This window comes from Microbacterium enclense, from assembly GCF_004022425.1.
Taxonomy (GTDB): Bacteria; Actinomycetota; Actinomycetes; order Actinomycetales; family Microbacteriaceae; genus Microbacterium; species Microbacterium enclense_A.
On sequence record NZ_RBZY01000026.1, the window covers coordinates 1 to 52,427 of the forward strand.

The window sequence follows — 52,427 nt, forward strand, 5'->3', positions numbered from 1 at the left end:
CGGCGTCCGGGCGGCGGCCGGAGCCGCGGCGTGCTCGGCCGCGTGCGTCGGCGCGGCTGCGGGCGAAACGCCCTGCGAAACACCCGCGTGCGTCAGGACCCGAGCGACGAGAAGCTCGAGCTGGAGCCGGGGGGAGGTCGCCCCCGTCATCTCGTCGAGCGCCGCGACCACGAGGTCGGCCGTGCGCGACAGACGCGCGACACCGAACGCCGTGGCCTGTCGCGCCATGCGCTCGAGCTCGTCGTCGGGGACGCCGCGCAGCACGGCCGAGGCACCCGCTCCGGTCGCGGCGACGACGATGAGGTCGCGCAGTCGCTCGAGCAGGTCGTCGACGAAACGGCGGGGATCCTGACCGGTCTGGACGACCCGGTCGACAGCGGCGAACGCGCCGCCTCCGTCGAGCGCGGCGAACGCGTCGACGACCTCGTCGAGCAGTTCGGAGTGCGTGTAGCCCAGGAGGGCCACGGCGCGCTCGTAGTTCACGAGGACGCGGTCATCGGCATCCCGATCCGATCCGGCGATGAGCTGGTCGAGCAGCGAGAGCGTGTCACGCGGGGATCCTCCGCCCGCGCGCACGACGAGCGGCAGCACCCCGGCCTCGACGGCCACACCCTCGGTCTCGCAGAGCTCTTGGACGTACTCGAGCATCGCCGCGGGCGGGACGAGTCGGAACGGGTAGTGGTGCGTGCGCGAGCGGATCGTGCCGAGGACCTTCTCGGGCTCGGTGGTGGCGAAGATGAACTTCACGTGCGCGGGCGGTTCTTCGACGAGCTTCAGCAGGGCGTTGAACCCCTGCTGCGTCACCATGTGCGCCTCGTCGAGGATGAAGATCTTGAACCGGTCGCGGGCGGGGGCGAAGATCGCGCGCTCGCGCAGGTCGCGAGCGTCGTCGACACCGTTGTGGCTGGCCGCGTCGATCTCGACGACGTCGAGCGAACCTCCACCACCGCGACCGAGCTCGACACAGCTGTCGCACTCGCCGCACGGGGTGTCGGTCGGGCCCTGGGCACAGTTGAGGCAGCGCGCGAGGATGCGCGCCGAGGTCGTCTTGCCGCAGCCGCGCGGCCCCGAGAAAAGATAGGCGTGCCCCACCCGGTCACTGCGGAGGGCTGTCATCAGCGGCTCGGTCACCTGCGACTGCCCGATCATCTCGCCGAACGCCTGCGGGCGGTAGCGGCGGTACAGGGCTGTCGTCACTCCCCCAGCCTACGGCGTGCCTCCGACATCGCGTCCGGCGGTCTCCCCGGGCACGGCCTCCACGCGGGCGCGCGCCACCAGAACAGGTGGATGCCACCGGCGCAGGCCGATTCCGCCCGGAACGCCCTGTTCCCGCGGCATCCCCTGTTCTCGAGACGCCCCGGCGCCACCGCGTTCGAACGCGCAGATCAGGCGTCGAGGCCGACGGCCACCGGTTCGTCGTCGCTGGAGACGAGCGGGATCGACGCCGTGACGATCGGGACCGACGCCGACAGCAGCGTGCCGTCCTCGCGGACCGATCCCTCGAGCTGCCGGATCGAGGGGCGGCCCGGGATGAGCGGCCCCTGCCCGTGCAGGGCGACGCGGACCGTCTCACCCGGAGCGACGGTGTAGTCCACCCCGCGTACCGCGAACTCGACGGGGCCGCCCTCCTCTCCGGCGTGCAGCGTCAGAGCGCCGGTGGTGAGCGTGACGTTCAGCCGGGTGCCGTGCCAATGCAGCACGTACGACAGCTCGGGCCAGTCGACGGGGAGGCGCGGATCGAACGTCAATCGGCCGAAGTGATCGCGCATGCCGCCGAACCCGCTGACGAGCGCCGTCCACACGCCACCGGCCGAGGCCACGTGCACACCGTCCGCGGCGTTGTGGTGCAGGTCGCCGAGGTCGACGAACGCGGCCTGACGGAAGTACTCCAGCGCGAGGTCCTGATACCCCACTTCGGCCGCGAGGATCGACTGCACGACCGCCGACAGCGTCGAGTCGCCGGTGGTCAGCGGGTCGTAGTACTCGAAGTCGGCGAGCTTCTCGGCATCCGTGAAGTGATTGCCCTGCAGGAACAGCGCGAGCACCACGTCGGCCTGCTTCAGCACCTGGTAGCGGTAGATCACCAGGGGGTGGAAGTGCAGCAGCAGCGGGCGCTGGTCGGGCGGGGTGTTCTCGAGATCCCAGATCTCCCGCTCGAGGAACACGGCGTCCTGCGGATGGATGCCGAGCGCCGGGCTGAACGGGATGTGCATGGCCTCGGCCGCCTTCTCCCAGCGGTCGGGCTCGGAGGGGTCAAGGTTCATGCGGTCGGCCATGCGCCCGTACGCCTCGGGGTCGTTCTCGGCGAGGTCGCGGACCGTGCGCGCGGCGAAGCGCAGGTTGAACCGCGCCATGACGTTGGTGAACAGGTTGTCGTTGACGACCGTGGTGTACTCGTCGGGCCCGGTGACGCCGTGGATGTGGAACGAGTCCTCGCCATCGCCGTCGCCGTCGCTGGAGCGCCAGAAGCCGAGCGTGGACCACAGCCGCGCGGTGTCCACGGCGATGTCCACGCCCTCGCGGGCGAGGAACGCCTCGTCGCCCGTGGCCCGGACGTACTTCGCCAGCGCGAACGACACGTCGGCGTTGATGTGGTACTGCGCGGTGCCGGCGGCGTAGTAGGCCGAGGCCTCCTCGCCGTTGATCGTGCGCCACGGGAACAGGGCACCCGCCTCGTTCAGCTGGTGCGCACGCTTGCGCGCAGCGGGGAGCATCAGATACCGCATCCGCAGGGCGTTCCGGGCCCACTGCGGCGTCGTGTACGCCAGGAACGGCAGCACGTAGACCTCGGTGTCCCAGAAGTAGTGGCCGCTGTACCCCGAGCCGGTGACGCCCTTGGCCGGTACGCCCTGACCGTCGGCGCGGGCGGCGGCCTGCGCGAGCTGGAACAGGCACCAGCGCGTCGCCTGCTGCAGGTCGGCCTGACCGCCGATGCGGACGTCCGAACGATCCCAGAAGGCCGCGAACCAGTCGATCTGCCGCTCGCGGAGCGTGGCGAAACCGATCGTGCGGGCGCGGTCGACGGTGCGACGGCACCGGTCGACGAGTTCGCCCGCGGGCACGCCCCGCGAGGTGTGGTAGCTGACGAACTTCGTGATCGTCGTCGGAACGCCGGCCTTGGCCTCCACCCGGAAGACGTTCTTGGCGATGTCGGGTTCGATGAGCCAGCGCGAGGTGTACTCGTTGGCGGTGTCGACCTCGTGGTCGGCGACGACGGCCAGCGTCATGCCCGACTCGGTCACCTCGTACGACAGGGCCGACCGGTTGCCGTCCTGCCAGTATTCGCGCGGCTGGAGCACGCGATCGGTGAGCTTCTCGGTCTTGCGCGGGTCGAACCCGGTCGAGGCGGATGCCATCGGCGACCCGCCGTAGATCCCCTCGCCGTCCTGACGGTTGAGGAGCTGGTTCGACACCGTGATGGGCGCATCGGAGTTCAGCACCGTGACGGTCAGGCGCAGCATCGCGAGATGCTTCTCGTCGAACGAGACGAACCTCTCGTCCTCGATGCGCACCTCCTTGCCCGACGGGGTGACCCAGAGAAGCGTTCGGCGCAGGATCCCCTGGCGCATATCGAGCACCCGCTCGTACTCGCGCACGTCCGCCACGTCGAGCGAGAGCGGCTCGTCGTCGACGTAGACGCGCATGACCTTGGCATCCGGGGCATTGATGATCGTCTGGCCGACCTCGGCGAAGCCGTACGCCTGTTCCGCGTGGCGGATGGGGAACGTCTCGTGGAAGCCGTTGATGAAGGTGCCCTGCTCGTGGGCGAAACGCCCCTCGATGGAGTTGCCGCGCAACCCCAGATAGCCGTTGCCGACGGAGAACAGGGTCTCGGTCACGCCGGTGTCGTCGACCGAGAACTCGGTCTCGACGAGGCGCCATTCGTCGACGGGGAAACGATCGCGATCGATCATCGGTGGGCGGGCCTTCCGGTGCCGGGTGTCGGGTGGGTCGCGCGAGGCGACGGCTCAGTCTACGAACGCCTGCAGGTCGTCGACGACCACGTCCGCCCCCGCCGCGGTGAGGTGGTCGGCCCCCACGCCGCGGTCGACGCCCACCACGAGGGCGAAGCCGGCGGCGGAGGCCGAGGCGACACCGCTCGTGGCGTCCTCGACGGCGGCGGATCGGGCCGGGTCGACCCGGAGCATGCGGGCGGCCTCGGCGAACACGTCGGGCGCGGGCTTGGATGCCAGGTGGTCGCGCTCCGCGACGACACCGTCCATCACGACGGGGAACCGGTCGCGGATCCCCGCCGCCTCGAGCACCTCGACGGCGTTCTTCGAACTCGACACGACGGCGATCGGGGTGCCGGCGGCCTGCAGGATCTCCAGCAGCGCGACCGAGCCCGGGTAGGGTGCGATGCCCTCGGCGCGGAGGATCCGCGAGAACACGACGTTCTTGCGGTTGCCGACGCCGCACACGGTGTCGAGCGCGGGGTCGTCGGACGGATCGCCCCACGGCACCTCGACGTCGCGGCTGCGCAGCAGGCTCGCGACGCCGTCGTAGCGCTTCTTGCCGTCGACGTGGTCGAAGTAGTCGCGGTCGGTGTACGGCGGCTGGATGTCCCACGCCGCGAACAGCTCGTCGAACATCTCTTTCCACGCGCGCATGTGGACTTCGGCGGTGGGGGTGAGCACGCCGTCGAGGTCGAACAGGACGGCGTCGTAGGAGGTCAGGTCGGGCAGGTCACGGCTCTCGGTCACGGCGGGCTCCAGATCGCGGGCGGGACACGCGGACACGACGGTGCGCCGCTCGTCCAGCGTAGTGGCGGGTGAGGGGCGGGACGACGGTCAGGACGCGACCGACAGGGTCTGGCGGGCGATCTCGAGCTCTTCGTTGGTCGGCACGACGAGCACCTCGACGCGCGAGGAGTCCGTCGAGATCCGTCGGATGCCACGCTCTCGAGCCGCGTTCCGCTCGGGGTCGAGCTCGACGCCCGCGAACCCGAGAGTGGCCACCGCTTCGGCACGGACATCGGCCGCGTTCTCGCCGACCCCCGCGGTGAAGGAGATGACGTCGACGCCGCCGAGCTGCGCGAGGTACGCGCCGGCGTACGCGCGGAGGCGGTGGATGTAGACGTCGAACGCCAGCTGTGCGTCGGGGTCGCCCGCGTCGCACCGCGCCGTGAGGTCGCGCATGTCGGACACGCCGGCGAGGCCCACCAGGCCCGACTTCTTGTTCAGCAGCGTGTCGAGGTCGGCGATCGAGAGGTCGGCTCGGCGGGCGAGCTGGAAGAGGACGGCGGGGTCGAGGTCGCCGGAGCGCGTGCCCATGACGAGCCCCTCGAGCGGGGTGAGGCCCATGGACGTCTCGACGGAACGCCCGCCCTCAATCGCCGTCACGGACGCGCCGTTGCCGAGGTGGAACACCAGCTGCCGGAGGCTACCGAGGGGGCGCCCCAGGAACGCCGCCGCGGACTCGCTCACGAACTTGTGGCTCGTGCCGTGGAATCCGTACCGGCGGATGCGGTGCGCCTCGGCGAGCTCCCGGTCGATCGCGTACGTGTAGGCCGCCGGAGCGAGCGTCTGGTGGAACGCCGTGTCGAAGACGGCGACGTGGGGCACGTCGGGGAACGCCTTCTTCGCCGCCACGATCCCCGCCAGGTTCGCCGGGTTGTGCAGGGGTGCGAGCACGGAGAGCTCGTCGATGTTGATCTCGACCAGGGGCGTGACGAGCGTCGGCTCGAAGAACCGCGCCCCGCCGTGCACGACACGGTGTCCGACGGCGACCGGCGGACGCTCGTCGAGCGAGGGGCCGTGGGCCGCGAAGGCCTCGAGCATGACGGCGAACCCCGCGGTGTGATCGGGGATCTCGCGCTCGATGGTGGAGGTGGCATCCACGACGGTCGGCGCGGGACCGCCTGCCGGGGCGAGAGCCGCCGCCGCGACGGTGTGGGTCGCGACACCGATCCCCTCGCCGATGCGCTCGACCAGGCCCGAGGCGAGGACGCGCTCGTGCTCCATGTCGAGCAACTGGTACTTGAAGGACGACGATCCGCTGTTGACGACCAGCACGACGCTCACGCGGGGCTCCCCTGGGCCTGGATCGCGGTGATGGCGATCGTGTTGACGATGTCGTCGACGAGGGCTCCGCGCGACAGGTCGTTGATGGGCTTGTTCAGGCCCTGCAGCACCGGACCGATCGCCACGGCGCCGGCCGAGCGCTGCACGGCCTTGTACGTGTTGTTGCCGGTGTTGAGGTCGGGGAAGACGAACACCGTCGCGCGGCCCGCCACCTCGGACCCGGGCATCTTGGCCGCAGCGACGGCGGCGTCGGCCGCGGCGTCGTACTGGATCGGCCCCTCCACGAGCAGTTCGGGCGCCCGCTCGCGCACCAGCGCGGTCGCGGATCGCACCTTCTCGACGTCGGCGCCGGTGCCCGACTCGCCGGTCGAGTACGACAACATCGCGACACGCGGCTGGATGCCGAACTGTTCGGCGGTCGCGGCCGAGGAGATCGCGATGTCGGCGAGCTGCTCGCTGGTGGGGTCGGGGATCACAGCGCAGTCGCCGTAGACCAGCACACGGTCGGCGAGGGCCATGAGGAACACGCTCGACACGACCGAGACGCCGGGCGCCGTCTTGATGATCTCGAAGGCGGGGCGGATCGTGTGCGCCGTGGTGTGCGCGGCACCCGAGACCATGCCGTCGACGAGCCCGAGGTGCACCATCATCGTGCCGAAGTACGAGACGTCGGTGACGGTGTCGGCGGCCTGCGCGTAGGTCACGCCCTTGTGCGCGCGGAGGCGCGCATACTCGGTGGCGAACTTGTCGACGTGCACCGCGTCGAAGGGGCTCAGCACCTCGGCGTCACGGATGTCGATGCCGAGCTCGATCGCGCGTCCGCGCACCTCGATGGGTTCGCCGAGGATCGTCAGGTCGGCGATGCCGCGGGCGAGCACGGTCGCGGCGGCTCTCAGCACCCGATCGTCGGTTCCTTCGGGCAGCACGATGTGGCGGCGGTCGCTGCGCGAACGGTCGACGAGGCCGTACTCGAACATCAGCGGCGTGACGACGCTGGGACGCGCGACGCCCAGTTCGCGCGTCAGCAACTCGGTGTCGACGTGGCGCTCGAACATCGCCAGGGCCGTGTCGTACCGGCGCTGCGAGTCGGCGGCCAGGCGACCGCGGGTGTTCATGATGCGTACGGCCGTGTCGTAGGTGCCGAGGTCGGTCGCGATGATCGGCAGCGACGATCCGAGACCGTCGATGAGCCGCACGATCGGGTCGGGGAGTTCGAACCCGCCGTTGAGGACGACGCCCGCCAGCGACGGGAACGTTCCCGAGGCGTTGGCGAGCAACGTGGCCAGCAGCACCTCGGTGCGGTCGGCGGGGATGACGATGACGGCCGACTCCATCAGGCGCGGCAGCACGTTGACCATTGACATTCCGGCGACGACGACGCCGAGCACCTCGCGGGTCAGGAGCTCGGGATCGCCCTTGATCATCTCGCCCTCGACCGAGCGCAGCACCCCGCGCATCGAGGGGGCGATGAGGAAGCGGTCCTCCGGGAGCGCCCACACCGGCACCGTGCGTCCACGGGGCGCGCCGGCGGTGTCCACGACGTGGCGGACGGATGCCACGACCTCGTCGAGCTGATCGGGATCGGCCCGGTTGACGACGACGGCGAAGACCTCGGCACGCTCGTGCAGCAGCTCGGGCATGGCGAGCGCGGCGATTTGGCCGACTTCCTGAGGGGTGCGGGCGATGGAGAGGCCGAGCGTCTCGCCCTGCCCCTGCTGGGCGCGGCCGCCGAGGACGAGGAGCACGGGGGCGCCCAGGTTCGCGGCGATGCGCGCGTTGTAGGCGAGCTCGGCGGGGCTACCGACGTCGGTGTAGTCGCTGCCGATCACGACGACCGCATCGCACTGCGCCTCCACGGCCTTGTACCGCTCGACGATGCGGCCGAGCGCCGCGTCGGCGTCGTCGCGGACGTCGTCGTAGGTGACGCCCACGCAGTCGTCGTAGTCGAGGTCGACGCCGTCGTGATCGAGCAGCATCTCGAGCACGTAGTCGCGCTCGGCGGTGGAGCGCGCGATCGGTCGGAAGACGCCGACGCGCGGACTGACGCGACTGAGGGCGTCGAGGACGCCCAGAGCCACCGTGGACTTGCCCGAGTGCCCCTCGGCGGACGTGATGTAGATGCTCTGCGTCACGGCATCCACCCTATTCGCGGGGGCCGACAGGACACGGGGGTTGCCTCGGCGTCGAGGGATCAGGACGAGAACCCTAGGCTCGCCTCGTGAGCACTTCGCCCGACCTGCCCGGCACCACCGTTCCCGACCACCGCGGCCGCACCGGCCTGCATCTCACCGGCCGCGAACTCGACCGCAATCCGCGCGTCGAGGTGACGGACGTCGAACTCCTCGCCGCGGGGTGGCACGTGCTGCGGGCGACGACGTTCCGCTACCGGGGCGACGACGGGGAATGGACCACTCAGAAGCGCGAGACGTACGACCGCGGCAACGGGGCGACGATCCTTCTGTACGACCCCGCCCGCCGCACCGTCCTGCTGACGCGCCAGTTCCGTTACCCGGTCTACGTCAACGACCACCCCGACGGCATGCTCGTCGAGACCGCGGCGGGCCTGCTCGACGACGACGACCCGGTCACCGCGATCCGCCGCGAGGCCGAGGAGGAGACCGGCGTCCGGGTCGTCGAGGTCGAGCCGGTGTTCGAGGTCTACATGAGCCCCGGCTCCGTGACGGAGCGCCTGCACTTCTTCGCCGCCGCCTACGACGGCGCGACGCGAGAGGGCGACCGCGGCGGTCTCGCCGAGGAGGACGAGGAGATCGAGATCCTCGAGTACGACATCGAGGTGGCCCTGCGGATGATCCGCGACGGCGAGATCCAGGATGCCAAGACCATCATGCTGCTGCAGTGGGCGGTGATCGACGGCCCGTTCGCTCGGCGCTGAGGCGTGGCATCCAGACGCGTCCGGGCATGAAAAGACTCTCCGCGCACCCGGCAGAGCCTGGTTACCCTTGCTACGTTTCCGTCCTGGGGGAGTTGGCCTGGATACCGCCGCGCGGAGAGCTGACTCGAGTCTACCCGACGTCGCGGAGCCTCACACCACCAGCGGGGCGAGGGCCCGCGCGGTCGGCCCGAGCGTGTCGATGACCTCCGCGGGGTCGTCGACACGGTGTCGGGCTCCGGAGAACCCCACCGCCCCGACCGTGACGCCCCGGTCGTCCCGCAACGGGAGGGCGAGGCACCCGGTGGTCGGCACGAGTTCGCCGCACTGCCGCGTGACACCGAAGCGACGCAGATCCGCCGCGACAGCGGCATCCGGGATCCGCCCCTCCGCCACGAGCAGCATCCGGCCGAGGGCGTAGCGGGCGGGCTCGCGGACGAGGCGGTCGACATCGGTGAGCGGGAAGTCGGGGTCGGCGTCCAGCACCACGACCCTCCCGTCGACGAACAGCACGACGTGTACTCCCCCGCGGACGGCGCGCCGCGCCTCGGCGAGGAGCGCCCGCGCGGCCCCGGGCAGACGCACTGGCGCCGCGATCACTCCGGCCAGCTGCGCGACGCGGGCGCCGAGCGCGAAGCCGGACAGGTCGGGGGTGCGGACGAGGTACTCGTCCTCGACGAGAAGGTTCAGCAGCCGGTACGTCGTCGCCCGCGCCAGGCCCAGCTCGGTCGAGATGCGCTGGGCGCTCACCCCCGCGCCCAGGTGCGCCACGGCCTCCAGCACCGCCAGCGCGGAGCGGACCGCCCCCGGTTGGCGCGCGGCGAGTCCCGGCGGTTCAGGCATCGGACCGCCGTCCCGGCGGGGCGACTCCCCCGAGCACCTGCGCGGCCACGGGTTCGTCGTACGCCCCGATCGGGTGCGCGCGCGGGCGTGTCCCCACGACGGCGATGCCCGCACCGGCGAGCAGGGTCGCCGCCGCGACCGACGCCAGCGCGACGAGGTCGGACCCGACGACGAGGAACGCGACCAGCGCGGCGGTGAGCGCGACGGCCGACACCACCGCGACGATCGCCGGCGCGACGGTCAGCTCGCCGATGCGTCGCAGGAAGACGGGGGCGGCGACGCAGACGAGCACGTACGCGACGATGTAGCCCGTCGCCCCGACGGCGAGCGTCGCCTGCATGGCCTCGCGCGCATCGACCCCGGCGAGAGCGAGCACCAGGGGAACGCCCCCGACGACCGGCAGGGCCGCCGCGATCGCGGCGATCGGCGTGCCCAGCCGCGGGTGGGTGCGTCCCAGACGCGCCGGCAGCACCCCGTCGCGGCTCATGGCGAACAGCACCCGGACCAGCGCGGTCATCGTGCCGATCGCGCACGCCAGGAAGGATGCCGCGATGCCGAGGTCGGCGGCCACTCCCCACGGGCCGAGTCCGAAGGCCCCCGCGAGGTCGTTGACGGGCGACGCGCTGGCGGCGAGGTCGAGGCCGAGCGCGTGAAAACCCGAGACCTGGGTGACGGCGGCCAGGACGTAGACCGCCCCGCTGATGACCACGGTGCCGGTGATCGCGCGGGGGACGTTGCGCAGCGGCGCCACCGACTCCACGCCGAGCGTGGCAGCGGACTCGAACCCCACGAACGCGGTGAGCGCGACGACCGCACCCGCCGCGAGCGCAACGGGATCGAAAGGACCCGGCGTGAGCGTCGAGAGAACGTCGCTCGGGCCGATGAGAACCAGCAGTACCGACAGCAGCGCCACGATGAGCGCCACCGAGATCGCCTCGACGACGAGCGCGACCCGGGCTGACAGACGGATGCCGGAGACAAGCACCGCCGCGACGAAGGCGACCTCGCCCAGGAGCGCCAGCGACACGGTGACACCGCGGTCCACGCCCGGCCACGCCGCCCCGAGAAGGTAGCTCAGGTAGTAGGCGCCGCCGAGGAGCGCGAACATCGCGATCGCTGCGTAGCCGATGACGATCGCGGCGCCCGCGGCCAGGCCCGCGCGCTCCCCCAATCCGCGGGCCGTGTAGGTGTACAGCCCGCCGGCGGCGGCGAAGCGACGCGCGAACTGCGACACGGTGCGGGCGACGGCGAAGCTGAGGATCCCAGCGGCGACGATCGCGGCCACCGCGGCACCCGGCGCGACCCCCGCGACGAGCAGGACGACCGTGGTCGCGGCCGCCGCCGGGGCGACCGCGGCGACGGACTGCGCGGCGAGATCGACGATGCCGATGCTGCGGCGTTCGAGTCCGTGCAGCGGTGATCGCTCGCCGAAGCCGGCGACGGGCGTGGGCCGGGCGATGGCGCGGGCAAGTGCGGTCATGGTGCTCCCCGTGTGCTCGGGGCGACCGTACGCCCCGGCCGTTGCACCGGCGAGACACCGATGTTTCACGCGCGTGTCCGCGACTGGGACGCCACGGCCCGCGGTGTCTCAGTCCGCGCGCACGCACTTTCACGCCGGCCACATCGAGGCGCAACGCGGCGGGAGGAACCTCGGACGCACACCCGACCTCCGAAAGGCTCCGACATGACCCAGCTCGAATCGAAGGGAGCCGCCGCAGCGCCCTCGCGCACCCTCCGCGGCTCCCTGGGCGTCACGGCGATCATCTTCATGGTCGTCGCCGCCGCCTCGCCGCTCACCGTCGTCGGCGGCGCCGGCCCCCTCGGCATCCTGATCGGCAACGGCGTCGGCTACCCGACGCTGTACGCGGTCAGCGCCGTCATCCTCCTCCTGTTCGCCGTGGGGCTGGCCGCGATGACGCGCCACGTGCCGCGGCCGGGCGCCTTCTTCACCTACATCGGCTACGGCCTGGGCCGCCCATCGGGTCTTGCCGCGGCGTGGACGGCGATGCTGACCTACACGACGATCCAGGTCGCGGTGTACGGCTACATGGGCTATCTCCTCGAGATCACCGTCGTCTCTATCGGGGGGCCTGACCTGGCGTGGTGGCTGTACGCGCTCGCGACGGTGGGACTGGTCGGCATCCTGGGCTACCGCCACATCGACCTCTCGAGCAAGGTGCTCGGCGTGCTGCTGGTGGCCGAGGTCGCGATCGTGCTGGTGCTCGTGGCCGCGGTCGTCATCGACGGGGGCCCCGAGGGGCTCAGCCTCGCGCCCTTCGAGCCGGCCAACGTTCTCAGCGGGTCGCCGGGCGTGGGCCTGATGTTCGCGATCGCCGCCTTCATCGGGTTCGAGGCCACCGCGATCTTCCGCGACGAGGCACGCGACCCCGACCGTACGATCCCCCGCGCCACCTACGGCGCCGTCATCGGCATCGGCATCTTCTACACGCTCTCGACCTGGGGTCTGATCATGGCGTGGGGTCCGGGCGGCATCATGGCGGCGGCGGCCGAGAACCCCGCGACGCTCATGCTCCGCACCGTGGCGATCTATCTCGGCACGGTCGGCGAGGTGCTCGTGAACGTTCTGCTGCTGACGTCGATGTTCGCGTGCGTGCTGTCGTTCCACAACGTCCTCACCCGCTACCAGCACGCGATGTCGAGCGCGGGCGTCCTCCCCGACCGCCTCTCGGGCGTCCACGCCCGCCACCTGTCGCCGCACGCATCGTCGCTCGTGCAGACGGCGACCGCCGGCATCCTGCTCGCCGTCTTCGCGCTCCTCGGGCTCGATCCGCTCCTGCAGGTGTTCACCTGGCTCTCGGGCGTCGCGACCGTCGCCATCGTGGCACTCATGGCCGCCACCTCGATCGCCGTCATCGTGTACTTCGCCCGCAACCGCGCCGACCGCCGTCCATGGAACACCGTCATCGCCCCGGCCCTCGGCTTCCTCGGTCTCGCAGTGTCGGCAGTGGTGATCGTGGCCTACTTCCCGGTCATGGTCGGCGACGTCGATGCGGACGGCGCGCCGACGTACGGCGCGGTGACCTGGGCCCTGCTCGCCCTCGTCGTGATCGTGCCGCTGTTCGGTTACGCCCAGGCCGCCTGGATCCGTCGTCGCCGCCCCACCGCCTACGCCAAGCTCACCGACGCGATCGCCGGCTGACCACTCCGTCCCCCACCCGCTCCACCCAGGAAGACACCATGACCCTCACCGATCCCGCCGTCTCCGCCTACACCGCGCCGGAGTCCCCCGCACACCCGCTCGGCTCGCTGACGCCCGCCGAGATCACCGCCGTCCGCGCGATCGTCGCCGGGCTCGACGGCGTCGACGAGGCGACCCGCTTCGCCTACGTCGGCCTCGAGGAAGCACCCAAGGGCGAGGTGCTGGCGTGGGAGCGCGGCGAGGCACCCGCTCCCGAGCGCCGCGCCCGCGTGCAGCTGCTGAACCTGCGCACCGCCCACTCCCTCGACCTCGTCGTCTCGCTCGCCACCGGCGCGGTCCTGCGACGAACCGAACTCGACGGCTCCGACGGGCAGCTTCCGATCCTGGATGCCGAGTTCGAAGAAGTCGGCGTGATCGCGAACGAGAGCGCCGAGTGGGTCGCCGCCCTCGCCGCACGCGGCCTCACCACCGCCGACGTCGTACTCGTGCCGTTGTCGGCGGGGCACTACGGCTACGAGAACGAGGCGGGCCGCCGCATCCTCCGCACCTTCGCGTTCCGTCAGGACCACCCCGCCGACCACCCGTGGGCGCACCCCGTCGACGGGCTCACCGCCTACATCGACGTCGCCGCCCGATCGGTGACCGAGATCGTCGACACCCCCGGCTTCGCGGTACCCGAGACCCACGGCAACTTCGACGACCCGGAACTGCAGGGGCCGCCGCTGGAGGGCCTGAAGCCCATCGTGATCACCCAGCCGGAGGGGTCGAGCTTCACGGTCGACGACGAGCACGTCACGTGGGGCGAGTGGGACCTGCGCATCGGCTTCGATACGCGCGAGGGCCTCATCCTCCGACAGCTCTCGTTCGCCGGGCGGCCCGTGATGTACCGCGGGTCCATCAGCGAAATGGTCGTCCCGTACGCCGACCCGGCTCCGAACCGCTTCTGGCAGAACTACTTCGACACCGGCGAGTACCTGTTCGGCCGCTACACGAACGAGCTCGAGCTCGGATGCGACTGCGTGGGCGACATCACCTACGTCGACGCCGTGCTCTCGGACGAGAACGGGATGCCGCGGACCATCCGCAACGCGGTCTGCATGCACGAGGAGGATTTCGGCTCCCTCTGGAAGCACAGCGACATCTTCACCGGCTCCAGCGAGGTCCGCCGGGCCCGCCGCCTGGTCATCTCGTTCTTCACCACCGTGGGCAACTACGACTACGGCTTCTACTGGTACCTCTACCTCGACGGCACGATCGAGTGCGAAGCCAAGCTCACCGGCATCCTGTTCACCTCCGCCTACCCGGGCGAGGACTACCCCTTCGCGTCCGAGGTGGCGCCGGGCCTGGGCGCGCCGTACCACCAGCACCTTTTCTCGGCGCGGCTGGACATGACCGTCGACGGCGTCGCGAACGTCGTCAACGAGATCGACGCGGTGCGCCTGCCGATCTCGGCCACGAACCCGGCCGGCAACGCGTTCACGAAGAAGGTGACGCCGATCGCGAGCGAGAAGGTGTCGGGCCGCGTCGCCGACGGCGCGGTCAACCGCGTGTGGCAGATCGCCTCGACCGAGAAGACCACCGAGCGCGGACAGGCGACCTCGTACGTGCTGTTCCCGACCGAGACGCCGGTGCTCCTGGCCGACGACGCGTCCTCCATCGCCGCGCGCGCCGCCTTCGCGACGAAGAACCTCTTCGTCACGAAATACGACCCGGCCGAGAGGTACGCCGCGGGCGACTTCGTCAACCAGCACCCGGGCGGAGCCGGCATCCCGGATTTCATCTCCGGCGACGAGCCGCTCGTGGGCGAGGACGTCGTGCTGTGGCACACGTTCGGCCTCACGCACTTCCCGCGCAACGAGGACTGGCCGGTGATGCCCATGGACTACGCCAAGTTCACGCTCAAGCCGTACAACTTCTTCGAGCGGAACCCCGTGCTGAACGTCCCGGCGCCCGAGAGCACGCACTGCTCGCCGGCGGCACACGCCACCGGTCGCGGCGACGACGGGCACGCGGCGCACGGACACGACGGCGCGCACCACTGCTGAGTCGATGAGCGAGATCCTCCACCTGTGGGCGGTCGCCCCCGCCGCGATCGGAACGTGCTGTCTGGCCGCCGATCGCGCGCGGGTGCGGCCGCCCGAGGTCGTGGCATCCGTGCTCATACTCCTGGCGATGCTGGATGCCGGGCTCTGGGGGCTCGTCGCGCCCGTCTACTGGACGGCCCTCCTGCTCGTCGCGGCGGTGAGTCTGGCGTTCTGGCGGCGGCCGCGACAGCGCCGGGCCGTACCGGTCCCGGCAGTCATGACCCTCCACACCGCACTCGGCCTCGTCGCGATGGCCACGTTGTCGCTGACGATGGGGGCGCACTGGTCACCGTCGGGGCACGCGCACGGCGTCGCTCTCGCGCCCGTCCTCGCGGGCGGGGCCCTGGGCTACGTCGCCGCCTCGGTCGCCGTGATGCGCCGGATGCCGGCGCGCCTGGACCGCGCGCAGATCACCGCGATGGCGGCATCCGTGGTCCTCATGGCGATCGCGGGACTGTGACCCCGCCCCTTCAGCCCCTCAGCGCGAGCGCCGCGGCACCGAGGAGCGGACCATCGCCGTCGAGTCCCGACGCGACGACGCGGCAGCGTCGCGCGTAGGCGTGCACGGCGGCGTCCCGCACCGCGGCGCGCACGAGGTCGACGTAATCGTCGGCGACCTTCGCAAAGCCTCCCGCGATCGCGACGGCCTCCAGGTCGCACAGCGTGGCGGCAGCGGCGATGGCCTGACCGACCGCGCGCGCCGAGCGGCGGACAGCGGCGACGGCGACCTCGTCGCCCGCGCGGTACGACGCCGCGAGGTCGAGACCGGTCTCGCCCTCCCAACCCTGCGACCGGGCCCACGCCACCGAACCGGGGCCCGCGGCGACGGCCTCGAGCGTCGCGGCGGCGGGGTCGCCGTCGATCGCGCGGACGAAGGTCTGCCCGAGGTGGCCGGCATTGCCGGTGGCGCCGGAGACGGGACGGCCACCGAGGACGAGCCCGCCCCCGACGCCGGTCGACACGACGATCGCCATCGCGTTGTCGATCCCGACGAGGGCTCCGCGCCAGTGCTCGGCGAGGGCGATGCACGTGCCGTCGAGCGCGAGGGTCAGCGGAGCGTCGACCAGGTCGCCCAGCACCGCGTCGATCTCGAGGCCTTCCGCCCGCGGAAGGTTCAGCGGCGACACCGACCGCGCGGGAAGGTCGACGGGTCCGGCGCTGCCCACACCGATGGCCGCGACGCGGACGTCCGGCACGGCGGAGAGCGCCTCCGCGGCAGCCGCGCGGATGTTCGCCGCGATGCCCTCACGGCTGGTCTCGCGTCCGGTCGGGCGGCGCGCGACGCTCGCACGCAGCACCTGCCCCTCGGCGGTGACGACGGCGGCATCCACCTTCGTCCCGCCGATGTCGACGGCGAGCACGGGGGCGGCAGCGGTCATGTCGGTCTCCTCGGGTCGCACCGAAGGCCGATCCTACGGCCGTCGCGCACCTGAGCACCTGCCGCATTCCGGCCCGGGGCTCGGTCGCGCAGGTTACGATCAGGTCACGGCGGCCACGACGCTCCTCCGCCGCAGTGCGACACGAGGGATGCCATGGACGAGACCGTGATGCCCGAGGCGACCCCGCGGCTCCGCCGCCCCGACGCGCCCTCGCCCCGCGGCGAGGCGGACGACCGGTTGGACGCCGCGTCCTTCGCCCGGCTCACGGAGCGCATCATCGCGTCGATGTCGCGCGTGATCGACGGCAAGCCCGACGCGGTGCGCAGCGCCCTCATCGCGCTCCTCGCGGAGGGGCATCTCCTCATCGAGGACGTGCCCGGCGTCGGCAAGACGATGCTCGCGCGGGCTCTGGCCGCCACGATCGACGCCGACGTGCGTCGCATCCAGTTCACGCCCGATCTGCTCCCCGGCGACATCACGGGCGTGTCGGTGTTCAACCCGGTCGAGCGTCGTTTCGAGTTCACGCCGGGCGCGGTGTTCGCGCACATCGTCATCGCGGACGAGATCAACCGGTCCTCGCCCAAGACGCAGTCGTCCCTGTTGGAAGCGATGGAGGAGCACCAGGTCACCGTCGATGGTCGCACCCACGTGCTCCCGTCCCCGTTCCTCGTCGTCGCAACGCAGAACCCCCTGGAGATGGAAGGCACGTACGCCCTTCCCGAAGCGCAGCGCGACCGCTTCCTGCTGCGCATCTCGATGGGATACCCGGATGCCGCGGCCGAGACGCTCATGCTCCGCCAGCGCGACGCCGTGAACCCGCTCGACGCGCTGACCCCGGTGGTCTCCGCCCGCCAGGTCACGGCGATGATCGCCTGGGCCCGCGGAGTGCACGTGGCCCCCGCGCTCGAGGAGTACGCCGTCGCGCTGGCGCAGGCCACGCGCAGCCACCCGGACATCCGGCTCGGCGCCAGCCCCCGCGCGACCCTCCAGCTCGTCCGCGCCGCGAAGGTGCGGGCAGCGCTCGACGGGCGCGCGTACGTCATCCCCGACGACCTCACGGCGCTGCTCCTGCCCGTCTTCGCGCACCGCGTCATCGCGAACCGGTCGGCCGCGGGAGGACGCGCGGGCGCCGTCGTCGTGACCGACGCCCTGGAACGGATCGCGGCGAGCGTGCGCGTGCCGCTGGCCCAGCGAGCGTGATGGCGCCGTGAGGGAGCGGTGGCCGCTGACCCTGCGCGGCACCGGTGCGCTCGTTCTCGCGGTGGTCGCATTCGTCGTGGCGCAACAGGCCGCGATCCCCGAACTGCTGTACTTCGGAGTCCTCATGCTCGCGCTCGTCGTGTGCGCGGCGATCAGCGCTCTCGTCGTCCGCGCCACGGGAGACGTCGTCCGCACCGTCTCGCCGGAGGTCGCCGAGGTGGGCGGGATCGCCGAGGTCCGTCTGTCGGTGCGCGTCAGCACGCCGCTGCCGACGCTGCCGGGCCGGTGGTCCGACGCGCTGCCGACCGGGATCGAGGGGCGCGCCGAGGGCGCGTTCCCGGCCGCGGCGTCCACGCTCCGCCGCGCGGGGGCACCCGTGCTGCTGAGGTACGAGATGAACGGGGCGGTGCGTGGCATCCATTCGGTGGGCCCTCTGCGCGTGTCCACGACCGATCCGTTCGGAGTGATCCGTCGCCGCTTCGCGGTCGGTCGCCCCACCGAGGTGACGGTCGCACCGACGATCGTGGAGCTCGGACCACTGCCGTCCTCACCCGGCGAGGCGGGAGGCACGCGCCAGAGCAGCGCCCTGCAACTGGGTCAGGGCGCGGACAACCTCGTCGCCCGCCCCTACGCCCCGGGGGATTCGATGCGGCGCATCCACTGGCGCGCAACGGCTCACCGCGACACCCTCATGGTGCGCCAGGAGGAGCAGGAGTCCAGTCCCGCCGCGACGGTCGTGCTCGACCGCGCGCTCTCGCGCTGGTCGCCCGCGGCCGGCGAGACTCCCGGGCGCGACCGCGCGTTCGAGACCGCGATCTCGGTCTGCGTCTCGGCGGTCGCCCGTCTCGTGCACGAGGGCTACACCGTCGACGTGGTCGACAGCGACGGCGAACTCCTCGCAGACCCCGTCGAGGGCGGAGAGGATGCCGAGGCCCGCGGGCTCGCGGCGTCCTTCGCGACCCTGCGGGCTCGGCCCGACGGCCCGTCGCGCCGCATCATCCCGGCGGCGACCACGGCGATGCTCGGTCCCGTCGTCGTCGTCACCGGACGCGTCGCACACGACGATCTGTCGGCCCTGCGCGCCGCCGCGCCCCGCTCCGCACTCGCGGTGCTCGTGGCCGTGGCGGAGGACACGGTCGGTCTCGAGGCCGCGACGACGGGCTGGCACGCGACCACGCTCGCGCCCGGAGGCGATGTCGCGCAGGCGTGGGACCGCGCGATACGACCGGAGGACGCCCGTGTCGGTGCGTGAGGCGGGAACCTCGGCGCCGGTGCGCCGGCGACGTGACCTCGCCCTGCTGTCCCTCGGTGTGTTCGCGGGGATCGTCGCCGCTCTGCTGCCGGTGTTCTCCGTCATCGCGCCCGGGAGCTGGACCGCGGGAGCGCTTGTCGCCGCCGCGGCCGTCCTGGCCAGCGGCCTCGCCGTGCGGTTCTCGCGGCTGCCCGCGCTCGCGGCCACGGTCGTCGAGCTCATCGTCGGGGTGCTCCTGCTCACGGCGCTCTTCGGACGCGGGACGGCGGCCCTGGGGGTCATCCCCACGCCGGCGACGATCGCGTCCGTTCCGACTCTGTACGCCGCGGCATCCGAGGAGATCCGGCTGGGGGTCGCCCCGGTCGAGCCCGCCACCGGACTGGCTTTCGTCCTCGTCGCCGCGATCGCCGGTCTGGCCATCGTGCTCGACCACGTGGTCCTGACGGCGCGGATGCCGCTGCTGGGCGGCGTCGGGCTCGTCGCGGTCTCGCTCATCCCGACGATCGCCATCCCCGCCGCGGTCGACGTGCCCGCGGTGCTGGTCCTCGCCGCCACGGTGCTCTTCCTCCTGCGCGTGGACGTGCGCTCCCGCACCCGATCGACCGCTCCGCCCCGCAGCCGCAGCACGCGCGCGCAGGGTGCCTCGGCCACCGCGCTCGGGATCGCCGCCGCGGCCGTCGTCGTGACGCTCGTCGCCGTCCCGCTCCTGCCTCAGCCCGGCCTGCGGTTCGCCTCCGGCACCGGAGCCGGATTCGGAACGACGATCAACCCCACCCTCGAGCTCGGCAACGACCTGCGTCAGCCGCGCGAGATCGACGTGCTCACGGTCACCACCACCGGCCCCTCGGCACCGTACCTGCGGGCGGTCACGCTGTCGCAGTTCGACGGAGCCGTCTGGCAGCCCGACACGGGCGACAGCGTGACGGTGCCGGGCGACGGCCCCGTGTTCGATCCCGTTCCCGTGGACGGCGACATCGCGCTGGCCGACTGGACCACGAACGTCACGGTGGGCGAGCTCGACAGCCCGTGGCTCCCCGTGCCCTACCCCGCATCCACCGTCACCGGCCTCGAGGGAGAGTGGCTCGGTCTGCCGTCGAACCGGACGATCGTGTCGCGCTCCGGGTCGTCGCGCAACCAGGACTACGAGGCCGAGGCGATCGTGCCGCGCCCCACGCTCGAGCAGATCCGCTCGCGTCCGGTCGGAGGAGACGAACTCGGCGACGCGGTGAGGGAGCTCCCCGCGGACGTACCGGCCATCATCGGCGAGACCGCGCGAAGCGTCACCGCCGACGCGCAGTCGCCCTACGACGCTCTGGTGGCGTTGCAGAGCTGGTTCCGCAGCAGCCAGTTCCGCTACTCCCTCGACGCCCCCGTCGACGCGGGGTTCGACGGGGCCGGAATGGATGCCGTCGCCCAGTTCCTGCAAGAACGCACCGGCTACTGCGTCCACTTCGCCTCGGCTTTCGCGGTCATGGCGCGCACGCTCGACATGCCCTCCCGCATCGTCGTCGGCTACCTCCCCGGGACGCGCTCCGGGTCCGTCGAACAGACCGGCACGACCGAGTTCACGGTCACCTCCAGCCAGCTGCACGCGTGGCCCGAGGTGTACTTCCGCGGCATCGGCTGGGTGCCCTTCGAGCCGACCAACAGCCTCGGCGTGCCTACGACCTTCGCCTCCGGAACGACCACCGGCGCGCCCGGAGCGACCACCGCACCCGACCAGCAGGATGCCGCGACCCCCGGCGCCGCCGCGACGGACGCCCCTCAGCTCGGCGATCAGGACGGCCCCGGGGCTGCGGCCACCGGCTCGGGGGCGGCGGCCGCGCAGACCCCGGCGGGCGTTCTCCTGACCCTCGGCGGCGTCGTGCTTCTCCTGCTGCTCGCCGCTCCCGCGACGCTGGCCGCCCGACGCCGGCGCTCGCGTGCGCGGCTCGTCCGCGCGGGCGACGCCGTCGCGGCCTGGGCCGAGATCCGCGCGTACGCGGTGGACCTCGGCATCCCCGCCCCGGATGCGGAGTCGCCGCGCGCGTTCGCGGCCCGCCTCGTCGAGGTCCACGGGGTGGATGCCGACGACATCGGGCTCGTGCGGGACGCGCTGGAACACGCGATCTACGCCGAAGACGACGCGCGGTCGGGCGACGCCACGGTGCTCGCGGCGGCGGTGGACCGCGTCCGCGCACGCCTGCGCAGTGGGACGTCCGCGGTGCGGCGCGCGCTGGCGGTGGTGCTCCCCCGCTCCCTCACGATGCGCGAGCAGTCGGCCGCGGTCGAGGTGCGGGATCGAGTCGGCTGACCGACGGCGAGAGCCCCGCCCGAACTCTGGTTCGGACGGGGCTCTCCGTGGCGGAAGTGACAGGATTTGAACCTGCGAGGCGAGTTACCCCGCCTACATGGATTCCAGCCATGCTCCTTAGGCCGCTCGGACACACTTCCAACAGTCGATCTTACACGGCGGCGGGTGCGTCCCCACGCCGCGGCAGCGCCCGGAGGCTGCGGCGTCACCAGCCGCCGTCCCGCACCGTCAGCGCTCGGCCAGCTGAGCGAGGAACTCGTCGGCGGCGGCGAGCTGCCGGCGCAACCCGTCGCGGCGTGTGATCGCCTCTTCCCGGATGCCATCGAGCCGGGCCCGCAGATCGTCGTCCTGGGGCGCGGCAACCAGCCCGTCGACCACGGCGAGCAACTCCCCCATCTGCTCGAGCGAGTACCCCAGCGGCTTCATCCGACGGATGAGGAGCAGACGGGATTCGTCGTCCGCCGTGTACAGCCGGAATCCGCCCTCCGATCGCGCGGACGGTCGAAGGAGACCGATCTCGTCGTAATGCCGAAGTGTGCGGATCGATAGTCCCGTGCGCTCGGCGAGTTCGCCGATCTGCATCGGCCGGACCTGGTCCATGGCATCCCCGATCCCGTAAACCTCTCGTTACGGTAGAGTTTGACGGTCGCGCTCGCGACCCCTCGATTCTCCCCCACCCCTCCGGAGTCCCCGTGACCGACGTCCGCGCGCGCTCGCGCCCCGAGCCCACCGTCCTGCAGGCGCTGCGCTCGCCCCGATTGCTCACCCGTGAGATTCTCGCGGGCCTCGTCGTCGCGATCGCCTTGATCCCGGAGGCCATCGCGTTCTCGATCATCGCGGGCGTGGACCCGCGGTTGGGACTGTTCTCGTCGTTCGTCATCGCGGTCGCGATCGCATTCCTCGGCGGGCGCACCGCGATGATCAGCGCCGCCACGGGAGCGATCGCCCTCGTCATCGCGCCCGTGGCCCGGGAGCACGGGGTCGACTATCTGCTCGCGACCGTGATCCTCGGCGGCCTCCTCCAGGTCGTCTTCGGGCTCCTCGGTGTGGCGAAGCTCAGGCGCTACATCCCCCGCAGCGTGATGGTCGGGTTCGTCAACGCGCTCGCGATCCTGATCTTCATCGCCCAGGTGCCGCAGCTCATCGGGGTGCCGTGGATGGTCTACCCCCTCACCGCGGCGGGCCTGGCGATCATGTACCTCCTGCCGCGCCTGACCCGGGCCGTGCCTGCGCCGCTCGTTGCCATCGTGCTCCTGACGGGCGCGGCGGTCGTGTTCGGTATCTCGGTGCCGACGGTGGGAGATCAGGGCGCGCTGCCCGAGAGCCTGCCGGTGCTGCTCCTACCGGACGTCCCCCTCACCGTCGAAACGCTCGCGATCATCTTCCCGTTCGCTCTCGCCATGGCCGTGGTCGGTCTCCTCGAATCCCTCATGACCGCCGCGCTGGTCGATGAGATCACCGACACCCCGTCGTCGAAGACGCGGGAGTCCCTCGGGCAGGGCACAGCGAACGTGCTGTCGGGCCTCTTCGGCGGGATGGGCGGCTGCGCGATGATCGGTCAGACCATGATCAACGTGAAGGCGTCGGGGGCGCGCACGCGCATCTCCACGTTCCTCGCCGGAGTGTTCCTCCTCCTGCTCGTCCTCGTGTTCGGCGATGTCGTCGCGATCATCCCCATGGCCGTGCTCGTCGCGGTCATGATCGTGGTCTCGATCGCCACGTTCGACTGGCACAGCATCCGCCCGTCCTCCGTGCGACGCATGCCGCTGAGCGAGACGACCGTCATGGTCGCCACCGTTGCGGTCACCGTCGGGACGCACAACCTCGCCATCGGCGTCGGAGTCGGAGTGATCGTCGCCGCGGTCCTGTTCGCCCGACGCGTCGCCGGTGTGACGCGGGTGCACCGGGAGCTCGACGGCGACACCGCCCGCTACCGAGTGGAGGGCGAGCTGTTCTTCGCCTCGAGCCACGATCTCACCACGAAGTTCGCGTATCACCGCGACCCGGGCCACGTCGTGATCGACCTGTCCGGCTCGCACGTCTGGGACGCCTCGACGGTGGCCGCCCTCGACGCCGTGCAGACCCGGTACGCCCGCCTCGGTACCAGCGTCGACATCGTCGGGATGAACGTGCCGACCGCGCGCATCCACGGCCGTCTGACCGGAACGCTCGGAGGGCACTGAGCCCGCAGGACGCGTCAGGAGCGCAGCGTCGTGGACGGCGTCTCGCCGAATTCACCGCGGTACATCGCGGCGAACCGTCCCAGGTTCGAAAAGCCCCACCGGGCAGCGATCGCGGCGACCGTCTCCACCGAGGGGTCGGCCGCGCGCAGCTCCGCGCGGGCGGCATCCAGTCGCACCCGTCGGACGTACTGCATCGGCGTGCGCCCGGTGGCCGTGCGGAAGGCGTACTGCAGCCCGCGCGGCGACAGACGAGCGGCCTGGGCGATGTCGGCCAGTGCGATGGGCCCGGTGGCGTGGGCGTCGATGTATGCCTTGGCCCGCCGGACCGGAGCCGGCAACGCCCGCGCCGGCCGCCCCGCGGCGAGCGCTTCCGTGAAGGTCGATGGGAAGGTCATGAGCGACGCCTCGAGCAGGAGCGAGCGCACCTGCTGTTCGACGACCGGCGACCGTTCCGGAGAACGCAGCAGCACGTCTCGGCCGTACTCCCACGTGCGCGTCCAGTAGCGCAGGCGCTGTTCCGACAGCGGGACGTGCCCCGTCAGTCGCACCCGGAGAGCATCGTCGCCGGAGATCCGACGCGCGGCCTCGTCGACCTCGCTGCGTGCGAAGGACAGCGCCGTTCCCGCGATCCGACCCGAGAAGGCGATCTCGATCGGACGCTCGGTGACGACGAACGGAACGGCGGTGTCGATGCGTTCCCGGCGGTAGGTCGCGCGGATGCGCGGGCCGGCGATCCGCCCGACGATCATCTGATCGCCCGGGTCGGACTCGGTGACCATCGTCGATCCGACGGTGTAGTCGCAGAAACCGAAGCCGGGATCCGCGGCACCGTGGAAGACGAAAGCGGGTTGAATACCTTCGGCGCGTGAGATGCGTGCCCCCGGTATGACCGTCTGCCACATCTCCTCGACCGTGCCGGCATCCCTGGTTTCGACGTGCGTATGCTCCACGGGGATTTCATAGGTTCGGACTGCCGAAATCGGATAGACCGTTGCGTCCCTGAGCGAATTGTGCGACGGAACCGGTACCACGGCGGACGAACATGCAGTACTTTCCCCCGGCAGGCCGGATAATCGAGGAAGTCGCCGCCCCCGCCGCGCGCTCACAGACGGGATCCCTCATGCCATTCCGCACCACCGCCACACTGCAGACGTGGATCGACGACTTCCGTGCGCTCGGCTACGACGACGCCGGCATTCTGAGGGTCATCCCCCAGGACAGCGAGGACGACTCCGACACGGGCCTCATCGCCGCTCGCCTGCGCTCCGTGTCGACGACGTTCTACGTGGCACCCGATACCGAGCCGGGGTCGACCGGATGGGCCGTGACGTTCGAACCGCGCGAGACCGCCGCACCGCTCGGCTCGGCGCGCGTGCTGGCCCTCTCGGGCGAGTTGGCGATGCTCTCGGCCCTGTGCATGTTCCTCCAGGCGCGCGCTCAGGCCTTCCTCGACGGCCGTTCCTGACGCCGATCCCGCTCCTGCTCGAGGTGCGCGGCTCTCTGCGAGGTTCAGCGGGAGGCGGTGCCAGCGGCCGTCAGTCGCCGAAGCACGTCCGCAACCGCGGACGCGTCCGCGGGCTCGAGCTCGGCGATCGCCGACTCCACCGCGGCGTCGAACGCGCGGAGCGAGCACCAGGGTGCCGCGTCCAGGTCGACGATTGCGGTGATGTGGTTCACCCGGCGGTCTTCCGTATCGAGGTCGCGGCGGACCGTGCCGCGCTGCACCAAGCGGTCGATGAGAGTGGTGACGCCGGCCGAGGTGATGCCGAGGTGATCTCGCACGTGTGACGGTCGCGCGCCCGGATTCGCCGCGATGAACAGCAGAGCCTTCGCGTCCAGCTCGTTGAGCGAGAGAGCGCGACGCGCCTCCGCCATGGCGGAGCAGCGCGCTTCGTCGTAGCCCAGGAGCGCGGTTCCGAGAGCGGACCCCGCACCCGGTTCCGTCGACGAGTCGGAAAAGTTCTGCACGACCCCCGATCGTACTGGCGCCAGCTCTGCGGCGCCGACCCCCGCGCCGGGGAAGAGGGCGTGTTTCACCACTGCCGGGACCGTGTGCGCGGTGAGCCGGGCCGGTGCGCGCGTTGCACGCCGATGCGCCCGGCGCAAGGGTCACGCGTCGCCGGCCGATCCGCCCGTATACCGGACGTCCCCCCAACAGCAGGACGGAAGGAGCGACCATGTCGCAATTCACCGCTTCGGACGACGGAGGCGCCGGCGTGACCGCGAAAGCGGGAACCGCCGCGCAGGAGGCGTCCGACGTGACGGCCACCGTCGGACACGAAGCCGCGGGCGTCGCACGCACGGGCAAGGAAGAGATCACGGCGGTCGCGGGCGAGGCCAAGACCCAGATCACGCAGCTCTTCGCCCAGACCGGCCGAGAGCTGTCCGATCAGGCCGCCAGCCAGCAGCAGCGTCTCGCCGCCGGTGCCAGCGCCTTCGGCGACGACCTCTCCCGGATGGCCGAGAACGACCAGGGGTCGGGGTTCGCCGGCGACCTCGTCCGACGGGTGGCAACGCACGCCTCGACCGCCGGAGCCTGGCTCGCCGACCGCGACCCGCAGGAGCTCCTCCGCGACGTCACGGCGTTCGCACGCCGCCGGCCGGGAGCCTTCATCGCGGGTGCGGTCGTGGCCGGGCTGGTCGTCGGACGCCTTTCGCGGGCGCTCGCCGCGGGCGCCTCCTCGTCGAACACCTCGAGCACCTCGGGTTCCACCGGCAGGGTTTCCGCTGACACGACCCCGGACGGTCCCCGTTTCACCGCCGCCGACGCGCAGGCACGCGCGACGGAGGATCCGACAGGCGTCGACTCCGACACGCCCGTCTACAGCCGCTCGGCGCACCTCATCGACGGCGACCGGGAGGAGCAGGCGAATGACCGATCCGACACCGTCTGAACAGCGCGCCGCCACCTCCTCGCTCGGCGAACTGGTGGGCGAGGTCACGCGCGACATGTCCACGCTCATGCGCCAGGAGCTCACGCTCGCGAAGGCCGAGCTGAAGGACTCCGCATCGAAATCCGCGAAGGGCGCGGGGCTGCTCGGCGGGGCGGGCTACGCCGCCGGCATGGTCGTGCTGTTCCTCTCCATCGCGCTGTGGGCAGGGCTCTCCCTGTGGATCGGGTCCGCCTGGTCCGCGCTCGTGGTCGCCGTGCTCTGGGCGATCATCGCGGCCGTCCTGTTCGCGATCGGACGCACCGAACTGAAGAAGGTGGAGGGCGCGCCGGTCACGGCGGAGACCCTCCGGGAGATTCCGGACGCATTCACCAGAAACGAGGAGAACCGATGACCGATTCACCGGAAGCCATCCGCGCCGACATCGAGCGCACCCGCGAGACGCTCGGCTCGGACGTCGACGCCCTCGCCGATAAGGTGACGCCGTCGAAGATCGTCGAACGTCAGAAGAACAAGGTGCACAACGCCGTCAACGGACTCCGTGACCGGCTCATGGGTGCCGCCGACGACACCGCCCACGGCGCGTCCGACCTCGCCCACGGTGTGGCGGACGGCGTGCACGGGGTCGCCCACGGTGCCACGGCGAAGGCCAAGGGCAACCCCCTGGCCGTGGGACTCGTCGCGTTCGGGGTCGGCCTCGTCGTGGCATCCCTCATCCCGCCCACTCGCGCCGAACGCGACGCCGCCCAGGCGGCGAAGGAGAAGGCGCAGCCGCTGGTCGACGGGGCCAAGGACGTGGCCCAGGAGATCGCGGACGATCTGCGTGAGCCGGCCGCGGACGCTGCCGCGGCGGTGAAGGATCGTGCGAGCGAAGCCGTCGAACACGTCAAGGAGGAGTCGGCCTCGGCGTCCGAGACGGTCCGCGACCACGCGCAGCAGGCCGGCGAGCACGTCCGCGACGCCTGAACGATCCCGCGGGACGGGACACCGGGCTCGTCCCGTCCCGCGGTTCCTCGCCGGACTGCTCGCCCATGCGCGGATCGGGCCGCACGTCAAGGGAGGTGCCGCTCGCCGACGGTCGGGGTAGGACGGAAGATGACCCGTCGGGAGACGGGCAGGATCCCGTCGGGAGACGGGAGCGAGGAGACCATCATGGCCATTCACGGACGACGTGCCGGCGAGCAGACGAGCCCGATCTGGGGCGTCGCGATGTCGGCGGCGGCAGGGGACGGCATCGTTCCCCGCGCCGCGAAGACGACCGGCGAGAAAGAGCGCCCCGCGCGCCCGCTCTGGTCGCGCACCCGCAGCACGGGCCCGGTCGCATCGGCGGCCCCGCTCGGCTGATCTCGGCCCCATTTCCGACGCGCCGGTCCCCTCCCCCCAGGACCGGCGCGTTGCTGTTTTTCCGGGACGCGCGCGTTCACGAAATGGTCTTCGCGGCGTAACCCGCCGCCCCGGGTCGAACCCTCAGCATGGGTCAAACCGCAACCGCGGTGATCGATCCGGCTCCGCTCGGCGGCGCCCCTCCCCGGAAGGCGATCGCGATGACCCGAGCCGTGCGCGTGCTGTCCCTGTACGAGGGATTCTTCGCCGGAGGAGCACGCATCCTCCACTCCGACGTCGTGGCCGGCCTCCATGCCGGCGGAGGGCAGGAGCACAGCATCCTGTCCTTGACCTCCGCCGCGCGCCGCGACGCGTCGCTGCAGCACGCCCACGACGACACTCGGTTCCAGACGTTGCGCGACGGCGGCGTCCGCATCGACACCTTCGATCGAGTCGCGGGCGATCAGCCCGTGACCCCGGAGTCCTTCAGCGCCGCCGAGCTCGCGCACGCGGCCGCCCTCATCGCGGATGCCGACATCGTGCTGTCGCTGAAGGAACAGCCCTTGAGCCTCATCGTCGCCTTGCAGCGCGCGGGTATGCTGCCGGACCGTCCCACCGCGGCGTGCCTGCACCGCTCGGATCCCACGCACTCGGGGCCGGCACTGGGCTGGCTCGTCGACGCGGGAGCCTCGGGAGCGGTCACGGCCACCATCTCGTGCGCAGAATCCACCTCCCTCGCCTACACGCGCGCCGGCGTCGCGACGACCCACGCGTGGGTGATCGACAACGGCATCGACACGCGCCGATTCCGCCCCGGTACGCGGGCGGAGCGACGCGGCATCCGCGAGTCCCTCGGCATCCCGAAGACGGCACCGGTCGTGCTGCTGGCGGCGCGGTTCGACGCGATGAAGGATCCGGGGCTGTTCCTGGATGCCGTGGCGCGGCACTCGCGCCGGCACCCGGGCGCGCACTACGTCCTGTGCGGCTCGGGGATGACCCATCGCAACCCCGGATTCTCGGCCCTCGTCACCGAGGCCGGCCTGGACGCCGGCGTCGCTCTGCACGCGCTGGGCCTGCGCGAGGACATGCCGGCGCTCTACCGCATCGCCGACATCGTCGCCCTCACCAGCGCGTTCGGAGAAGCGTCTCCGCTGTGCCTCGCCGAGGGGGCGGCATCCGGAGCCATTCCTGTCACGACCGACGTCGGAGACGCCGCGCGCGTGGTCAAGGGGATCGGACTGGTGACGCCGCGCGACGCCGATGCGATCGCCGTGGCATGGCACGAGGCCCTGTCCCACCGGATGGAGCTGCGGTCGGCGGCGATCTCGTCGCGCGCGCGTCTGGATCGTCGGCGGATGGTCGCCGACTACCGCGGGGCGATCGAGGAGCTCGTGCTGCCCGAGGTGCTCGCGGCCTGAGGCTAGGGCTGCGCGGGCCGCGGGCGCGGACTGTCAACCCTCGTGCGGGATTCTGCTCGGGCGGGTGGAGTCGAACCTCCCCGATCCCCCAGGAGGACGCCATGGCCCAGCAACCCCCTCAGCAACAGGACGTACCCGGCACCGACCGCGCGATGGACCCGAAGCCCGATTACGGCGAGGACAGCTACCGCGGTTCGGGCCGACTGGAGGGCAAGGTCGCACTCATCACCGGCGGCGACAGCGGCATCGGCAAAGCCGTCGCGCTCGCCTACGCGCGTGAGGGTGCCGACGTCGCCATCGCCTACCTGAACGAGCACGAGGATGCCGAGGAGGCCCGACGCTTCGTCGAGGACGCCGGTCGGCGCGCGATCCTGCTGCCCGGCGACCTCTCCGACCCGCAGCACTGCCGCGACCTCGTCGCGCACACGGTCGATCAGCTCGGCCGACTCGACGTCCTCGTGAGCAACGCCGCGTTCCAGATGAGTCACGAGACGCTCGAAGAGGTATCGGACGACGAGTGGGACTACACGTGGGCGACGAACGTCAGCGCGTATTTCCACCTCGTGAAGGCCGCGCTTCCCCACCTCACGGAGGGAGCGTCGATCATCGGGTCGAGCTCGGTGAACTCCGACATGCCCAACCCGACGCTGCTACCGTACGCGGCGACCAAGGCCGCGATCGCCAACATGACGGCCTCCCTCGCGCAGTTGCTCGCCGACCGCGGGATTCGCGCGAACAGTGTCGCGCCGGGGCCGGTATGGACGCCGCTCATCCCCGCGACCATGCCCGAGGACACGGTGGCGAGCTTCGGCGAGCAGACACCGCTCGGCCGTGCCGGGCAGCCGGCCGAGCTCGCCCCGGTGTACGTACTGCTCGCCTCCGACGAGGCCAGCTACGTCTCGGGTGCCCGGGTGGCCGTGACGGGCGGCAAGCCGATCCTGTGACGCACGGAGCGCCCCTCGGTCGACCGAGGGGCGTCGCCGTCACGACTCAGCCGAGGGGCGCCCACGCGGCGATCGCGATCACGATGGTGACGAGCAGGGCCACCGCGGCCTGCACGCACATCAGCACCGCGAAGATGTAGCCCTGATACGAGCCTCGCCGTCCGGTCAACCCGTTCACGGCGATGGCGGCGAAGATCGCGACCTGGAACGCGATCCCGATCCATGCCCAGGCCGCGACGATCGGGATCGAGAACGCGAAGAGGACGACAGCCACGAGGGCGAGCAGACCGGATGCCACCATCCACACGCGCGGCTTCGGTCGACGCACGGCATCCTGGTTCGTCACGCGAGTGGGGTCGGCGGCGCTCATAGAGGTCCTTCCGGGGGTGGAGCAGCCACCGTACGATCGCACCCGGGCGCGAATCGACGGGGTTGACAGCACCGTCCTCCGGTTCGGCACCCTAGACGGCGCGACCGGGCGGCACCATCCCCGACGCCGAGGGGCGAAACCGTGCCTACAGTGAGTCATGACCGCGAGCATCCTCTCGATCGGCACGGCTGTGCCCCGCACCCGTGTCGCCCAGTCGGCGCTGCGCGACCTCTTCGCCGCCCAGCCCGGCTTCGACCGGCGCAGCCAGCGCCTGGTGGGTGCCGCGTTCGACGCCGCCGCCATCGACACGCGCCACACGGTGCTGCCGCAGTTGGCCGGTGGTGCGGCCGACGGCATCGCCGCGCTCGCGGACGGGGAGCTGACGATGCCGCCCACGGGCGCCCGCAACGACGAATACCGCCGCACCGCGCCGGCTCTCTTCGCCGAGGCCGCCGAGGAGGCGCTGGCCGGTTCCGGGATCGACCGCCGCGCAGTGACGCACGTGGTGACCGTCTCGTGCACCGGCATGTTCGCCCCCGGGCCCGACTACCTGCTGGTGCGCGACCTCGACCTCTCCCCGAACGTCGAGCGATATCACCTGGGCTTCATCGGGTGCGCCGCGGCGATCCCCGCCGTGCGGTTGGCGGCCCGCATCGTCGCCGCCGACCCGGGCGCCGTCGTGCTCGTCGCGGCGGCGGAACTGTGCTCGCTGCACTGGCAGACCTCGTCGGACCCCGACCAGATCGTCGCCGCATCGGTGTTCGCCGACGGGGCGGCGGCGGCGGTCGTCACCGCGGCCGACCCCGCGCGTCCCGGGCTCGACCTCGAAGGTTTCGCCACCTTCGTCACGGACGACGGCGAGAAGGACATGGCCTGGACCGTGGGCGACTCGGGTTTCAAGATGACCCTGACCCCCGAGGTGCCGCGCATCATCGGGCGCGAGATCGCCGCGATCGCTGCGAGCGTCCTGGGCGACCTGGATGCCATCGACGCGTGGGCCGTGCACCCGGGCGGGCGGAGCATCCTCGACCGGGTCGAATCGGCCCTCTCTCTGGATGCCACCGCCCTCGAGCCGTCACGCGACGTTCTGCGTGCGCACGGCAACATGTCCAGCGCGACCCTGCTCTTCATCCTGCGGGATATCCTCGCCGACGCAGCCCGCGGGGACGGCGACCGCGTGGCGGCGTTGGCTTTCGGGCCGGGCCTCACGGTGGAGGCGGCGCGCCTGGTCGTGCGTCGTCCCGTGGCGTGAGCGGTCCGCGAGAACGGCGGTCCACGCGCGGGGGGCGGCCGTGAACACGGGAGCCTGGCGCGGGCTCGCGGGCCGCGACACCGGGCTCACCGAGCTCATGGACGACCCCGACTGCGATCCGCGTCGTCTCGCCGCGACATATCGTCGATTCGACCTCGTCAACCGCGCTGTTTCGGGATGGGGCGGTGTGTATCGCACGCACGTGCGTCCACGGCTGCGCGCGCTCGGCCGGCCGGCGCGCGTGCTGGATCTGGGATGCGGCGGCGGCGATGTCGTGGCGCGTCTGGCGGGCCTCGCAGCGCGCGACCGCCTCGACGTCGAGTGGGTCGGTGCCGACCCCGACCCGCGCGCCCTCGAGGCCGCGCGGGAGAGGGAACGGCCCGGGGTCCGGTTCGTGTCCCGGAGTTCCACGGACCTGCTCGCCGATGGGGAGCGGTTCGACCTCGTCCTGTCCAATCACGTGCTGCATCACCTCGACGCGGCGCAGCTGCGCGGATTCGTGGACGACTCGCGAGCCCTCGCACGGTCGGCGGTGCTGCACGCCGACATCGCCCGAGGCCGGCGGGCCTACGCGCTGTACGCGATTGGGGTGACGCCGCTCGCACCCGGCACGTTCCTGCGCACCGACGGGCTGCGCTCGATCCGGCGCAGCTACCGCGCCGACGAACTCGCGCGAACGCTCGGCGACCCGTGGCGGGTGGAGACACCGGCACCGTTTCGTGTGCTCGCAGTGGCGGAAGGAACGGCGGACGACCGTGACTGACGTGCTCGTCGTGGGGGCGGGCCCGGTGGGGCTGGCGTTGGGCGCGGACCTGCGCGCGCGGGGAGTCGACGTCGCCATCGTCGAGCGACGCGGCGAAACGGATGCGGGAACCCGAGCAATCGGCATCCATTCCCCTTCCCTCGCCCATCTCGAGCTGTCGGGCGCGACGGACGCGCTCCTCGCTCGGGCGGTACGCATCCGCCGGGGGGAGGCCCGCGCTGACGGGCGGACGTTGGCCGCCATCCGCTTCGATCGGCTGAAGGCGCGGCACCCGTATGTCGCGGCGCTCCCCCAGTCGGACACGGTCGAGCAGCTCACGCACCTCGCGCCGGCGGTCGAGCGCGGTGTGCGGGTCATCGCCGTTCGCGAGGACGGGCCCGTGGTTCGCGTGCAAACGACCGGACTCCACGGCGATCGGGAGCGGCGGGCGAGGATCGTCGTGGTGGCGTCGGGATGGGCGGGGCGCGAGCTCGTCTACCGTCCCGGCGCCGTGCGCACCCGCCACTACCCCGACCGTTACGCGATGGTCGACGTGATCGCCCCCGGCGATGCCACCGCCCTCGTGCACCTGGAGCGCGGGGGCGTCGTGGAGTCGTTCCCCCTTCCCGGCGGGCGGCGCCGGCTCGTCGCCTGGGCGGGGATGGAGGATGTCCCGGATGCCGCGGGCTTCCTCCACGGGGCGCTCGCCGATCGGGTGGGGCTCGAGGTCGACACGTCGGCCGCGACGACCTTCCGCGTGCGGCGGGCGGTCGCTCCCGCGCTGCGGCGTGGGCGGGTGATCGTCGTCGGCGACGCGGCGCACGAGGTGAGCCCGATCGGCGGCCAGGGGATGAACCTCGGTCTGCTCGACGCGCTCACGCTGTCGCCGCTGCTGGCGGAGTGGGTACGCGGACAGGAGCCCTCGGGGCTGGCAGCGTGGGAAGGGGGGCGTGTGGCTTCGGCTCGACACGCCGCGCGGTTGGCGTTCCTCAACACCATGCTCGGTCGCGGGGCCACACCGGTCGCTCACGCGGCTCGGTCGCAGGCGTTACGCGCCGTGCTCCGCGGACCGGGGGGCGCGGCGTTCACGCGCGCGTACGCGATGGACTTCGACGCGGCAGCGCGCGGCGGGGCGGCGCGTCGCCAGGTGGCGCGCGGCGAGTGAGTGCGGCACGGGGTGAGCCGTCGCTCAGGTGACGACGAGCTGAGCAGCAAGCAGCAACGCCGCCAGCATGGTCAGCTGGAATACCGCGCGGCCCGGCGGACGCGACAGTGCTAGCGCGATCGTCGCCGCCGCCACGAGGATCACGGCCACGAAGAAGGACGCCCCGACGACACCGCCGCCCGACCCGGCGAACACGGCGACGGCACCCAGCAGGATCCCCGCAGCCGCCGCGACGACGCTGATCCGCGCGCCGAGTCGGTGCGGGAGTCCCCGCACGCCGGTGGCCCGGTCGTCGTCGAGATCACGGACGACGTTGGTCAGGTGCACGGCAGCACCGAGAGCCGCTCCCGCGAGCGACGCCCACGGGGCGGCGAGCGCGGCATCGGGTTGGGCGAGCGGTGCGAACGACGGGAACAGCCCGAAGCTGACCAGGAAGGGCGCGATCGACAACGGTGTGGACTTGAGCCCCGCGTTGTACGCCCAGGCCGAGGCGAGAGCGATCGCGTGGGCGGCGACCAGGCCGGGTCCGAGCGGCACGGAGAAGGCGAGCGCGAGGATGAGGGATGCCACGGCCACCGCGAGCGCCCGTTCCGCGGTGAGCGCTCCGCGGGCCACCGGCTTGTCCGTGCGGCCGACGGCGACGTCGCGCGCCGCGTCGATCGCGTCGTTCGACAGGCCGACGGAGACCTGACCCGCGAAGACGGCGACGACGAGCAGCACCAGGCGCCACGGCTCCAGACCGGCGGCCACACCGAGCGCGAGCGACAAGGTCGTGACGACAAGGGTCGGTCCGGGGTGGGTCGCGCCCCACAGCGCCCGCACGAGCGGTGTCTTCGCGGGGGCATCGGGCACGAGATGACGGTACCGCCTCCCCCGCACCCCGGGGTTGGAGAGCGGAGCAGCCGGCGGGCGCGTCGTCATTGGCGGCCGGCGGCGCGGGCCTCGACGACCGCGCGATGGATGCCGGCCGGCCAGGCGTCACCGTGCCCGGGGAGGACGAGGGATGCGCCGGTCGACTCCAAGACGGTCAGGGTCGCCAGCGCCTCGGTACTGTCGGCGGTGGCCGCACGCGCGACGATGCGGGGACCACGTCGGCCCGTGTAGGGATCGAGGGTGACCAGCGCATCGCCGGTGAACAGCACGCCGCGGTCGGGCAGGTGGAAGGCGACGTGCCCGCGGGTGTGTCCGGGCGTCGCGAGCGGGACGAGCCCACCCAGCACCGGCGCGCCCGGACGGACGTCGCCGCGCGCGTCGATGCCGTGAACTCCGAACGCGCCTGCCAGCGCCATGCGGGCCAGATGGGGCAGCCCTCTCGCATGCCGCAGGGGGTAGAGCACCCGCGACGCCTCGCGGTCGTAGCGGTAGGGGTGGCGGGCGAGCGGCACATCCGCTGCGTGCACATGGATCGGCACGTGGTGGTCTTGCTGGAGCCGTTCCGCGAGACCGACATGGTCGAAATGACCGTGCGTGAGGTAGACGCAGACGATGTCGTCGGCCGACAACCCTCGCCACCGCAACGCGTCGAGGACGAACGGCCAGCTGCGCGGCAGCCCCGCGTCGATGAGGAGGACGCCGTCGTCGGGATCCACGAGGTAGCAGTTGGTCACGGCGCGGGTGATCTTGATCACACCGTCGGCCACCTCCGTCACGCCATCGCGCGAGAGGTCTTCGCCGCCAGACGCGCCGGGGGAACTCATCGCGCCACAGTGAGGTCGCTCGGTGGGGGCGGCACACGGGGTTGCGCCGTCGCGAGTGGAGCGGTAGCAGGACGCGGGCCGCGGCGGGGTGCGAGCGGTGTCGGATGCGAGCGGTGCGGGCAGGAAGATCCGCGCGCGTCAGGGTCCCGATGTCTCGGGTTCGTCATCCACGTCGCTCGTCCGTCCCTCCCACGGGGGTGGGTCGTGTTCGAACCGAACCGTCGGCCCCTCTGCATCGGGCGGGTAGCCGGGCGCGTAGGGATCGGGGTGGTCGGTGTACTTCCGGCCGGTCGGAGATGTCCATTCGAGGAGACCGCCGGGGAGTTGTCTCACGGTCCAGCGGGTGAATTGCTTCTGCGTATGGTGACGCTGGCACAAGCATGCGAGATTGCCGACCTCGGTCCTTCCCCCCTTCGCCCACTCGGTGGTGTGGTCGATCTCGCACCGGATCGCGGGAGCCGTGCAGCCCGGCCACCGGCACCGACGATCCCGTGCACGCAGATGCCGGTCGATACCGGTGGTGCGCTGATAGGTGTCGGTGTGCAGGACCGTCCCGACGACCGGATGCGTGATCACCCGGTCCCACGGGACACTCGTCGCTTCGGCCAGCCTCCGGGCGGTGTCCGCGTCGATGGGCCCGCGCCCGACCAGCTCGGCGGGCGCGGCGTTCTCTCCGGACGGGGCGAGCATCGTCAACGCCGGGACGACGACCTGGACGCGCGCGCGGATCTTGCCGAGGGTTCCGGGGCCGTCGCCGAAGCGGGTGGGATCCAGGGCCGGGTCGCCGGTGAGGAGCATGTCGGCGAACACGTCTGCCCGCACCTGGTCGATCGTGCGGGCGTTCGTGACCGGCGACACCGGCGCCGCGGCCGGGTCGCCCTCGGCCCGACCGCCGCTGCCGATCTCCGCTCCCGCGTCCCGACGCCCATCCACGATCACTCGCGCTTGCTGTGTCACGCGGTCGTGGATGGCCTCGGCCAATACGGTCGGCAGCGTCGCGATCAGATCGGACATGCCCTCGGCCCCCGGAACCACCCGCACGCATCGCCCCTCCCGCGCCGCCCGGTGACGCTCGGTCACCGTCCGCGGATGCAACCGCTGCGACGCCGCCGCCAGCCGACTCTTCAGCCGGCCCGGGCTCGAGACCTCCCCGGCCAACGCCACCGCCAGAGCATCGAACTGCGCGCGCCGCTCCATCGGCAACCCTGCCCCCGCGTCGGCGATGATCCGCACGTGCCGCCGGGAGATCGCCCCGGCTTCCCACGCCCCGACCGTCCGCGGATACGACTCGACGAGTGTCATCGCGTCACCGATCTCGCGCTGCACCGTCCGATCCGACGCTCGACTCGCCGCGGCGACCTCGGACGCGACCTCCCGCATCGCCATCTCCGAGGCCCGCACCGACGCTCGCGCCGACTGCGCCGCATCCGCCGCGAACTGCCCGATGGCGGCCAGGGCACGCACCCGCGCCACCTCCGCCGCCGCCACCGCGGCTTCGGCCGCCACCACGTCGGCGACGAGAGCCGCCAACACCGCCACGTCTGGCGACGGCCCCGCCGGATGTGACGCGAACCGCGGAGAGAATCGCCCGCGCCCGCCGTCAGGGCCCCGCCCGACCGGCGAGTCGGGGTCGGCTGCCCCTGGCGCGGCGTTCGAAGACATGGTCCGAGAATAGGGAGGCGTTTCCGCAGCACCCCCGGCCAGAACGCGATATGTGCACGAGCCCGCGCGGATGACCCTCTGTGCAGAGGAGGCGCCGACCACCCCTCGCCTGCCGCGCACGGGTGAGTCAACCCCGTCGGCATCCGCCATCCCGCGACCTACGGTCGCTCCCGAGCGCAAGCCGCCCCACAACAGCAAGGAACTTCATGCCCCAGGTCGTCGTCATCACCGGAGGGTCGCGCGGGATCGGCCGAGCCACCGCGGTCCGCTTCGCCCGCCGTGGCGCCCACCTCGTGCTCGTCGGGCGCGACCGCACCGCCCTCGAGGCGGCGGCGACCGCGTGCCGACGGCACGGCGCTCAGGTGCTCACGGTGGAGCGCGACGTCGCCCGAGCCACTTCCGCGAAGGAGATCGTGGATGCCGCGATCATGCGGTTCGGACGAATCGACGTCTGGGTGTCCGCCGCATCGGTGTTCTCCTACGGATCCGTCGAAGGCACACCGGACGCGGTGCGCGACCGCGTGATCGAGACGAACCTGCTCGGGCCGATGCGCGATGCGCGCGCGGTGCTCCCCCACTTCCGGCGACGCGGCGCGGGCACGATCGTCTTCGTCGGCTCGCTGTACTCGCAGGTCGCCGGACCCTACGTCGCACCGTACGTCGCCGCCAAACACGGCCTGCTCGGCTTCGCACGATCGCTCCGCCAGGAGGTCCTGCCCGATCGTGGCATCCGGGTCCGGGTCGTCCTCCCCGCGAGCATCGACACCCCGATCTACCAGCGCGCGGCCAACACGACGGGACGCACGCCGTTCCCCCTTCCCCCCGTGGTGTCAGCGGTCCGAGTCGCCCGCGCGGTCGAACGCGCCGCGCGCGGGCGCCGCCTCGAAGTCGCGGTCGGCGCGGCCCAGTTCGTCGCCCGCCCGCTCCGTGTCTTGGCTCCGCGGATGTACGACCGGGGCATACGACTTCTCCAACTCGCGCTCGGACTGCGGCGCCGTCCCGCCGACCCGACGACGGGGGCCGTGCTTCACCCGCAGCACGACCCCGGCGCGATCAGCGGCGGGTGGAGGCGCTTCCCGCGCGGCCGGCGCTGAAGCCGGCCGTCGCGTCACGCCGTCTCGAATCCCTCGCGTTGGGTCTGCTCATCGGCGACGCGCACGCCCCACCGGTACGACAGCTTCCCCCCGAGCCAGCCCGAGACCGAGAGGCCCGCGGCGGCGACGAGACTCAACCCGAACGCGACGAGCGGGATCCGCCCGGCATCCACGAGCCGCACCAGAAGGCCGAGCGTGAACAGGACGATCGCAGTGGTGTTGATCGCGAGGTGCGCGAGCGCCGTGCGATGAGCCGGCGTTCGCCGCTCGATGCGCGACATGTCGAGCAACCCCAGGACCGACGCGACCACCGCGCCGACGAGGCCGATGGCGATGAGCAGCCGGGACCCCGCGGCGAACGCGGCGGGGTCGTCGGCGGCCAGCCCGAGGAGGTCGAAGACGAGGCTCGACGTCCAGGCCCCGATCGGGATGGTGACCGCGACGGGGTGGAACGGGTGCCCGTACGGCCCCGCGACGATCGAGCGCGGACGCTTCGCCGCCCGCATCGCGGGGAAGCTCGCGCCCGTCCGCTCGCGCCCGGCGCCGAGCCGCTGCTCCGGGCCGGGCCCGGGGGCCCCGCTCATTCTTTGTGCAGCGCGTCCTGGGCGCGCCCCGCGAGCTTCTCGACCGTGTTGGGGAGCTCGGTGGTGCCGTAGAACCGCACGTCCGGGTGCGTGGGCGGCGGCATCGGAACACCCGGCTCGGGCGAGGCGAGGTAGGTGAACTCTCCCTTGCCGTCGGGCGTGGGTCCGGAGGCCCAGCGGCCCTCCGAGGCGGCAGCGCCGTCCGAGAAGTTGATGTATTGGTAGGACACGTCGCGGTTCTCCTTCTCGAGCGGGAAGTTGCTCGGGACGGGGAGGCTCTCGTAGCCCTCCTCCTGCAGCTCCGCCGCGGCCGCCGCCCACTGGTTCTGGTGCATGGTGTCGCGCGCGAGCAGGAACGCGAGGAGATCCTTCACACCGTGGTCGTCGGTCTGGTGGTACAGCCGCGCGACCTGCACGCGCCCCTGCATCTCGGCGTTGGCGTTCGCGGTGAAATCGGCCAGCAGGTTGCCGCTGGCGGTGATGTAGCTGCCCTGCCAGGGGTTGCCGTTGGAGTCCACCGGACGAGCACCGGCGCCCGCCACGATGCCGTGCTGGATGTCCGTCCCGCCGATCACCGCGGCGACGGTCGGGTCGTTCTGGACGGCCTCCTCGGCGATGCCGAGCGGCGACTTCTCGAGCAGCTGCGCGATCATGACCGCGAGCATCTCGACGTGCCCCATCTCCTCGGCCCCGATCCCGAAGACCAGGTCGCGATACTTGCCGGGCATGTGCATGTTCCACGCTTGGAACTGGTACTGCATGGCGACGCTGATCTCGCCGTACTGCCCGCCGAGCACCTCTTGGAGCTTGCGGGCGTAGACGGCGTCGGGCTTGTCGGGGGTGGCGGCGTGCTGGAGTTCCTGCCGGTGGAAGTACATGGTGCTCCTTCGTCGGGATGCCATCCGGGGGTGCGACATCGAGCGTCAGGCAACGCTCCTCCGCGCGGGAAGGCACGGGGGTTGTGCGACGCGTCCGACGACGGCACAATCACGCGGTCGATCTCTTGGCACTCTCCACGCCCGAGTGCTAATCTGACACCAAGTTGAGCGTGATCGACTCAACTCGAACCACAACTCCGGATGCCACGTCCGGACCGACCGAAAAGGAGAACGACCATGGCCACCTACGACCCCTTCCGCGACCTCGACCGCCTCGCGTCGACGCTCCTCGACGCTCGTCGCAGCGGACCCCGACGCATGCCCATGGACCTGTACCGCGACGGCGACCACTACGTGCTGTCGGCCGACCTGCCCGGCGTCGACCCGGGCTCGGTCGACATCGACGTCGACGGGCAGCTGCTGACCATCCGCGCCGAGCGCACCCTGGCAGCGGGCGACGACGTCAAGTGGATCACGCGCGAGCGCGAGACCGCGTCGTTCGTCCGACAGCTGAACCTCGGTCAGGGCATCGACACCGAACGCATCAGCGCCGCCTACCGCAACGGCGTGCTGTCGGTCACGATCCCGGTGAGTGAGAAGGCGAAGCCGCGTCGGATCGCCGTGTCGACCGAGGACGCGGTCGACACGATCGAAGCGCACGAGAGCACTCCGCAGCCGATCGAGCAGTGAGCACACGACCGCGGTGCCGCCGTCCTGGGCGGCACCGCGGTCAGGCACGCGTCAGAGGTCTTCGGGGGCGAGGTCGCCCTGGCCCTCTTCGCCCAGTTCGACCACGCCGGGGTCCTCACCCTGGGAGTCCGTGCCAGTGGACTCGGGGTGCACGTCCTCGAGGGGGATGTCGGCGTCATCGGCCGGGATCTCTGCGGGATCCGCACCCGTGGCCGTCGCGGGGTCGAGGTCAGCCGGGTCGGCCCCCTCGTCGAGGGCGGTCGTGGCATCCCACTCCGCCTGCGCGGGGTCGAGCGCCGGGTCGGGTTCGATCGAGGTGTCGCCGTCGCGCAGGGGCTGCACGCCCGCGACCCCCACACTCGCGGCGGCGGAAGCAGCGGTGGCGTCGGCGGGATCGATGGTGGCGTCGCTCATGGGAGATCCTTTCGGTCGTGCGCGCGGAGGCCGCGCGCGCCGCCACGGTCGGCGGCTCCCCCATCCCACCGCCCGCCGGAATCGCCGCACGCCCCCTTGACAGCGTCCGCGCGAGCCGCGCGACGCGCCCGTTTCGCTCCGAGGCCGAACGCTCGCGCGCGGCGTCCCGCGGAGGCTCGCACGCCCTCGCCGGGGGCAAGATATCCCGGATGCCGCGGGCCGACCCCCGCGGAGGAGGGTGACATGGGGGAAGTCCTCACGGTCAACGCCACCGGCGCGGACGACGTCGAAGCGGTCTGGCGGCAGTTCGTCCCCAGCGCCCGCCTCGACCACGTCGACCCGCACCGCGTGAGTTTTCGTTGGTCGTCGATCGAGACGCCCACGTTCTCGCTGGTGCAGTACTCGCTGCGCGCGGACGTCCGATCCTCCATCGACCTCGAGGACCAGATCATGGCGTGTCAGGTGGCGGCCCTCGACGCGCGCATCGTGATCGACGACCGCGTTCTCGACGCCCGCCAACCCTGGGTCACCGGCAACGGTCCCACCCACGCCCGCTGGAGCGGGACGGGCCGGGTCCGCGCCCTCCTCTTCGATCGCACGTCGGCCGAGCACGTCGCGCGGGCCGCGTCGGGCGAGGATCGCCTCGTGCTGCGATCGATCGACCCGATCGCGCGCGATCGCGTCCTGGCATCCCAGTGGGAGCGCAGCTTCGGCTACGTCGCCGCCGCCCTGGCCGCGGGGCACGAGCAACCGCTCGTCGCGGCCGAGCTCGAGCGCCACGCCCTCATCTCGACGCTGACGACGTTCTCGAGCGCGTACCTCGAGGCCGTCGACCGCACCGCCCAACGCACGGCCGCCCCGCGCACCGTCCGCCGCGCGCTGGCGTTCATCGAGACCCACGCGCACGAACCCGTCACGATCGACGACATCGCCGCGGCGGCCGGCATCTCCACCCGTGGTCTGCAGCACGCGTTCCGCCGCGCTCTCGGCGTCACGCCTTCCGCGTACCTGCGCACCGTCCGACTCGCCGCCGCCCACCGCGATCTCCAGAACGGCGGCACGTCCGTCGGCGACGTGGCCCGCCGCTGGGGGTTCTCCAGCCCGTCCCGGTTCGCGCGGTTCTACCGCGACATGTACGGGCGCAACCCCGCGCAGACCGCCCGGATGTTCTGACATCCGTCGCATTCGGTGCCGTCGTGGCGCGGAAAGTGTGCGGCGGCAAGGGAACGGGAGCAGCCGGGGCACAGTGACGAGGTTGAGCGACGAAAGGGAACGGCCGTGGGGAAGTTCATGTACGAGGGGGCGGTCCGCGCCGATTTCGAGGACCGGTTGCTCGCCCACCTCCAGGTCGTCATCGGCAACAAGCTGCGCCGCGGCGAGCCGTTCTACTTCCAGTGGAAGGACGATGTCAGCACGGGCGGAGGACGGACGTCGGTGTGGCTCCACCCGCGCGCGAGCATCGTGTTCAAGTTCCACGGGGGTCGCCCGCCCGCGCTCAACCGCGCGTGGCTCGAGGCTCTCATGACCATGGCGAACTCCCCCACGGGTCTGTACGTGGTGCCGGAGCCGCCCGAGGACGCGCTCACCTCCGAGTCGTTCGGCTGAGTCCCTGTCAACCCGGTCGCGTCCGACGCGTCGCACGGGTTGGCTGAGGGGGACGAAAGGATGCCGCATGCCGCACTCACCCACATCCCGAGCGAGGATCGTGGTCGTCGGGGGCGGCAACGCCGGGCTCTCGATCGCGGGGCGCCTGCACCGCGCGCACCTCGGGGACGTGACCGTCGTCGAGCCGCGGGAGCAGCACGCGTACGCGCCGCTGCAGTCCCACATCGCCGGGGGCACGGCCCGCGCGTCGCAGGCGGTTCGCCCGCAGGCCGACGTGACACCGCCCGGCGTGCGATGGCTGCGTGACGAGGTCTTCACCGTCGACCCGGCCGCGCGCCGCGTTCATCTGGTGTCCGGGGGTCATCTCGACTACGACCAGCTCATCGTCGCGGCGGGACTCCGCATGGCGTGGGAGACGGTACCGGGCCTGCCCGGGGCGATGGCCGCGCCCGAGGGCATCTCCAACTACGACCTCGCTCTGGCGGCGAAGGCCTCCACGGTCCTCCGCGACCTCCGCCGCGGCACGGTGGTGTTCACCCAGCCGCCCGAGCCGGCTTCGTGCGGCGCGGCCGCGCAGAAGCCGCTGTACCTCGCGTGCGACTGGTGGCGCTCGCTCGGCGTGCTCGACGACATCCGCGTGGTGCTGGTGCTGCCCGACCCCGTCCCCTTCGGAATCCCGGACATCGACAGCGAACTCCACCGCGTCCTCGATCGCTACGGCGTGGAGGTGCGGTACTCCCGCGAGGTCAGACGAGTGGATGCCACGACCCGCACGCTCACGATCGGTCACGGCGACGACGAGGAGACCCTCGCCTACGACGTGCTGCACGCAGTCCCTCCGCAACGCGCGCCCGAGTGGATCGCCGGCAGCGGGCTCGCCGATGCCGACGACCCGCACGGCTTCGTCGACATCGACCCCGAGACGCTGCAGCATCGGCGATACCCGGACGTGTGGTCGCTCGGCGACTCCGCGCGCGTCGCCACGCGCCCCTCGGGCGGAGCGATCCGCCCGCAGGCCAAGATCCTCGCGAAGAACCTCCGCTCGGCTCTACGCGGCGCCACGCCGAGCGCCCGCTACGACGGCTACAGCGTCGTCCCGTTCACGGTCTCCCGCGGCACCGTCGTGTTCGCGGAGTTCGACCGCTGGGGCCACCCGCGCCCGACCATCCCGTTCTGGCGGTCGCTGTCCCGCGAGCGTCGCTCGACCTGGATCGCCGATCGGCGCATCCTGCCGTGGGTGTACTGGCACCTCATCCTGCGCGGCCGCGCGTAGCGAGAGCCCGGCGCGCCGCCCTATAGGGCACGCGCGCCGATCCCTCAACCCCCGGCCCCGTCCGCACCCATCGCGCGAAGACTGGACCCAGCCCCGGATCACCCACGAAAGGACATCATGGCCCAGGTCATCGAAACCATCGACGTCAACGTCCCCGTCCGCGTCGCGTACAACCAGTGGACGCAGTTCGAGGAGTTCCCCCACTTCATGAGCTTCGTCGAGTCCATCACCCAGAAGACCGACACGCTCACGCACTGGAAGGTCAAGATCGCGGGGGCCGAGCGCGAGTTCGACGCCGAGATCACCGAGCAGCACCCGGACGAGCGCGTCGCCTGGAACAGCGTCGGCGGCGAGGAGAACCACGCCGGCGTCGTCACCTTCCACCGCCTCTCCGACGACGAGACGCGCGTGACCGTGCAGATCGACTGGGAGCCGACGGGCCTGCTGGAGAAGGCCGGTGCCGTGTTCGGCGCCGACGACCACTCCGTCAAGAAGGACCTCGCGAACTTCAAGGAGTACATCGAGTCGCGTGGCGCCGAGTCCGGCGCGTGGCGCGGCGACGTCAGCTGACGTTCCCCACACGGAACACGGATGCCGGACCCCTTCGGGGATCCGGCATCCGTCGTTTCAGAAGCGGCTCACCACTGCGGGTGGATCTCGGCGCGCAGGCGCCGGTCGTACACGTCGCGCACGAGGGCGTCGAACGCGTCGACGTCGAACCCGCCATCGAGGAGGTCGGCCGCCCCGGCGTTCGCGGTGGCCTGCTCGGCCGAACGCGCACCCGGAATAACCGACGTGACGCCCTCGCGCGATGCGATCCACGCCAGCGTCGCGGCGGGGAGCGTGACCCCCTCGGGCAGGGAGGCCTTGAGCTCGTCGGCGGCGGCGACGCCCTCGGCGAAGGGCACGCCCGAGAACGTCTCACCCTTGTCGAAGGCCTCACCGTTGCGGTTGTACGTGCGGTGGTCGTCCTTGTCGAACGTCGTGTCGGCGGTGTACTTGCCGGACAGCAGGCCGCTCGCGAGCGGCACCCGCGCGAACACGCCGACGCCCTTCTCCGCGGCGAGCGGGAGCACCTCGTCGAGGGGCTTCAGCCGGAACGGATTGAAGATGATCTGCAGGTTCGAGAGATTCGGGCGACGTAGAGCCGACATCGCCTGGTCCATCGTCTCGACGGACACGCCGTAGGCCGCGATGACGCCCTCGGACACGAGCTGGTCCAGCGCGTCGTAGGTGGCGTCGTCGTCGATGACGGCCGACGGAGGGCAGTGCAGCTGCACGAGATCGAGGGTGTCCTGCGCGAGGAGTCGGCGCGAGCGCTCGGTCCACGCGCGGAAGTTCTCCATCGTGTAGTTCTCGGGCAGCTGTTCGGCGCGACGACCCATCTTCGTCGCGACGGTGATCTCGGCCGCGCCGGACTGCTGCAGGAAAGCGCCGATCAGCTCCTCGGAGCGCCCGTCACCGTACACGTCGGCCGTATCGAAGAGCGTGACGCCGGCGTCGACCGAGGCACCCAGGACCTGCATCGCCTCGTCTTCGCTCACCCCGCCCCAGTCGGGTCCGAGCTGCCAGGTGCCGAGGCCGATCGCCGAGACCTCGCGGCCGGTGCGGGAGAGGGGACGCTGCTGCATTGCGGTTCCTTTCGGGGGTCGTGTCGAGCCTATCCAGCACCGCAGACATCGAGGCCGCGGCGCTGCGTCAACCCCGTCACCGCGGTGCGCGGCGCGGCCTAGCGTGGGCGCGAACCCCATCGGAAGGACCACCGTGAACACTCCCCCCGAGAACCTGCCCGGCGCCGACCACGAGAAGACGGTGTCGGATGCCGAGGGCCTGACCGCCGACATCCCCGCCGGCGGCGCGGGCGCCGACACCGGCGCGGTCTCCGCGACCGAGATCGACCCCGACGACGAGGCGCGCGTCCAGAACGTGTCGAGCCAGAACGACCTGCCGGGCGTCGGCACCCGGGCGGCGGACGGCGAGATGGAGCGCGGCACCGACGACGCCCGCGGCGACAGCGGATCCACCTCGCGCCACGGGTCCGCGCAGACCAACGAGGCTGCGCCGACCGACGAGTCGAACCGCACTCCGGCATCCCCGCCGCCGGCCGCGGACGGCGGCGAGGATCACGTGGATGCCGACTCCCCGCTGGCGAAGTACCAGCCCGGTGTCGGAAAGTCCTCGGCGGAGTCGAGCCGGATCGCCCAGAACCTTCCCGACCCCGACGAGGACTGACGCGGTCGCTCTAGGCTGGCCCGATGACGAGCACCCCCGCCCCGCCCCCTCCGCCCCGTGTCGTGATCGCCGGGGCGAGCGGCTTCGTCGGTCAGGCGCTCGTCGCCGCGTTCCGCGCGGACGGCTACGACGTCGTCACGGTCGGTCGGACCGGCACCGCGACGTGGGGTGACACGGACGCGATCGCGCGGCTCATCGACGGTGCCGACGTCCTGGTGAACCTCGCGGGCAAGATCGTCTCCTGCCGCTACACCGACGCGAACCGCGACGAGATCCTGCGGTCCCGAGTCGACACGACCCGGGCCCTCCACAAGGCGGTTCGGGATGCCGCGCACCCGCCGCGCGTGTGGATGAACGCGTCGACCGCCACCATCTACCGCCACGAGACCGAGAGCGGCAACGGCGAGACCGACGGTGTGATCGGTGACGGCTTCTCGGTCGACGTCGCCACGAGCTGGGAGCGGGCGTTCTTCGACGGAGACCTGCCGACCACGCGCCGGGTCGCGCTGCGGATGGCGATCGTGCTGGGCGACGGACCCGCCACGCGCATGCTCCTCGCGCTCGGGAAACTGGGCATGGGCGGTCCGCAGATCGACAGCTGGTGGTTCCCCCACCGCCGTTATCGCGGCATCGGCGCGCGCCCGACCGGTTCGACGTGGTCGTCGTGGCACCGCACGAGGGGACGCCAGCGCTTCAGCTGGATCCACATCGACGACGTCGTGGCATCCGTCCGCTTCCTCCGCGACCGCGACGATCTCGCGGGCCCCGTGAACCTCGCCGCCCCTGGCGCGAGCGACAATCGCACCCTCATGCGCGAGGTGCGCCGGGTCGTCCGAGCACCGTTCGGACTCCCGGCGTTCCGCTGGATGCTCGACCCCGCCATGGCGGTCCTGCGCAACGAGCCCGAACTGGTGCTCAAGAGCCGCTGGGCCGTCCCCGCGGTCCTCACGGGGGCGGGCTTCACCTTCGCGTACGACGAGCTGGGGCCGGCGCTGGACGCCGTGGCATCCTCGCGCCGGCCCCGGGCCCGCGATCTGTTCTCGGCCTGATCAGGTGTTGCGGCGCACGAAACGCAGCAGCGCGGCGATCACGCCGATGATGAGGACGATGATGCCGATCCAGAGCAGGAACTTCACGGCCTCGACGAAGATGCCGAGGAAGAGGAAGACGAGACCGACGACGATGAGGAGGATGGCGAGAGCTGGCATGGCATCCACTCTGCCCTCACGCCGTCGCGGACCCGGTGCCCTTGACACCGGGGCCGGGGGCGGGGCAAGCGCATGTCAAGCTCTCGTGCCGAGCACTCCCTCGGTCTAGCCTCGGAGTCGTCACCACGAGAGAGGCGCATCATGGGCGATCGCGACACCACCGGCCACGGCACGGGGCCCGACGAGGGCGAGTACACCGAGGTCGAACTCCCCGACGGCGAGGAGGCCGGCCGCAATCTCGACGCGCCGGGCGAGTACGTCGACAACGAGCGATCCGACGGCACCGACGCGCGGCCGCGCGCCGACGAGCCCGGCGCCTACACCGACGTGCAGCTCCCCTCGGGCGACGAATCACGCGAGGACGTCGAACGTCCGGGCGAGTACACCGACCGCGATCGCTGAGTCAGCGTTCGAGGGTCGCGCTCGGGTGGGTCCGATACGCCGCTCGGTAGGCCGCGATGAATCGCGGGAGATCGGCGAAACCCCAACGCAGCGCGACCTCGGCGATTGTCGTCCGGGTCGGATCGGATGCCACGAGGTCGGCGTGCGCGGCACTCACGCGGGCCAGCTCGAGGTATCCCTCGGGCGTCGCCGAGAGGTGCCCGTTCGCGGCGAAAGCGCGGCGCAGGCCCGCGGCGGAGGTCCCGGCGGCCCGCGCGGCGTCATCGGCGGTCACCGGCAACGACGCGTGATCGTCCATCCATCGCGTCGCCGCGGAGTAGATGGCTGCCTGCGCGACGGCCGATGCACGCCGCTCACGCGGATCACCGGCCAACGGGAACGCTTCGAGCGTGGCCGACACGAGCGCGCGGTGCACGTGCGCGCGCACCAGGGGTTCAGCGAGCAGCGGAAGCTGCGTGAACGCCCATCGCAGGGTCGCGAGCCAGTACTCGCGCATCCGCGGAGACACCGGACCGGTGCCGTCGAAGCGCACCTCGAGGGCATCGTCGCCGTAGATCGTGCGCGCCGCGTCGGTCAAGTGGGCGGGGTCGAAGGCCACGAGCTCGACGGCGGTCTCCCGAGCGCGTCCCAAGAGCTCGTTGCCGGGCTGGACGACGCCCGGCTCGACGCTGAACTCGCCGGCGGAGGAGCCGATGCGCCACGCATAGCCGGGGCTCGAGGTGGCGAAGAAGAACCGGTCGGCCTCGTACACGACCTCCGCGCGACAGTCCCACAGCAGGCGGCGCAGTGCGAAGGCACCGTCTCCGACGGCGCGTTCGCCGAACGACCCGTCGTCGACCTGCACGTCCACTCGGCCGTACTGGGTGCGCAACCACTCGAGCGCTTCGCCCGGCTCGGCCGTCCGCACGCGCGTGTCGAAGTAGTCGCTCATGACCTGCGGCACCTCGCTCCCGCTGGACTGCACCACAGCCATAGTAGTTAACCCCGAGACTCCCCCGGGCCTCTCATCCCGGCCCGGATAGTTCACCTGATCTGCAGAGAGAAGCACCGTGACCGACTCGCCCGTCATCCGCGACATCCACCCCGACGACGCCGGTGAGGTGCTGACCGTCCAACGCGCCGCCTTCGCCAGCGAAGCACTGATCTACGGCGACCCCGACATGCCGCCCCTGACCCAGACCCTGGAAGAGCTCGAGGCGGAGCTCGTGGAGAACCTCGGCTGCGTGGCGATCGTCGGCCACCGGATCGTGGGGGCCGTCCGCGCACGCCTGTCGGACTCCCTGCTGCTCATCGGCCGCCTCGCGATCGCGCCGGACCAGCAGGGCGGGGGCCTCGGCTCGACGCTCCTCGCCGCGGTCGAGGAACGCGGGCGCCGGGCCGGCGCGACCGAGGCCGAGCTGTTCACGGGCGGCCTCAGTGAGGCGAACCAGCGGCTGTACGAGCGGGAGGGCTACCGCCGCAGCGAGACCACCGCCGACGGCGAGATCTTCTACCGCAAGCCGCTCACCTGAGGTTCGGTGTCCACGACACGCGGACGCGGCCCGCGGCCGTCGGCGTGTCCTGGACACCGAGAGGTCGGGCGGGGCGCCAAGCGCCCCGCCCGACCGGCGACGGGACTTACGGGGTCGGCATCCCGCCGTTGACGTTGAGCGTCTCGCCGATGACGTAGCTGGATTCCGCGGATGCCAGGTACACGTAGGCCGGGGCGAGCTCGGCGGGCTGTCCCATGCGGCCGAGGGGCGTCTCCTCGCCGAACTCGGCGACCTTCTCCTGGGGCTGCCCGTCCGACACCTGCAGCGGCGTCCAGATCGGGCCGGGGGCGACGGCGTTCACGCGGATGCCTTTGGGGGCGAGCTGCTGGCCGAGAGCCTTGGTGAACGTGTTGATGGTCGCCTTCGTCGAGGCGTAGTCGACGAGGATCGGCGCCGGCGAGTACGCCTGGATCGAGGTCGTGTTGATGATCGCCGACCCGGCCGGCAGGTGCGGGAGCGCCGCCTTGGTGATCCAGAACATCGCGTACACGTTCGTCTTGAACGTGTCGTCGAACTGCTCGTCGGTCAGGGTCTCGAGGTCCTCGTTGAACAGCTGCTTGCCGCCATTGTTGACGAGGATGTCCAGGCCGCCGAGCTCCTCCACCGCTTGCGCGACGAGCGCACGGCAGTACTCGGGGTCGCGGAGGTCGCCGGGGATCTGAGCGACGGTCGCGCCGGCCTCGCGGAGGATCCCGGCGATGCGATCGGCATCCTCCTTCTCCTCGGGCAGGTACGACATCGCCACCGACGCGCCCTCACGGGCGAAGGCGATCGCCGTGGCCGCGCCGATGCCGGAGTCGGCGCCCGTGATGAGCGCCTTGCGACCCTCGAGACGGCCGCTGCCGACGTAGGTGTCCTCGCCGAGTGCGGCCTTCGGCGTCAGTTCGGCATCCAGGCCCGGCTCGGGCTGATGCTGCTTCGACGGCTCGATGTCAGCGTAGAGCTTCGCGGGATCGGTGAAGGTGTACTGGCTGGTCATGGCGAGTCCTTTCAATGGGGGATGCCGAGGCGCATGCCGCCGCGGCGGGGGAAGGTCAGCGGTCGCCGAGGTCGGCCTCGTCGACCACTTCACGGATGACGAGGGCCGCGTTGATGAGCGCGAGGTGGCTGAGCGCCTGCGGGAGGTTGCCCCAGAACGCGCCGCCCTGCTCGGCGATCATCTCCGCGTACAGCCCGACGTCGTTGGCCTGCGCGACGAGGGCGTCCATCGCCTCGATCGCTTCGGCGTGACGGCCGACGCAGGCCAGAGCCGTCGCGCGCCAGAACGCGCACGCGACGAAGGTGTGCTCCTCCTGGTCCATGCCGGTGTAGCGGTAGACGAGGTGGTTCTCGGTGCCGAGGCGTTCGGTGATGGCATCCACCGTCTTGGACATGCGTTCGCCCCGGTCGAATCCGGTCGGGGCGTGCAGGAGCACCGAGGCATCCAGGTCGTCCGACCCGGGCCGCAGGGTGTACGCCTGCAGGGTCTCCGACCAGCAGTGCTCCTCGACCCAGACGTGGATGCGGTCGCGCTCGGCTCGCCAGCGGTCGCCGTTGTCGGGGATGTGCCCGCCGCTGGCGAGCCACTGCGCGTCGTCGAGGGCCTTCCAGCAGCCCATCTTCGACGACGTGTAGTGCTCCAGCTCGGGGAGCTCCCACATGCCGGAGTCCGCGCGGCGCCACAGGTCGCACGTCTGGTCGGCGACGTCGGCGAGCAGGCGCCCCGTCTGCACATCGAGCCGGTTGCCGGCCTCGACGTACGTGCGGCAAATCGCGATGAGATCTCCGTAGACCCCGAGCTGCAACTGGCCCTGGGCCGGATTCCCGGTGACCACGGGTTGACTGCCGTTCCAACCGGGCACCTCGTGCTTCTCGACGCTCACGTCGGATCCGCCGTCGAGCGTGTACATCACCTGCACTTCCGGCCCGTTCTCGCGGATCGTGCGGAGCATCCACGACAGCGCCGCGTGCGTCTCCTCGCGAAGTCCGAAGCCGACCCACGCGTGCGCCGTGTAGGCGAGGTCGCGCACCCAGGCGAAGCGGTAATCCCAGTTCTTGCCCCCGCGCGGGTTCTCCGGGAGCGAGGTCGTCGCGGCCGCTGCGATCGCGCCCGTGGGGCTGAACAGCAGCAGCTTCAGGGCCAGAGCACTGCGCTGCACGTCGTCGGCCCAGGGGCCGTCGTAGGAGAACTCGTCGGACCACATCGACCATCCGGCGATGGTGCGGTCGATCCCGCGATCGACGTTGCGGGTGTCGGGGATGCGCAGCGGCTCCCCCTCGGTCGCCGCGACGACGAGGAGGTGCCGCGAGCCCTTCTCGGTCGTGAATCCGCCCGAGATGCTCTCGCTCCGCTCGTCGGGTTCGCCGTGGATGCCGTGCTCCTGGCCCACGACCGCGAGCGAGACGTGGCCGATCCGCATGACCGAGAACCCGTCGATGCGCTCGGTCCAGGGCGCCGCGGACCGCAGCATCGTCCCCGGCTGCACGCACCACGCGAACTCGACCTCGCCCTTCACGCCCTCGACCCGACGCGCGAGTTCCGCCCACGGCAGCCGCCCCGCGATGCCGGTGACCATGGCATCCGTCAGCTTCGCGACACCCGTCTCGGTCGTGAAGGTGGTCTCGAGAACGTTGGTGTGCGCGACGTAGCGCCTCGTCACCGTGTACTCGCCCACGGGAGCGAGTTCGATGCACCCGCCCGCGGACTCATCGACGAGTCGTGCGAACACGGGCCGGGAGTGGATATTCGGCAGCGGCAGCCAATCGACCGCACCGTCGAGCCCGATGAGTGCGACCGTGCGTCCGTCACCGATCGCGGCGTAGTCGCGAAGCGGGCGGGAGGGTGGCGGCGGTGTCGTGGGCACGCTTCCACGCTAGGAAGCGCGCACCGCGCGACCCCGGGGGTTGTCGATCCCGTATCGAGCGGGTACGGCGCACGTCGCTACAGCGGCGCCGTCGTGCTCGCAACCCCCGGTGGCCCCCGCGGTGCGAGACCTAACGTCGGTATCGACCGCGAGTGAAAGGAACGCGCATGTCCACCACCACGAAGGACACCTCGACCAAGAACCGCCGTCGCCCGGCCCGCGGCGGCAGCGGCCCCGGAACCACCGAAGAGCAGAACGCCGAGAAGGGCTTCCAGGCCTCCGAAGAGCTGACCCAGGCTCTGCAGGCCGTTCTCGTCGACCTCATCGAGCTGTCGATCCAGGGCAAGCAGGCGCACTGGAACGTCGTCGGCAAGAACTTCCGCGATACCCATCTGCAGCTCGACGAGATCATCGAAGCGGCACGCGAGTTCAGCGACACCGTCGCCGAGCGCATGCGGTCGCTGCACGCTCTCCCCGACGGCCGGAGCGACACGATCGCCGAGACCACGACCCTGCCGGAGTTCCCGCAGGGCGAGGTCGACACGGCCGAGGTCGTCGACCTCATCACCGAGCGCATCGACGCGACCGTCGGCACGGTCCGCGACGTGCACGACGGCGTCGACGAGGAAGACCCCACGAGCGCTGACATCCTCCACGGGATCCTCGAGCGCCTCGAGCAGCTGTCCTGGATGGTCAGCGCCGAGAACCGCGTCGCTCGCAGCTGAGGATCGCAGAACACACCGGATGCCGGGGCCTCGGGGCCTCGGCATCCGTCGTCTTCGTGGGGATCATCCGCGAGCGATGAGGAAGGGAGGGTGCGGACGTTCGATCCGGGCCAAAGCGACCTTGACCTCGGTCAGCGTCGCGCCCACCTCTGCGAATCGTCGATCGACCTCTGCGA

The 52,427-nt window shown here is 71.6% G+C and carries 51 protein-coding genes, 1 tRNA gene, 1 other RNA gene and 1 pseudogene; 29 read left to right on the forward strand and 25 right to left on the reverse strand.

Annotated elements, in window-relative coordinates; translation table 11 throughout:
- The 5 genes from D8Y23_RS08465 to pta form a co-directional block, all read right to left on the reverse strand.
- Positions 1-1,197 (reverse strand): DNA polymerase III subunit gamma and tau (locus D8Y23_RS08465; RefSeq protein ID WP_128217717.1); only part of this gene is annotated, 1,197 nt, incomplete at its 3' end.
- Between the two features lie 188 nt (positions 1,198-1,385).
- On the reverse strand, positions 1,386-3,914 hold the full coding sequence (locus D8Y23_RS08470) for a glycoside hydrolase family 65 protein (RefSeq protein WP_128217718.1): 2,529 nt from the start codon (positions 3,912-3,914) through the stop codon (positions 1,386-1,388).
- 54 nt (positions 3,915-3,968) lie between these two features.
- Positions 3,969-4,703, reverse strand: a complete 735-nt coding sequence (locus D8Y23_RS08475; RefSeq protein WP_128217719.1) for an HAD family hydrolase — start codon at positions 4,701-4,703, stop codon at positions 3,969-3,971.
- A gap of 87 nt (positions 4,704-4,790) precedes the next feature.
- Positions 4,791-6,023 carry an acetate/propionate family kinase gene (locus D8Y23_RS08480; RefSeq protein WP_128217720.1) on the reverse strand — a complete coding sequence of 411 codons (1,233 nt, stop codon included), beginning with the start codon at positions 6,021-6,023 and terminating at the stop codon, positions 4,791-4,793.
- Positions 6,020-8,155, reverse strand: coding sequence for a phosphate acetyltransferase (gene pta, locus D8Y23_RS08485; RefSeq protein WP_128217721.1), 2,136 nt, complete (start codon positions 8,153-8,155; stop codon positions 6,020-6,022). The genes D8Y23_RS08480 and pta overlap by 4 nt, the downstream gene beginning before the upstream one ends.
- Before the next feature lie 86 nt (positions 8,156-8,241).
- On the opposite strand from pta, the gene D8Y23_RS08490 reads away from it, so the two are divergent.
- The gene (locus D8Y23_RS08490) at positions 8,242-8,916 is read left to right on the forward strand and encodes an NUDIX domain-containing protein (RefSeq protein WP_128217722.1); all 675 of its coding nucleotides are present in this window, start codon (positions 8,242-8,244) and stop codon (positions 8,914-8,916) included.
- Between the two features lie 27 nt (positions 8,917-8,943).
- On the opposite strand, the gene ffs is transcribed toward D8Y23_RS08490, so the two are convergent.
- The 3 genes and pseudogenes from ffs to D8Y23_RS08505 all read right to left on the reverse strand — a co-directional run.
- An RNA gene (gene ffs, locus D8Y23_RS08495) (signal recognition particle sRNA small type) lies at positions 8,944-9,040 on the reverse strand.
- 26 nt (positions 9,041-9,066) lie between these two features.
- Positions 9,067-9,756, reverse strand: coding sequence for a helix-turn-helix domain-containing protein (locus D8Y23_RS08500; RefSeq protein WP_128217723.1), 690 nt, complete (start codon positions 9,754-9,756; stop codon positions 9,067-9,069).
- Positions 9,757-9,928: 172 nt separating this feature from the next.
- A pseudogene (locus tag D8Y23_RS08505) lies at positions 9,929-11,236 on the reverse strand (APC family permease); the annotation flags it as partial.
- A gap of 204 nt (positions 11,237-11,440) precedes the next feature.
- Between D8Y23_RS08505 and D8Y23_RS08510 the strand changes: the two are divergent.
- From D8Y23_RS08510 to D8Y23_RS08520, 3 genes are read left to right on the forward strand one after another with little or no spacing between them, the layout of a single operon-like run.
- Positions 11,441-12,916: an APC family permease gene (locus tag D8Y23_RS08510; RefSeq protein WP_128217725.1), complete on the forward strand. Its 1,476-nt coding sequence runs from the start codon at positions 11,441-11,443 to the stop codon at positions 12,914-12,916.
- A gap of 38 nt (positions 12,917-12,954) precedes the next feature.
- The gene (locus tag D8Y23_RS08515; protein WP_128217726.1) at positions 12,955-14,961 is read left to right on the forward strand and encodes a primary-amine oxidase; all 2,007 of its coding nucleotides are present in this window, start codon (positions 12,955-12,957) and stop codon (positions 14,959-14,961) included.
- A gap of 4 nt (positions 14,962-14,965) precedes the next feature.
- Positions 14,966-15,460 (forward strand): hypothetical protein, encoded by a 495-nt coding sequence (locus D8Y23_RS08520; RefSeq protein ID WP_128217727.1) that lies wholly within the window; start codon positions 14,966-14,968, stop codon positions 15,458-15,460.
- A gap of 10 nt (positions 15,461-15,470) precedes the next feature.
- Here D8Y23_RS08520 and D8Y23_RS08525 read toward each other — a convergent pair whose 3' ends face one another.
- Positions 15,471-16,379 carry an ROK family protein gene (locus D8Y23_RS08525; protein ID WP_128217728.1) on the reverse strand — a complete coding sequence of 303 codons (909 nt, stop codon included), beginning with the start codon at positions 16,377-16,379 and terminating at the stop codon, positions 15,471-15,473.
- A gap of 153 nt (positions 16,380-16,532) precedes the next feature.
- Between D8Y23_RS08525 and D8Y23_RS08530 the strand changes: the two genes are divergently transcribed.
- The 3 genes from D8Y23_RS08530 to D8Y23_RS08540 are packed head-to-tail and all read left to right on the forward strand — an operon-like array spanning position 16,533 to position 21,124.
- Complete coding sequence (locus D8Y23_RS08530; RefSeq protein WP_128217729.1) at positions 16,533-17,579, forward strand: AAA family ATPase; 1,047 nt, start codon at positions 16,533-16,535, stop codon at positions 17,577-17,579.
- A 7-nt stretch (positions 17,580-17,586) separates the two neighbouring features.
- Positions 17,587-18,831 carry a DUF58 domain-containing protein gene (locus D8Y23_RS08535; protein ID WP_240663837.1) on the forward strand — a complete coding sequence of 415 codons (1,245 nt, stop codon included), beginning with the start codon at positions 17,587-17,589 and terminating at the stop codon, positions 18,829-18,831.
- Complete coding sequence (locus D8Y23_RS08540) at positions 18,818-21,124, forward strand: transglutaminase TgpA family protein (protein WP_128217730.1); 2,307 nt, start codon at positions 18,818-18,820, stop codon at positions 21,122-21,124. The genes D8Y23_RS08535 and D8Y23_RS08540 overlap by 14 nt, the downstream gene beginning before the upstream one ends.
- A gap of 48 nt (positions 21,125-21,172) precedes the next feature.
- Here the strand turns inward: D8Y23_RS08540 and D8Y23_RS08545 are convergent.
- Both D8Y23_RS08545 and D8Y23_RS08550 read right to left on the reverse strand, forming a co-directional pair.
- Positions 21,173-21,264, reverse strand: a tRNA-Ser gene (locus D8Y23_RS08545).
- 88 nt (positions 21,265-21,352) lie between these two features.
- On the reverse strand, positions 21,353-21,724 hold the full coding sequence (locus D8Y23_RS08550; RefSeq protein ID WP_128217731.1) for a MerR family transcriptional regulator: 372 nt from the start codon (positions 21,722-21,724) through the stop codon (positions 21,353-21,355).
- 92 nt (positions 21,725-21,816) lie between these two features.
- On the opposite strand from D8Y23_RS08550, the gene D8Y23_RS08555 reads away from it, so the two are divergent.
- The gene (locus tag D8Y23_RS08555) at positions 21,817-23,307 is read left to right on the forward strand and encodes a SulP family inorganic anion transporter (RefSeq protein ID WP_128217732.1); all 1,491 of its coding nucleotides are present in this window, start codon (positions 21,817-21,819) and stop codon (positions 23,305-23,307) included.
- Between the two features lie 14 nt (positions 23,308-23,321).
- Here D8Y23_RS08555 and D8Y23_RS08560 read toward each other — a convergent pair whose 3' ends face one another.
- The gene (locus D8Y23_RS08560; protein WP_205796953.1) at positions 23,322-24,257 is read right to left on the reverse strand and encodes a helix-turn-helix transcriptional regulator; all 936 of its coding nucleotides are present in this window, start codon (positions 24,255-24,257) and stop codon (positions 23,322-23,324) included.
- A 170-nt stretch (positions 24,258-24,427) separates the two neighbouring features.
- Here D8Y23_RS08560 and D8Y23_RS08565 point away from each other — a divergent pair, with 170 nt between their 5' ends.
- Complete coding sequence (locus D8Y23_RS08565; protein ID WP_128217733.1) at positions 24,428-24,772, forward strand: hypothetical protein; 345 nt, start codon at positions 24,428-24,430, stop codon at positions 24,770-24,772.
- 44 nt (positions 24,773-24,816) lie between these two features.
- On the opposite strand, the gene D8Y23_RS08570 is transcribed toward D8Y23_RS08565, so the two are convergent.
- On the reverse strand, positions 24,817-25,275 hold the full coding sequence (locus tag D8Y23_RS08570) for a MarR family winged helix-turn-helix transcriptional regulator (RefSeq protein WP_240663838.1): 459 nt from the start codon (positions 25,273-25,275) through the stop codon (positions 24,817-24,819).
- 209 nt (positions 25,276-25,484) lie between these two features.
- On the opposite strand from D8Y23_RS08570, the gene D8Y23_RS08575 reads away from it, so the two are divergent.
- From D8Y23_RS08575 to D8Y23_RS08600, 6 genes are all read left to right on the forward strand, one after another.
- Complete coding sequence (locus tag D8Y23_RS08575; protein WP_128217734.1) at positions 25,485-26,201, forward strand: hypothetical protein; 717 nt, start codon at positions 25,485-25,487, stop codon at positions 26,199-26,201.
- Entirely contained in the window at positions 26,179-26,592 is a 414-nt protein-coding gene (locus D8Y23_RS08580) for a phage holin family protein (RefSeq protein WP_128217735.1), read from the forward strand. The genes D8Y23_RS08575 and D8Y23_RS08580 overlap by 23 nt, the downstream gene beginning before the upstream one ends.
- The gene (locus tag D8Y23_RS08585) at positions 26,589-27,164 is read left to right on the forward strand and encodes a DUF3618 domain-containing protein (protein WP_128217736.1); all 576 of its coding nucleotides are present in this window, start codon (positions 26,589-26,591) and stop codon (positions 27,162-27,164) included. Before D8Y23_RS08580 ends, D8Y23_RS08585 begins: the two co-directional genes overlap by 4 nt.
- A 186-nt stretch (positions 27,165-27,350) precedes the next feature.
- Positions 27,351-27,542, forward strand: coding sequence for a hypothetical protein (locus D8Y23_RS08590; RefSeq protein WP_128217737.1), 192 nt, complete (start codon positions 27,351-27,353; stop codon positions 27,540-27,542).
- Between the two features lie 128 nt (positions 27,543-27,670).
- Positions 27,671-28,939, forward strand: a complete 1,269-nt coding sequence (locus D8Y23_RS08595) for a glycosyltransferase (RefSeq protein WP_240663839.1) — start codon at positions 27,671-27,673, stop codon at positions 28,937-28,939.
- 101 nt (positions 28,940-29,040) lie between these two features.
- A complete protein-coding gene (locus D8Y23_RS08600; RefSeq protein WP_128217738.1) occupies positions 29,041-29,883 on the forward strand; it encodes an SDR family oxidoreductase in 843 nt (280 codons plus the stop codon).
- A gap of 46 nt (positions 29,884-29,929) precedes the next feature.
- Here the strand turns inward: D8Y23_RS08600 and D8Y23_RS08605 are convergent, their stop codons facing one another.
- The gene (locus tag D8Y23_RS08605) at positions 29,930-30,253 is read right to left on the reverse strand and encodes a hypothetical protein (RefSeq protein WP_128217739.1); all 324 of its coding nucleotides are present in this window, start codon (positions 30,251-30,253) and stop codon (positions 29,930-29,932) included.
- Positions 30,254-30,410: 157 nt separating this feature from the next.
- On the opposite strand from D8Y23_RS08605, the gene D8Y23_RS08610 reads away from it, so the two are divergent.
- The 3 genes from D8Y23_RS08610 (at position 30,411) to D8Y23_RS08620 (ending at position 33,412) form a co-directional block, all read left to right on the forward strand.
- The gene (locus D8Y23_RS08610; protein ID WP_128217740.1) at positions 30,411-31,505 is read left to right on the forward strand and encodes a type III polyketide synthase; all 1,095 of its coding nucleotides are present in this window, start codon (positions 30,411-30,413) and stop codon (positions 31,503-31,505) included.
- Between the two features lie 97 nt (positions 31,506-31,602).
- Positions 31,603-32,268 carry a methyltransferase domain-containing protein gene (locus tag D8Y23_RS08615; protein WP_128217766.1) on the forward strand — a complete coding sequence of 222 codons (666 nt, stop codon included), beginning with the start codon at positions 31,603-31,605 and terminating at the stop codon, positions 32,266-32,268.
- Positions 32,261-33,412, forward strand: coding sequence for an FAD-dependent oxidoreductase (locus D8Y23_RS08620; protein ID WP_128217741.1), 1,152 nt, complete (start codon positions 32,261-32,263; stop codon positions 33,410-33,412). Before D8Y23_RS08615 ends, D8Y23_RS08620 begins: the two co-directional genes overlap by 8 nt.
- Positions 33,413-33,436: 24 nt before the next feature.
- Here D8Y23_RS08620 and D8Y23_RS08625 read toward each other — a convergent pair whose 3' ends face one another.
- From D8Y23_RS08625 to D8Y23_RS08635, 3 genes are all read right to left on the reverse strand, one after another.
- Positions 33,437-34,264 carry a UbiA family prenyltransferase gene (locus D8Y23_RS08625; RefSeq protein ID WP_240663840.1) on the reverse strand — a complete coding sequence of 276 codons (828 nt, stop codon included), beginning with the start codon at positions 34,262-34,264 and terminating at the stop codon, positions 33,437-33,439.
- A gap of 65 nt (positions 34,265-34,329) precedes the next feature.
- The gene (locus D8Y23_RS08630; RefSeq protein ID WP_128217743.1) at positions 34,330-35,109 is read right to left on the reverse strand and encodes an MBL fold metallo-hydrolase; all 780 of its coding nucleotides are present in this window, start codon (positions 35,107-35,109) and stop codon (positions 34,330-34,332) included.
- Between the two features lie 138 nt (positions 35,110-35,247).
- Positions 35,248-36,642: an HNH endonuclease signature motif containing protein gene (locus D8Y23_RS08635; RefSeq protein ID WP_240663841.1), complete on the reverse strand. Its 1,395-nt coding sequence runs from the start codon at positions 36,640-36,642 to the stop codon at positions 35,248-35,250.
- A gap of 335 nt (positions 36,643-36,977) precedes the next feature.
- On the opposite strand from D8Y23_RS08635, the gene D8Y23_RS08640 reads away from it, so the two are divergent.
- Positions 36,978-37,865: an SDR family NAD(P)-dependent oxidoreductase gene (locus tag D8Y23_RS08640; RefSeq protein ID WP_128217745.1), complete on the forward strand. Its 888-nt coding sequence runs from the start codon at positions 36,978-36,980 to the stop codon at positions 37,863-37,865.
- A 14-nt stretch (positions 37,866-37,879) separates the two neighbouring features.
- On the opposite strand, the gene D8Y23_RS08645 is transcribed toward D8Y23_RS08640, so the two are convergent.
- Both D8Y23_RS08645 and D8Y23_RS08650 read right to left on the reverse strand, forming a co-directional pair.
- Positions 37,880-38,449 carry a DUF2231 domain-containing protein gene (locus D8Y23_RS08645; protein ID WP_128217746.1) on the reverse strand — a complete coding sequence of 190 codons (570 nt, stop codon included), beginning with the start codon at positions 38,447-38,449 and terminating at the stop codon, positions 37,880-37,882.
- A complete protein-coding gene (locus D8Y23_RS08650; RefSeq protein WP_128217747.1) occupies positions 38,446-39,327 on the reverse strand; it encodes a manganese catalase family protein in 882 nt (293 codons plus the stop codon). The genes D8Y23_RS08645 and D8Y23_RS08650 overlap by 4 nt, the downstream gene beginning before the upstream one ends.
- A gap of 237 nt (positions 39,328-39,564) precedes the next feature.
- Here D8Y23_RS08650 and D8Y23_RS08655 point away from each other — a divergent pair, with 237 nt between their 5' ends.
- A complete protein-coding gene (locus D8Y23_RS08655; protein WP_128217748.1) occupies positions 39,565-40,017 on the forward strand; it encodes an Hsp20/alpha crystallin family protein in 453 nt (150 codons plus the stop codon).
- A gap of 51 nt (positions 40,018-40,068) precedes the next feature.
- Here D8Y23_RS08655 and D8Y23_RS08660 read toward each other — a convergent pair whose 3' ends face one another.
- The gene (locus D8Y23_RS08660) at positions 40,069-40,431 is read right to left on the reverse strand and encodes a sugar ABC transporter ATPase (protein WP_128217749.1); all 363 of its coding nucleotides are present in this window, start codon (positions 40,429-40,431) and stop codon (positions 40,069-40,071) included.
- Positions 40,432-40,674: 243 nt separating this feature from the next.
- Here D8Y23_RS08660 and D8Y23_RS08665 point away from each other — a divergent pair, with 243 nt between their 5' ends.
- The 4 genes from D8Y23_RS08665 to D8Y23_RS08680 all read left to right on the forward strand — a co-directional run bounded on the left by D8Y23_RS08665 (position 40,675) and on the right by D8Y23_RS08680 (position 43,879).
- A complete protein-coding gene (locus D8Y23_RS08665) occupies positions 40,675-41,604 on the forward strand; it encodes a helix-turn-helix transcriptional regulator (protein WP_128217750.1) in 930 nt (309 codons plus the stop codon).
- A 105-nt stretch (positions 41,605-41,709) separates the two neighbouring features.
- Complete coding sequence (locus D8Y23_RS08670) at positions 41,710-42,036, forward strand: ATP-dependent DNA ligase (protein ID WP_128217751.1); 327 nt, start codon at positions 41,710-41,712, stop codon at positions 42,034-42,036.
- 67 nt (positions 42,037-42,103) lie between these two features.
- Entirely contained in the window at positions 42,104-43,309 is a 1,206-nt protein-coding gene (locus tag D8Y23_RS08675) for an NAD(P)/FAD-dependent oxidoreductase (RefSeq protein ID WP_128217752.1), read from the forward strand.
- Between the two features lie 117 nt (positions 43,310-43,426).
- Positions 43,427-43,879, forward strand: coding sequence for an SRPBCC family protein (locus D8Y23_RS08680; RefSeq protein ID WP_128217753.1), 453 nt, complete (start codon positions 43,427-43,429; stop codon positions 43,877-43,879).
- 68 nt (positions 43,880-43,947) lie between these two features.
- Here the strand turns inward: D8Y23_RS08680 and D8Y23_RS08685 are convergent, their stop codons facing one another.
- Positions 43,948-44,940, reverse strand: a complete 993-nt coding sequence (locus tag D8Y23_RS08685; protein WP_128217754.1) for an aldo/keto reductase — start codon at positions 44,938-44,940, stop codon at positions 43,948-43,950.
- 133 nt (positions 44,941-45,073) lie between these two features.
- Here D8Y23_RS08685 and D8Y23_RS08690 point away from each other — a divergent pair, with 133 nt between their 5' ends.
- Positions 45,074-45,541: a hypothetical protein gene (locus D8Y23_RS08690; protein ID WP_128217755.1), complete on the forward strand. Its 468-nt coding sequence runs from the start codon at positions 45,074-45,076 to the stop codon at positions 45,539-45,541.
- 23 nt (positions 45,542-45,564) lie between these two features.
- Positions 45,565-46,590 carry an epimerase gene (locus D8Y23_RS08695; protein WP_128217756.1) on the forward strand — a complete coding sequence of 342 codons (1,026 nt, stop codon included), beginning with the start codon at positions 45,565-45,567 and terminating at the stop codon, positions 46,588-46,590.
- Here the strand turns inward: D8Y23_RS08695 and D8Y23_RS16780 are convergent, their stop codons facing one another.
- A complete protein-coding gene (locus D8Y23_RS16780; protein WP_164878181.1) occupies positions 46,591-46,749 on the reverse strand; it encodes a hypothetical protein in 159 nt (52 codons plus the stop codon).
- 141 nt (positions 46,750-46,890) lie between these two features.
- On the opposite strand from D8Y23_RS16780, the gene D8Y23_RS08700 reads away from it, so the two are divergent.
- Positions 46,891-47,151: a hypothetical protein gene (locus tag D8Y23_RS08700; protein ID WP_128217757.1), complete on the forward strand. Its 261-nt coding sequence runs from the start codon at positions 46,891-46,893 to the stop codon at positions 47,149-47,151.
- Position 47,152: 1 nt separating this feature from the next.
- On the opposite strand, the gene D8Y23_RS16965 is transcribed toward D8Y23_RS08700, so the two are convergent.
- Positions 47,153-48,124 (reverse strand): helix-turn-helix domain-containing protein, encoded by a 972-nt coding sequence (locus D8Y23_RS16965; protein ID WP_205796956.1) that lies wholly within the window; start codon positions 48,122-48,124, stop codon positions 47,153-47,155.
- Between the two features lie 76 nt (positions 48,125-48,200).
- Between D8Y23_RS16965 and D8Y23_RS08710 the strand changes: the two genes are divergently transcribed.
- A complete protein-coding gene (locus D8Y23_RS08710) occupies positions 48,201-48,662 on the forward strand; it encodes a GNAT family N-acetyltransferase (protein ID WP_128217758.1) in 462 nt (153 codons plus the stop codon).
- A gap of 106 nt (positions 48,663-48,768) precedes the next feature.
- Here the strand turns inward: D8Y23_RS08710 and D8Y23_RS08715 are convergent, their stop codons facing one another.
- Together D8Y23_RS08715 and D8Y23_RS08720 are read right to left on the reverse strand one after the other, a co-directional pair.
- Complete coding sequence (locus D8Y23_RS08715) at positions 48,769-49,662, reverse strand: SDR family oxidoreductase (protein ID WP_128217759.1); 894 nt, start codon at positions 49,660-49,662, stop codon at positions 48,769-48,771.
- Positions 49,663-49,717: 55 nt separating this feature from the next.
- A complete protein-coding gene (locus D8Y23_RS08720) occupies positions 49,718-51,526 on the reverse strand; it encodes a glycoside hydrolase family 15 protein (RefSeq protein WP_128217760.1) in 1,809 nt (602 codons plus the stop codon).
- Positions 51,527-51,693: 167 nt separating this feature from the next.
- On the opposite strand from D8Y23_RS08720, the gene D8Y23_RS08725 reads away from it, so the two are divergent.
- On the forward strand, positions 51,694-52,251 hold the full coding sequence (locus tag D8Y23_RS08725) for a Dps family protein (protein WP_128217761.1): 558 nt from the start codon (positions 51,694-51,696) through the stop codon (positions 52,249-52,251).
- Positions 52,252-52,427 lie beyond the last annotated feature (176 nt).

Bases quoted from the DNA above. Each gene is read 5' to 3' on its own strand.
- D8Y23_RS08470 (WP_128217718.1), bottom strand. From the start codon at position 3,914: ATGATCGATCGCGATCGTTTCCCCGTCGACGAATGGCGCCTCGTCGAG.
- D8Y23_RS08500 (WP_128217723.1), bottom strand. From the start codon at position 9,756: ATGCCTGAACCGCCGGGACTCGCCGCGCGCCAACCGGGGGCGGTCCGC.
- D8Y23_RS08510 (WP_128217725.1), top strand. From the start codon at position 11,441: ATGACCCAGCTCGAATCGAAGGGAGCCGCCGCAGCGCCCTCGCGCACC.
- D8Y23_RS08515 (WP_128217726.1), top strand. From the start codon at position 12,955: ATGACCCTCACCGATCCCGCCGTCTCCGCCTACACCGCGCCGGAGTCC.
- D8Y23_RS08520 (WP_128217727.1), top strand. From the start codon at position 14,966: ATGAGCGAGATCCTCCACCTGTGGGCGGTCGCCCCCGCCGCGATCGGA.
- D8Y23_RS08525 (WP_128217728.1), bottom strand. From the start codon at position 16,379: ATGACCGCTGCCGCCCCCGTGCTCGCCGTCGACATCGGCGGGACGAAG.
- D8Y23_RS08530 (WP_128217729.1), top strand. From the start codon at position 16,533: ATGGACGAGACCGTGATGCCCGAGGCGACCCCGCGGCTCCGCCGCCCC.
- D8Y23_RS08550 (WP_128217731.1), bottom strand. From the start codon at position 21,724: ATGGACCAGGTCCGGCCGATGCAGATCGGCGAACTCGCCGAGCGCACG.
- D8Y23_RS08565 (WP_128217733.1), top strand. From the start codon at position 24,428: ATGCCATTCCGCACCACCGCCACACTGCAGACGTGGATCGACGACTTC.
- D8Y23_RS08575 (WP_128217734.1), top strand. From the start codon at position 25,485: ATGTCGCAATTCACCGCTTCGGACGACGGAGGCGCCGGCGTGACCGCG.
- D8Y23_RS08580 (WP_128217735.1), top strand. From the start codon at position 26,179: ATGACCGATCCGACACCGTCTGAACAGCGCGCCGCCACCTCCTCGCTC.
- D8Y23_RS08585 (WP_128217736.1), top strand. From the start codon at position 26,589: ATGACCGATTCACCGGAAGCCATCCGCGCCGACATCGAGCGCACCCGC.
- D8Y23_RS08590 (WP_128217737.1), top strand. From the start codon at position 27,351: ATGGCCATTCACGGACGACGTGCCGGCGAGCAGACGAGCCCGATCTGG.
- D8Y23_RS08595 (WP_240663839.1), top strand. From the start codon at position 27,671: ATGGGTCAAACCGCAACCGCGGTGATCGATCCGGCTCCGCTCGGCGGC.
- D8Y23_RS08600 (WP_128217738.1), top strand. From the start codon at position 29,041: ATGGCCCAGCAACCCCCTCAGCAACAGGACGTACCCGGCACCGACCGC.
- D8Y23_RS08605 (WP_128217739.1), bottom strand. From the start codon at position 30,253: ATGAGCGCCGCCGACCCCACTCGCGTGACGAACCAGGATGCCGTGCGT.
- D8Y23_RS08610 (WP_128217740.1), top strand. From the start codon at position 30,411: ATGACCGCGAGCATCCTCTCGATCGGCACGGCTGTGCCCCGCACCCGT.
- D8Y23_RS08615 (WP_128217766.1), top strand. From the start codon at position 31,603: ATGGACGACCCCGACTGCGATCCGCGTCGTCTCGCCGCGACATATCGT.
- D8Y23_RS08630 (WP_128217743.1), bottom strand. From the start codon at position 35,109: ATGAGTTCCCCCGGCGCGTCTGGCGGCGAAGACCTCTCGCGCGATGGC.
- D8Y23_RS08640 (WP_128217745.1), top strand. From the start codon at position 36,978: ATGCCCCAGGTCGTCGTCATCACCGGAGGGTCGCGCGGGATCGGCCGA.
- D8Y23_RS08645 (WP_128217746.1), bottom strand. From the start codon at position 38,449: ATGAGCGGGGCCCCCGGGCCCGGCCCGGAGCAGCGGCTCGGCGCCGGG.
- D8Y23_RS08650 (WP_128217747.1), bottom strand. From the start codon at position 39,327: ATGTACTTCCACCGGCAGGAACTCCAGCACGCCGCCACCCCCGACAAG.
- D8Y23_RS08655 (WP_128217748.1), top strand. From the start codon at position 39,565: ATGGCCACCTACGACCCCTTCCGCGACCTCGACCGCCTCGCGTCGACG.
- D8Y23_RS08660 (WP_128217749.1), bottom strand. From the start codon at position 40,431: ATGAGCGACGCCACCATCGATCCCGCCGACGCCACCGCTGCTTCCGCC.
- D8Y23_RS08665 (WP_128217750.1), top strand. From the start codon at position 40,675: ATGGGGGAAGTCCTCACGGTCAACGCCACCGGCGCGGACGACGTCGAA.
- D8Y23_RS08675 (WP_128217752.1), top strand. From the start codon at position 42,104: ATGCCGCACTCACCCACATCCCGAGCGAGGATCGTGGTCGTCGGGGGC.
- D8Y23_RS08680 (WP_128217753.1), top strand. From the start codon at position 43,427: ATGGCCCAGGTCATCGAAACCATCGACGTCAACGTCCCCGTCCGCGTC.
- D8Y23_RS08685 (WP_128217754.1), bottom strand. From the start codon at position 44,940: ATGCAGCAGCGTCCCCTCTCCCGCACCGGCCGCGAGGTCTCGGCGATC.
- D8Y23_RS08695 (WP_128217756.1), top strand. From the start codon at position 45,565: ATGACGAGCACCCCCGCCCCGCCCCCTCCGCCCCGTGTCGTGATCGCC.
- D8Y23_RS16780 (WP_164878181.1), bottom strand. From the start codon at position 46,749: ATGCCAGCTCTCGCCATCCTCCTCATCGTCGTCGGTCTCGTCTTCCTC.
- D8Y23_RS08700 (WP_128217757.1), top strand. From the start codon at position 46,891: ATGGGCGATCGCGACACCACCGGCCACGGCACGGGGCCCGACGAGGGC.
- D8Y23_RS16965 (WP_205796956.1), bottom strand. From the start codon at position 48,124: ATGGCTGTGGTGCAGTCCAGCGGGAGCGAGGTGCCGCAGGTCATGAGC.
- D8Y23_RS08715 (WP_128217759.1), bottom strand. From the start codon at position 49,662: ATGACCAGCCAGTACACCTTCACCGATCCCGCGAAGCTCTACGCTGAC.
- D8Y23_RS08725 (WP_128217761.1), top strand. From the start codon at position 51,694: ATGTCCACCACCACGAAGGACACCTCGACCAAGAACCGCCGTCGCCCG.